Below are 57,671 nucleotides of genomic sequence, written 5' to 3' on the forward strand. Positions count from 1 at the left end.
AAATTTCCCAACAAGCTCTAATCAAAACTGGAGGGGAAAAGAAAGGGAAAAAGGATAAGCTGTCAATCGGTTGAGGTTTGCAGTGGACTTTGCTGATCGAGCAAGAGATTGTTCTCTCATCGTTTCATCAGGGGCCATGCCTTCTCCCGTCCCGACTAAAAAAGTCGAGACGGGATCGGCACCGGGCTATTCAGTTGCTACCGCTCCTTGCTATCCCTTGGCCTTGGTCGCTCCGCGCCCCGAGCTCCGGCCTGCTGGCCTGCGCACTGGGTTAGATGTGGGCTCCATCCTCCGACTCTTCCGATACGATCCTTTATCTATCGGGACTAAACCTGCGGGCCACGGCCCGCCCATGTACCCCGCTGGCGGGGTCGGCTCGTAGAGACGGGGGTGGGTAACCGCTCGGGCGGAGGTGGCCTGTCAGGGTCGGAGGTGGGTTCTCCGCTGGTTGCATCGGTTCACAAATTCGAGAGTCGCAGCCTTAACCGCGGGCGGCTGGCCACCTCCGTCACTTTGTGACACCTCCGCCAGCGGAGGACATGAGGGACTTCGGTTTGAGTGCCTATTTCTGGGATAGTTTTTCGCTTTACGCTAGGGCTACACTCGCTGGTCAGGGGACCAGCGGGATATTTCCTGTTAGTCTGGAGACTAACAGGAGCGTGATGCGCAAAAAGGAAAGCCCCCCATAAATCCAACTCAAAAAAGCCCTCCATGCAGGGAGGGTTTGGGTGGGTCGAGAATATTCCCCTGCCCGCGAGGCGGCCGAGCAGGCAGGGGTCGAAAACCACACATGCAAACCTGGCCTAGCGATGTGCAGTAGTGGCCCCGTAAGGGCCAGACCCCAGGCCTCCTGGGGGCCGAGCGAATAGCGAGCTACGCAACGTAGCGCCCCGTCCCGCAGGGCGGGGAGGCTCCTAAATAATGCAGGTTGTACTAAAGTCGGAGGTGGAAAATCGGAAGTCGGAAGTATTTTGAAACCGCACACCGCACCTAGCACCTTGCACTAAATCCGCAAGTCGAAACCATCTAACAATCAATCTACAACCATCTCCCCCTACTGATACCCCTGCGCTTGCAGTCTAAACAACTCCGCATACTTGCCATCCTGCTTGATCAGCTCCTCGTGGGTGCCGATTTCGAGGAGGGTACCGTGCTCTAAAAAGAGGATACGATCGGCCATCCGGACGGTGGAAAAGCGGTGGGAGATCAGCACAGCCGTACGGTCTTTGATCAGCTCGCTGAAGCGGAGGAATACTTCGTGCTCGGCGCGGGCATCCAGCGCAGAAGTCGGCTCATCCAGGATCAGGAGTTGGGCGTCGCGCATGTAGGCACGCGCGAGGGCGATCTTCTGCCATTGGCCACCAGAGAGTTCTACGCCGTCTTTGAAACGTTTGCCCAGCATCTGTTCATAGCCGCCGGCAAGGTCATTGATCACGCTATCGGCTAAGCTCTTCTCAGCAGCATCTTCGATGATAGCCATTTCTTCGTTCTGACTGATGCGGCCTACGGCGATATTTTCGCGGACTTTCAGCTGATAGCGGAAAAAATCTTGAAAGATGACGCCTACGTTGGCCCGCAAACTGGTCAGGTCATAGTCGCGCAGATCGACACCTTCGAGTAGGATGCGCCCTTCAGATGGCTCATAGAGGCGGGCCAGTAGCTTGACCAACGTGGTCTTCCCTGCGCCATTTTCGCCCACCAAAGCCAGCTTCTCCCCCGCTCGCAGGTGGAAAGAAAGATTGCGGATGGCAAACTGCTCCACTCCAGGATACTGGAAACTGACGTTCTCGAAACGAAAACCATCACGAACCTGCTCCGGGAAAGGCAGCGACTGCTCTTTGTTGCGAATCAAAGGGCGGATCGCCAGAAAATCAAAGAGATCTTGAAGGTAGAGTGCCTGCCCGGCAATATTAGAAAAGCGGCTCATCATGCCCTGCAACTGCCCCTGCATCCGGTTGAAAGCACCTGATAAAAAGGTGAGGGTACCTACCGTAATGAGGCCACCTACTGTTTGCAACAAAATAAAAACATAGGCTCCGTAATAGGCCAGCGTCCCCAATGCAGAGAGCATCGAGCCCCAACTTGCCCGCTTGATACTCAACTTGCGGTTGGCCCGATAGTAATTCCAGGAAAGGTCTTCAAAACGCTGGGCCAAAAAATCGGAGAGGCCGAAAATCTTGATCTCCTTGGCCGTCGTGTCGCTGGCACCAATATAACGCAGGTAGTCCAGCTCCCGGCGTTCGGGGGTCCAGCTACGGGTGAGGGAATAGCTGCGTTGATTGAAATAATTTTCACCAATAAAGGCAGGAATAACGGCCAAGATGAGCAACAGAATCAACCAGGGATTGAAGGCAATCAGGCCCGCACCCAGTGAGATGATGGTAATCAAATCCTGGGCCTGTGACAATACTTGCGACATCAGCACGGTGCGCCCCGTTGTTTGGCGGCGGGCCCGTTCGAGTTTGTCGTAAAAGTCGGGGTCCTCAAATTGGTACAAATCCAGCTCCGCAGCATGGCGAATCAGTTTGACACTGGTAGAATTTGCAAATAAATCACCCAGTAAACCATCCAATAAGCTGATTCCTCTGGAGAGGAGATCGGACAAAATCGCCAACACCAACTCTGCGCCTACCAGCGTCCACAGGTATTGCTGGGAAGCACTTTGTGCGTCCATTAAAAAGATCACTTCATCAACGATCTCTTTGCCAATGTAAAGCATTGCCAGTGGCAATACCGACTTGATCAGGCGCAAAACGGCATTCCCGACACTGAGAGAAGGACTCGTTTGCCAAATCATCTTGAAAAAAGGGGGAAGGTGACGTAGTGCCCCAAATTGCTCGCGCCAGGACTGGGGTTTATCGTTCGGGCCGTGAGGCTTTCTCTTTGCTTGCGACATTCGTCTGCTTATTGTGCTATTATCAGGTAAAAATCAGTAAAATAAACTGCCTAGATCAACAATAAGGTTTGCCCGATAGTTTCGTTTTTAGCAACAACTACGCAAAAGTTACCAACAGCTACGCAGAGAGCGATGACAGATCTTATAGAATCTCGTATCTTGCGACTCTATTGCCTTAAATACATCACTATATCTATGCGCAAATTGATTGATCAATGGTTAAATGACCATGATAATCCTCGTCACAAAAAGATTGTAAGCTGGATGTGGCGGCTACTGTTCGCAGGGCTCATCGCCGGCGTACTGCTATTCTTGGGTCTGTCATTCACCAACTTACCTTCGGTTGCTGAATTGGAGAACCCTAAAACCAACCTGGCTTCTCAAGTTTTTGCCGAAAACGGCGAAATTTTGGGTAAGTACTATACCGAAAACCGGGTTCCTGTAGAATACGAAGAACTACCAGAACACCTTATACAAGCATTGATTGCTACCGAGGATATTCGCTATTACAAACATTCTGGCATTGACTTTTACGGACTAGCCAGAGCGATTGCTTTTATGGGGAGTAGAGGTGGAGCCAGTACCATTTCTCAGCAGTTAGCAAAACTACTCTTCACTGGGGTAGCAGCCCGTAGTTTATCTGAGCGATTGTCTCAAAAGCTCAAGGAGTGGATCATTGCTGTACGCCTGGAGCGTAAGTATACCAAAGAGGAGATCATTGCCCTGTACCTTAATCGTTATGATTTTATCAATAATGCCAAGGGAATTCGTGCAGCAGCTGAAATTTATTTTAGCAAATCGCCTGAAAATCTCACTATCCCGGAAAGTGCGATGCTGGTAGGAATGCTCAAAAACGCATCCTTCTTTAACCCACGCCGCTTTGAGGAACGCACCAAGCAGCGGCGGGAAGTAGTGATGAGCCAGATGGAAAAAGCTGGATTCCTGAGTAGTGAGGAGTACAACGAATATCGACAGCTTCCACTAGGGCTTAAAGCCACTAGCCAGACCCACGTCGACGGACTAGCACCTTACTTCCGGATGGTATTGGCCGAGAACGTCAAAGACATCCTGAACCGCCCGGAATACCTTCAATCCGATGGAACACCTTACGATATTTACCGTGATGGCTTAAATATCTACACCACCATCAACCCTACCGTACAGCGGCTGGCAGAAGAGGCGATGACCAAACACATGGGCAAGTTGCAAGGTACTTTCTTTAAGCATTGGAACAAGAGAGACCCTTGGGACTACAAATATGGTACAGAAACAGAAGTGCCTATTGAGCGCCGCCAGGCTAGCCTCACCAAAAATATTCGGGCTTCTGATCGCTACCAAAAGTTACGCACCTTCTATCTCTCAGAGATCACCAAGCTACTGAATGAAGAAACCGATCTGACCTTCCACAACGATGACCGTGAGGTAGAGCGCGTTGTTGAAGAGAGCAATAAACCCGGTCTTCTCAAGGAATTGGTTAACGATGGCATGATCAGCTCTAGCCTTGCTAACAAGTATCGCAGAGTGATTCGCAGCAAGAAGTTTGACCAACTGAAAGCACAATGGGCCAAGTTGCAAGAAGCCGCTGATAAGGAATTCAACACGCCTACAGAGATGCGCGTTTTTGTATACTACAATGACGAAATGGCCGCCGATACGACGATGACCCCCTTGGACTCTGTGAGGTACCACAAGATGATTCTCCAAACAGGGATGATGTCTGTAGAGCCTCAGACGGGTTATGTGCGTTCTTGGATAGGTGGTGTGAATTTCCAATGGTTCCAGTACGATCACGCAAATACCAATACTCGCCGTCAGGTAGGGTCTACCTTTAAGCCATTTGTGTACGCTACCGCTATTGACTTGCAGAGTATTTCGCCCTGCCAGCAATACATGGATGTACCTGTGACAATCAAGCCCGGCGACGGACGTTTTTATCTTCAGCAGCCTTGGACCCCTAAAAATTCCGACGGAAAATACACCAGCGAGTTATTGACGCTCAAGGATGGGCTGCGGCTTTCGAAAAATACCATTTCTGTTACTTTGATGAGAGAATTGGGCAGCCCCGAACCAGTGCGTGATAAGGCAGCACTAATGGGCATTCCGAAAGACATTATTCCACAGACTCCTTCTATCTGTTTGGGTGCCGTAGATCTATCGGTACAGGAAATGGTAGGCGCCTATACTACTTTTGCCAACAACGGCATCTATAATGAGCCTACTTACCTTTTGCGGATAGAAGATCGCTTTGGACGCTTGATTTACGAGGGTGTCCCTACGGAGAAGCAAGCTATTCGCCCTGAGGCCAACTTTGCGATGGTCGAAATGCTGCAATATGCATCCGGCTTCCGCGGAAAAATAAAAGGCCAATTTGGTGGCAAAACGGGTACTACCAACGAACATGCAGATGGATGGTTTATGGGTATTACACCTAATTTAGTCGTTGGCTGCTGGGTGGGTGGTGACGACCGTTGGATCAGCTTCCGAAGCTTGTCTTATGGCCAGGGTGCCTATATGGCGAAGCCTATGGTTCTCGGCTTTTTGGAAGCGGTACAAAACGAAGAAAGCCTCCATTGGGATTTCAATAAAACGTTCTATCGTCCACCAGGCAACCTGGGGATTGAGTTGGATTGTGATTCCTACCTGAACCCTAATGCACCTCTTGAAGACAATGAATTTGATGATGGCGGAGGTTTTGACATTAATAATGAACCGGATTTTGGCGATGAATAACACTCAGCAAGCAAGTTTTTCTTTATTGTTTTTCTTATTCATAGCGCTCTTTTGGGGTGCCTGTGTACCTCCGCAAGACGAAGAGATCATTACGACCATCAACATTGACGTTCAGGATTCTCTCTTCCAGCGTATCAGTGATTGGCAGGATTTGCGGCAAGTCGAGGATCTCTATCCGATGCTTTACCATCCTAACCCTACCTATCGCTACCTTGCCGCCCGTGCTTTTGGAAGTATGGATACTCCTGATGCAGTGGATAGCCTCGCCCGGCTATTGGGTGACCCTGTTGAAGAAGTACGAACCATCGCAGCCTTTGCTATGGGGCAGTTAGGGGATGTACGAGCGTTACCTTACCTTATTCGAGGCTTCATGCAGGAAGATACAGCGATGGTACACGCCATGTCACAGCGGGCAATCCTGGAAGCAGTAGGTAAATGTGGTGATTTTCCTACGCTCGAACAACTCAGTTCTGTAACCACTTACACGCCCGTGGATACAGCATTGCTTGAAGGACAAGCCTGGGGTATTTACCGAATGGGCCTTCGCGACCTTGTTTCCCCACTGGGTACAAAACGAATGCTGGAGCTGGGCTGTAAATCTCAGTATCCAGAAAGCGTGCAACTCATCGCAGCCAACTACCTGGCTCGTGTTCCTTCAACCTTTGATTCGCTGGCTGCTCCCAAATTACGTGCAGGTTTTGAGCAAAGTAACAGTGCAAATGTTCGCATGGCGCTGGCTATTGCTTTGGGTAAAACTCAACGAGGCGAAGCGCTCACCAGCCTCATTGGTCAGTACCAGAAAGAAAGAGACTACCGCGTCAAATGCAATATCCTGCGGGCCTTGTCCAATTTCCCTTATGAAAGTTGCCGTACCCTCATTACGGAAGCACTCCGCGACCGCAACGAACATGTAGCCCGCCGAGCAGCTCAGTACCTGCTGGAAAATTCTACCCCCGAAGACGCCGCCCAATGGTGGCGCTTTGCGAAAGATAGTTTGCCAACCCCTATTCATTTGGACCTCTATCAGGTTGCTAACCGGCACCTACCTGCTTATCGCACCGAATTTAGGGATGCTATCAACTTTGAATTACGCCAGCGGTACATCAATTCCTCTTCTGCTTACGAAAAAGCAATGATTCTAAGAGCACTTGGCGAGTTTGCCTGGAATTACCGATACATCTTCCGCGAAAGCCAAACAGCCAACGATCCTATTGTACAGTCGGCAGCCATAGAAGCTTTGCAGCAAATTGGAGACCGTGATGATTTCACCAGCTTCTTTGGCCTTAGCACAAGAAGAGTAACCCAAGACTTGGCAAGTTATTTTATGGAGGCCATCAAAAGCAAAAGACCTGGCCCCGTAGCCATTGCATCATTGGCTTTACGCTCCGAAAAACGCGATTACCGACCATTTCTGGATAGTTTGGAGGTGTTAAATCGCGTTCTTGATGAACTCGAACTACCAGCCATGGTAGAGAGCTACAACGAATTGGGGCAAACCATTGACTACCTGAATGGTACTTCTACGTTTGAACCTATTCAGCCAAAATTCAATCATCCTATTGATTGGAAGCTCCTTACCAGTATTGGCGCACAACCACGGCTATCGCTCAAAACCGATGAGGGAGAAGCAGTCCTTGTTTTGTGGCCAGATGTTGCTCCCGGATCGGTCGCCAACTTGGCTCAACTGACCAAGGATGGGTTCTTGAAAAACAAAGCTTTTCATCGCGTTGTTCCTAATTTTGTCATTCAAGGCGGAAGCCCTAGTGGCGATGCTTACGGCAGCCTCGATTACAGTATCCGTTCGGAGTTTTCTCCTATTCATTATGATACGGAGGGAATGCTCGGAATGGCCTCTGCGGGTAGAGATACCGAAGGCACTCAGTTTTTTATCACCCACTCCCCTACCCTTCATCTTGACGGAAGGTATACCCTCTTCGGGAAAGTAGAACAAGGAATGGACATCATTCATAAAATACAACAAGGCGACCGCATTTTGGAAGCCAGGTTTTTGAAAGAATAATTTTAGCCCTCACCAACTACAAGTATTAGATTCATGCAGTCAACACCATTAAAAGATCGTCACGAGGCCCTGGGGGCACGGATGGCAGAATTTGCCGGTTTCTATATGCCTATCTCCTACAGCGGCATCAAAGAAGAACACTTTGCGGTAAGAGAAAAGGCCGGTATTTTTGATGTTTCCCACATGGGCGAATTCATCGTAAGAGGCAAAGAAGCCCTGGATTTCGTTCAGTACGTCACCTCTAATGATGCCAGTAAACTGGAAATTGGGCAAGCCCAGTACTCCTGCTTCCCCAACAAAGAAGGAGGAATTGTAGATGACCTATTGGTATACCGGCTGGCTGAGGACAATTGCTCTGAAGGAGAACGGTCCTATATGCTGGTGGTCAATGGTGCTAATATTGAAAAAGATTGGCGCTGGCTTTTTGAGCTCAATACTTTTGATACCCGCTTGATCAACATCTCTGATCAGACGGGTTTAATTGCTGTTCAAGGCCCTGCCGCAACGGCTATTGTTCAGCAGCTTACAACCACTGATTTGTCCTCCATCAAGTACTACACCTTTACCAAAGGTACTGTTGCTGGTGTTGACAATGTAATTATTTCTGCTACCGGCTATACTGGTTCCGGCGGTTTTGAACTCTATGCTGATGCCGACAAGATTGGTATCCTCTGGGATGCTGTTATGGAGGCAGGAAAGGAACACGGCATCGCCCCAGCTGGTTTAGGTGCTCGCGATACGCTACGTATGGAAATGGGTTATTGCCTTTACGGCAATGATCTGACAGATACGACTAGCCCACTGGAAGCAGGCCTCGCTTGGATCACTAAACTTAACAAGGGTGAGTTTATCTCTCGGGACTTCCTGGTAGCTCAAAAAGCAGCCGGGCTAAAAAATCGTTTGGTAGGTTTTACCATTGAAGAACGGAGGGTCCCTCGTCACGGTTATATCATTGAAAATAGTGATGGCGAAACCATTGGTGAAGTGAGCAGCGGCACACAATCGCCGAGCTTGGGGCACCCTATCGGGATGGGCTATGTTCCCACAGAATATCGCACTCCTGGAACCGAAATATTCATCATTGCAGGCAAAAAACGCTTAACAGCGAAAGTAGCTAAATTGCCGTTTTTAAACATTTAACCCTATTTTTTTATTATAATCGCATAAGATTTCACAATTTTCTGAAATCTACGAATACGATTTGATATCATGACGCTAGACGAAGGCAAACAAAAGTTTTTACAATCCTGGGGCGCATTGGGCTCTAGCTGGGGTATTAATCGTACCATGGCTCAAATCCATGCATTGCTATTGATATCTCCCGAGGCACTCTCGGCGGATGAAATCATGGCAGATTTGCAGATTTCTCGTGGCAATGCCAATATGAACATCAGGGCACTTATTGATTGGGGCCTGGTATTCAAAGAGCTTAAACCCGGGGAACGGAAAGAGTTTTTTATTGCCGAAAAAGATATGTGGGAGGTCGTGAAGTGTATTATCACTCAGCGAAAGAAAAGAGAACTTGAGCCCATGCTAAAAGTTCTGGATGAATTATCGAGCGTAGCAGACGAAAGCAAAGAGGGCGAAGCTTTCGCAGAAGTCATCAAAGATATCAAACTATTCAGTAGTAAAGCAGACTCTACCCTGGATACCCTCACCAAAGCAGATTCTAACTGGTTTGTGGGCACCTTCATGAAAATGATCAGGTAGTTTTTAAGCATGAATCATCCCGAATTTTGATTGTCATCAAAATCCGTGCTGACCAACCGCAAAGCTTATCGTTAAAAACGAAACCCCGTGATTTCTATTAATGAAATCATGGGGTTTCGTACAAAAAGTCAGATAAATCATTCTTTTCAGCTATTATAATGACCTTTCTAAATTAAAGTCAGCCTGGATTTTGGCCTGACTCATGCTTTTAAAAAAAAAACTTAATCCAACGCACCAAAGTGTTCGAGGATTTTATCCGCGAGTTCCCGGCCAATATTAGCTTGAGCTTCAACGGTAGACGCTCCGATATGAGGAGTTACCGATACACTTGGGTGCTGTAGCAATTCTGGATTAGGTGTTGGTTCGTTTACGAAAACATCCAAGGCTGCACCACCTAACTTACCACTCTTCAAGGCTTCCAGTAAAGCATCTTCATCAGCGATACCACCGCGGGCAGTATTGATAATGAAAGAACCGTCTTTCATTTTGGCGATCTCATCTTTTCCTATCAACGCGCGGCCTACGCTAGGCACATGAAACGTGATAAAATCAGATTGAGCAAGTACTTCCTCGAAGTCTACTGTTTCAACAGTTACCGTAAGGCGAATGCTTTTAGTTGCGTAAAGCATGATATCGATATCCGCCTCATCTACCATAGGGTCAGAAGCCAATACATTCATACCCATGCCGATACCAATGCGGGCAACTTCCTGGCCGATACGACCAAAACCGATAATTCCCAATGTTTTTCCACGTAGCTGTGTGCCTTCTGAGTACGCTTTTTTCAACGCCTTGAAGTTAGCATCATCAGCTACCAATTCCCGGTTGGAACGGTGAACAAAGCGCGCTAGACTGAACATGTGCGTAAATACCAATTCCGCAACCGACTGCGACGAAGCAGCTGGGGTATTGTAAACCGCGATTCCTTTATCACGTGCGTAATCAACATCAATATTATCTAGTCCAACACCAGCACGTGCGATCACTTTCAAGTTGGGGCAAGCGTCGATCAGCTCCTTACGAACTTTGGTAGCACTTCTTACGATGATAGCATCGTAAGATGGCAGTACTTCCATCAAATCTTCCTGGGCTACTTTTTCAGTGTCAACCTGGTAGTTGGCTTCTTCCAGCAACGTCTTTCCATCTGGATGAATACCATCATTGGCGAGAATCTTAATCATGTCCTTTAAATTAAGGGGTTTGGAGATTGTTTCTTACTTGGCAGGCTAATCTGGTTAGGATAGCCAACCAATTCATTGCTTTTGGCTGAAGGCAGCGCAAAAGTAAGTATATTTTGTGTCCTTGCGCAACTATCCTGAATCAATTTGATTTAGCGGCTTACGCCTAATCTTTTTCCAAAAACTTCGGTGCTTTCCGGTGCTTGGTTCCTTGCTCAAAGGCGTAGGCAATTTCCAGGAGCAAGGGTTCCGTCCAAGCTTGTCCAAAGATGGACATACCTACGGGAAGTTCGCCCACAAAGCCCATAGGAACCGTGATATTGGGGTATCCTGCGCGGGCTGCCGGAGAAGAACTGCCCAACTGAAAGTGATCACCGTTTACCCAATCTGTCGTCCAGGCCGGGCTGCCAGTAGAGGCTACAATGGCGTGTAGGTTGTGCTCTTCCATCACCTTATCCAAGCCTTCTTCTTGGCTCAGACGCAGCATTTCTGCTAATGTTTCTTGGTAAGCCACTGAGGTTAGATCCTCTTTCTCCTGCGCCATTTCCAGATATTTCTGATTAAAATATTGTAATTCGACATCATCTTGCTTGTTGAAAGCAATCAAATCTTCCACTGTTTTAACAGGCGCATCAGGCCCCAGACTGGCAAAATATTTATTGAGGCCATCTTTGTACTCAAAGAGCATTATCTCAAAAGACAAGCCCCCAACCTGCCGGGGAGCAATATCCTCAATCTCAATCGTTTCTGCACCTTGCGACTTGATAAATGCTACTGCTTCTGCAAAAACGGAATCTACCTTAAAATTAGCCCCGGCTGGACCAGTGTAGATACCAATTCGCTTTCCTTTCAAACCATCAGCATTAAGGAATTGGGTATAATCGTCGTAAGTTTTATTCTCGCTATCGAGGGTTTTACTATCGGCTGGGTCAATACCGATCATGGCAGCCAGACCAATGGCCGCGTCTCTAACTGTTCTGGCCATCGGGCCAGGCGTATCCTGTGTAAAGGAAATAGGAATGACACCACTACGGCTAATCAAGCCCACTGTTGGTTTTATGCCCACTACGCCATTGGCATGGGAAGGGCAAACGATGGAACCATTCGTTTCTGTCCCAACGGCCACTACCGCTAAATTGGCCGATACCGAAGCTCCCGAACCCGCAGAAGACCCACAAGGATTACGTGTAAGCACATAAGGGTTCTTTGTTTGGCCACCTACGCCACTCCAGCCACTAGAGGACATTTCTCCACGAAAGTTGGCCCACTCGCTCAGGTTGGCCTTCCCCAGAATAATGGCCCCGGCTTCGCGAAGTTGCTTCACCAAATAGCTGTCTTGTAACGGAAAGGAATTGGCCAAAGCCCTCGAACCTGCCGTTGTAGGCATTTTATCGTGGGTATCTATATTGTCTTTCAGGATGACAGGGATGCCGTGCATTGGGCCACGAGATTTACCAGCTGCCAGCTCGGCATCCAGCTTAGCAGCAATAGCGAGAGCATCAGGGTTTACAATAATTACTGAATTCAGCATTGGTCCCGCATCATCAATAGCTGCGATGCGATCCACGTAAGCTTGGGTAAGTGTTTGAATGCTGTAAGTTCCAGCTGCATAAGCCTCCTGGATATCAGCAATGGTAATTTCTTCTAGCTCGATCAAAGTAGCTGATGCTTCGGTAACTTGTCCTCCTGTTGTACAGGAAAACAGTCCCAAAATTAACAAGGACACCCAAAAAGGCGTGGAAAGAATACTATGGCACTTTTTCATACTTGAAGTTTTATAAATCAAATTTACAAAACCTTAAAGGGCAAAAGACTATACATATAGGAAAAAACAATCCCGATTATGCTACTTAAAGCGATAATCGGGATCATTTTCTCAGGTTAGTCTCCACCAAACGTACTATTCTAAGAGCTTGTTTGAAATAGATTTGGTAATCAATGATTTATGGTTCTGGCAAGCAGTCTAAATGCGAGTTTGGCGGACCAACTTCGAGGAAGTACTACAACTACGAGGACCAACAGAATGATCACCGCAGGCAAATGATCATTTCGCTGCGAAGCCATACCATAAAGTGTTGGTTATCAGCCGCAGCAAGTCCCCAATACGCTCTAACACAGCGTAAAAAAGTACATGGCATATCATCAAACCAGGAAAGGCAAGCTCACATCAATTGCCTCTACGCTGAGACAAGGTAGGGAAAGCAGCACCCGTATAATGGTTAAACTTTTTGCTACTCTGGATCGGCAAGCGGTATTGCTCAACAAAGCCTGCTAGAAGCACCTTGATTTCGCCTTCATCAACCAAGCGAGAATCGGGACGTAGTAGGAATCCCACCTGGTCAATTTGTCCGTTTTCGGCCCAGAATACGTGCAACCAAAGGCGAACGCCATTCAGGTCAAAATTCTGGCTATTGGCGTAGCTATCCATCGCCTGCTGCATATCCAACCAACCTTCAAAGGCTTTGGTGATGTCACCAGCAGAAGCTTCAAGCAAAGACTGGCTATAGGAAGAAGTCAGCTGCTCATAGCGTTGTTCTTCGGTACCTAGTATAAAAATTTTATCTAGTGAACCAGATTGCGCAGCCGCCAAAAAAGGCAGCGCTAAAAGACATGCAGTAGTTAAAAGAGATCTCATCATTTTTGGGAATTTTTACAATTTGGAAATCAAAGATAAGGAACAAAACGCAACTATTCAGCAGATTACTTTTGCTGACCTCCTCTTGTTTTATAAAAAGGTTGAACGCTAATTTCCACGCTTTCGTCTAAAGAATTTAATCACTTACTTAAATATTCGCATCTTTGAGTCATCATCAGCGTCGCAAGGTTGTTCAATAATAAAGAATACAAAACAACAGATCACCAATGATCATAGACGTTATTTGTGCGGTTATCGCACTCTACGGTTTCTGGGTAGGTTATTCGCGGGGGATCATCAAGACGGTGCTCACCACGATCTCCTTTTTATTTGGGTTTATGGCTGCAGCCAAATTCAGTCCTACGGTATCTACTATGCTTCAAGAATGGATTGATGGCCCAGGAACAATCATGCTACCTGCGGCTTTTCTGCTTACGTTTATCCTTACATTGGTTATGTTTCGAATGCTCGCCAACGGTTTGGAGAACATGCTGGAAGCAGTCAATATCAATTTCATCAACCAAATCATGGGGGGAGGAATCTCCATGTTCTTCTTTGTTTTCCTCTACAGTGTACTCGTTTCTTTTGCCGATAATTCCAGGATGATTGACCCAGATACCAAGGAAGATTCTATTACCTATACCATGTTACAGCCCATTCCGGAATACGCCTGGTCTGCCGGCCAACGCGTATGGCCTGTCTTCCAGGAGTTTTACCAACATGCCCTCGATGTAATGGACCAAATCGACAGTTCTGTAGAACGCCAGGAGAATGATAAATTCTTTGATATCGAGGAAGATGAAAATGACCAACCGAGGAGGTATTAGGGGTGGTTGATGGAAACCATCGCTATGAAAGTCAAGAGCGAAACCCACACACGCTAGCGAGGTAGGATATTACAGAAAAATGATAAGACCTGCCTAGGATGGGGTCGCACAACAGTAAATATAGCCCGCCATTTTCATTACTTTGCGGGATGCCATCAAAACCACATCTGGAAATAGTCATTCAAGGAGCAAGGACGAACAACCTGAAAGACATTTCGCTACGTATTCCGCACAACAAATTAATCGTTGTGACTGGAATATCAGGGTCAGGGAAATCTAGCCTTGTTTTTGAGATCATTGCAAAAGAAGGGCAACGCAGGTATTTTGAAACGCTACCCTCTTTTTCTCGTCAGTTTATGGGAAAACTGAGCCGCCCGGAGGTCGATGAGATTGAAGGCCTTTCTCCCGTGATTGCAATTGGGCAGCGTACGACAGGAATACATACGCGTTCTACTGTTGGAACCCTATCGGATATCTATGATTTGCTCCGCTTGTTATTTGCAAGGACAGGAGTTTCTGATAAAAACATGGAGCTTTCTCGTGCCCTCTTTTCGTTCAATTCAGCCGTTGGTAAATGTAAACGTTGCAATGGCATTGGTAAGGAAGAACAAATAGACCTTAACCGCCTCGTTGTTTTTCCAGAAAAATCAATCAGAGAAGGTGCACTCGCGCCAACACTACCCAATGGGTATATCATGTATTCACAGGTGACGATTGACGTACTGAATCAAGTGTGTGAAGCAGAAGGCTTCAGTGTCGATATTCCATGGAAGGAACTGACCGACCAGCAACGCAAGGTGGTTTTGTATGGAAGTGATAAGATCAAAGTTCCTTTTGGTAAACACAGCCTTGAATCACGGTTGAAATGGACAGGAATCAAAGCCAAACCACGGGAAGAAGGATATTACAAAGGAATGATTCCGATTATGTCTGATATTCTCAGAAAAGATCGGAATGCCAATATTCTCAAGTATGTGCGTGCGGTGACCTGCCCATCGTGTAATGGTACGCGATTGAATGACGATGCCCTAAGTGTTACCGTTCAAAGGAAATCAATAGCCGAAATTGTGACCTTGGAACTGAACACGCTGAAATCCTGGATTCAGTCAAATACCTGGGAAGGTGTCGCGCGTGAAATCATCGAAAAGATAGAGGCTCAAGTTGATTTATTGGAAGATTTGGGCTTGGGGCATTTGACCTTGGATCGTTCTTCGAAATCACTTAGTGCCAGTGAGATTCAGCGGATTAGAGTGGCCAACCAAATATTGGTTCCCTTAAGCGATGTGCTTTACGTTTTTGATGAACCTTCTATAGGGTTACACCCCGAAGAAAACGAGCGGTCGATTTATCATTTTAAACAACTGGTCAAAAAAGGAAATACTGTCATTGTTGTGGAACATGATCTTGACACCATAACCAGTGCCGATCATATCATTGAAATTGGCCCGGAGGCTGGCGTCAATGGCGGTGAACTTATCTTTAATGGTGCGTTTTCAGCGTTTTTGCAGCAGGAGGAATTGAAGGAGGTTAGTCCTACCTACAGAGCGATTAAGTATAATCACGCAGAGTCGCAGAGACGCAGAGATTTAATTTTAGACGATTTACAATCATCGAAAATTGCTGATGAAAATTCAAAAGAGAAAGCATCAAGTGGCTCGATTCGCCTTGTCGGATGCCAAGAACGAAACCTGAAAAGTATTGACGTTGAATTTCAGCTTGGAAAACTCAATGTAGTCAGTGGACGGTCAGGTGCCGGAAAGTCTAGCTTGGTAAAAGGTACTTTGATGAGGGTCGTCCAACAGCAATTGGGAATAGACCTCGATAAACCCGCCAAGCTGACCAGTCATGAAAACACTGATACGATTAACAAACTGATCTTTATAGATCATTCTCCCATAGGAAAAACACCGCGCAGTAATCCTGCCACCTATTTAGGATTGTCAGATCATATTCGTGACCTCTACGCTAGTCTGCCCGAATCAAAAGCGCAAGGATTCACCAAATCTCGCTTCTCCTTCAATAATAAAGGAGGAAGGTGTGAAACGTGCCAGGGTGCTGAAAAAACGCAGATTGGCATGCACTTTTTGGGCAATGTAGACTTGGTGTGTGGCACCTGCAACGGTGATCGATTTAATGACGAAACCCTTCAGATAAGGTACAATGGATTGTCTATTGCGGATGCCTATAAATTATCCATCAATGAAGCCCTGGTCTTTTTTGAAGATCAGAAAAAAGTACTGACGGGGCTCAAAATACTACAAGAGATAGGGCTCGGCTATCTGACACTGGGGCAGTCCTCCACCACCCTTTCAGGAGGAGAAGCGCAACGCATTAAGATTGCCAATCAGCTACAGAAAAAGGATACAGGAGACACCTTATATGTGATCATTGAACCGAGTATTGGCTTGCATCACGATGATATCAAAACACTACTTCTATTGTTCGACCGCATCAAGCAGAAGGGCAATACTATCGTTTGTATTGAGCAAAACGAAGCGATTATTGGCTGGAGCGATTGGCATATAGAACTCGGCCCCAAAGGTGGCGCAAGCGGAGGTGAGGTTGTTTATCAGGGAGTTTCTAGAATCAATCAGGGGTATGAAGACAAGAAGGATATTCGCGCAGAGACGCAAAGACGCAGAGGTTTTATTACTAATGATTTGCAATCATTAGCAATCGGGGAAAACACCATTGGGCGGACAGTCTCACAAAATAGCTTTATTAATAAGGAGATCATTCTGAATGGCGTAACGACGCACGGCCTGAAAAACATTGACGTTCGTATTCCTAAAAATCAGTTGACCGTCGTCACCGGGGTTTCAGGAAGTGGGAAATCATCGTTGGTATATGATACGTTGTTTGCCGAATCCAATGCCCGCTTTACAGAGTCCTTATCTACCTATAATCGGAGTTTTCTTCAACAAAACAGTGAAGCAAAAATCGCTTCCTTTTCTGGTTTGGGGCCCGCTATTGGGATCAATAGAAAGGGAGGAACGCCTTCCAAACGATCAACGGTAGGTACACTTTCAGGTGTGTACGATGCCTTTAGGTTATTGTATTCCAGGATTGCTCAGCAGGAAGGAAAAACCTATACGGCTCAGCACTTCTCGTTCAACCATCATTTAGGTGCATGCCCGGAGTGTGAAGGCCTCGGTATGCAACGCCGATGCGATCCCGATGAGGTCGTCGTTGCTCGGGAGAAGTCCATCTTTGAGGGTGCGCTATCCGTGAACAAGGCTATTGCTTATTACGCTGATGTGAATGGCCAATTCATGGCAACACTCAAAGAAGTAGCCCAACAACAGCAATTGGATATCGACCGTCCTTGGCAACAACTGGAAGAAGAGGTAAAGGACATCATACTGTATGGAACCGGTGATACCGTATGGAATGTCACCTGGAATTTTACGACCAAATCCAGAACCGGAACACAGGTATTATCGGCAAAATGGCTAGGGTTCTGCAATTATATAGATGAGGAGTATCAGCGAAAACGCCATAACAAAAACATCAGGGCCTTAGAGGAATTACTGCATGATGTCGTGTGTCCAACCTGCCAGGGAAGTCGATTAAAACCGGAATTATTAAGCACAACATTTCTAGGAAAAAACATTCATGAGCTTTCTCAATTGAGCATTGTATCGGCCCTTGAATTGATGGAGCGTGTAGATCACAAACTAGATCCGGTTGTTTTGGCCATCAGCAAAGTGGTGCTACCCGCTGTCACTGCATCGTTGCAGACGATTGTCGACCTTGGACTGGGTTATTTAAACCTGGATCGAACGGTAAGCACACTTTCCGGCGGGGAACGACAGCGGGTTACGCTGGCTGGCCAATTGTCTACACACCTGTTTGGCGTTATCTATGTTTTGGACGAACCCACCATAGGCTTGGATGAAGGGCAGGTCGCCGTTTTATCAAAAGTATTAAAAAGCATTGTAGCAAATGGAAACACGGTGGTGGTGGTTGAGCATGATCCGTCTTTCATTCAAAATGCTGACTACCTGATTGAAATGGGGCCTGGTGCTGGGAATTCAGGCGGTGAGGTGATCTACCAAGGCAAGGTTTCCGACATTGCCAATGCGAAGCATTCCGTGACTTACCAATTACTGCAAAATCAACGCCCATCCCTCCTGAACAAACACAATAAAAACGGTGCTCTCTTTGGCGTAAAAGGAGCATTTGCAAACAATCTTAAAGACATTGATGTAAGCTTTTACTCCCGGCAGATAACCGCGATCAAAGGTGTTTCCGGAAGTGGAAAATCTAGCCTAATTAAAGAGGTACTATATAATTCTTGGTTAAAAAACCGACCTGTTGGATGTACTTCCGTAAATGGATTGGAGCAATTTTCAGAAGTACTACTTATTGATCAAGAGCCGCTGAAACAAAGCAGATCGAGTACCCCTGTTTCCTATACCGGCATTCTTGATCAGTTAAAGACAGTATTCTCAAAAACAGATTCCGCAAAAGATGCCGGACTCAAAAAAGCTGACTTTTCCTATCAAAGTAAAAATGGAAAATGTGGTACTTGTGCTGGCCTTGGAAAGCTAAAAACCAGCATGGATTTCATGAGTGACATCTGGCTCACTTGCGACACCTGCAAAGGGATGCGTTATAATGAGACGATCCTGGCTTGTACCTTCAAAGGCTGTTCCATAGGCGAAGTATTACGCATGACCGTGCAAGAAGCCATTGATTTTTTTGCTACCGGAGTTATTGTAGAAAGTTTGCACACCCTAAAGCAAGTGGGAATAGGGCATTTACGATTGGGCCAATCCGGCAACACCCTATCCGGCGGTGAAGCCCAACGTTTGAAACTTGCCAAATCATTGATGCAAAAACGAAAAGGCACACGCTTGTATCTCTTCGACGAGCCAAGTACAGGCCTCCATTATTTTGACATTCTACAACTTATCAAGGTTTTTCAATCGATCATTGACGGTGGCGACACCCTGCTTTTCATTGAACATAATAGCACCTTGATTGGTGCAGCAGATCAGGTGATTACGCTTGGGCCAGGTAGTGGAGCGATGGGTGGCGAGGTGGTTTGAGTTTTCAAACATACTCCCTCAACTCCCCAAAGTCCGTAATGATCACATCGGCATGTTCTAAAGTTTGATCTGCTGCCATTGGGTTTCTGTATCCAAAAACAAAAATGCCGGCATCCTTAGCGGCTTTAACTCCGTTGTCGGAATCTTCGATAACAATACAGTTCTCTTTGGGGGTGTTTCCTAAAATTGCGGCTTTTTCAAATATCTCTGGATGTGGTTTGGACTCCTTTAAGTCTGCACCACTGATCTTAGCCGTAAAGTATTGATTCAGGTCAAATCGGTTAAACACACGATCTATATTTACCATTGCAGAAGAAGAAGCCAGCACCAAAGTAAGCCCCTTGTTGTAGAAATACTTGATAATATCCTCTACCCCATTTACCAGGTGTAAAGTTGGATCATTCTCAAAGAAATCAACATAGCGCTTGCGTTTTTGCAAAACCAGTTCGTTGGGGTCTTCCTCTAAATCAAAATGTGCCACCAGTTTCTGAAAAGCATTTATGGTAGAAGACCCCGTCAAGGTTTTGTACAACTCCTCAGACACCTCTAAACCTAAAGAAACAAAGGTTTCGTAATACGCTTTTTTATGGAGTAATTCGGAATCAATAATGACACCGTCCATATCAAATAAAACACATGTTATTTCTTTCAACATTCTTTTTTTACATCTGCGTATCATAAACAACTGGAAATTGCTCCGGTATCTCCCCTGCTTGCTCTCCCAGGTTTTGACGTAAATCTATTTCAATACCTCTGGCGATGGTTGAGATAGGAACATCGTTTGCCGAGCCTTCAAAAGGGTTTTCGCCCGTTCTGCCTATCTTTTCCATGGTATGAAAAACCCAAGCAACAATCACATAAAAAGGAACAGCCAACCACATAAACAGATCACCTACAAAGGGGTGGGATTTACTTATTTCCTGACCAATTTCAGCAAACTGAGGAACAATTGCCAATGGTAGCATCAAAATAAATATCCACATAAAGTAATGATTCAGCGTAGCGAAATGCCGAGGGTATGGGAAGTTCTTTATCCGTTCTGATTTTCCTTGAACGGTAAACAACTCCTCGAGTATACTTTCCAGGTTTAGAAAAGAAAACTCCCAAATCAAACCACTTTCTTTTAGTTTCCTAAGATGATGTGACTGCAAATACAATAGCGCTGTTTGCTTGTTGTTTTTACTCATCACATATTCCATATCTTGCGCTGACAGATAGGGTTTCAAATCTTCTTCTACCGTTGTGCTCCATTCTGGTGGGCGAACCATTTCACTCCATTCTCTATTGGCTTTTTCATTGATAACTGTTTCCCAAGGCTTGGATGTTCGCATGCTATGGCGCAATGCCGTCATCCAAGCGATATGCCGATAAGTAAGGGTTTTTATCTCATGGTGCAGTTCTTCTTTTGAAGATTTGACATCAGCATATTCGTTCGTCACCATGTCTTGTATAAACATCCCAAACGTTCGGGATGTATTGACGATACCTCCCCAAATCATCCTTGCCTCCCAAATCCTGCCGTAAGCCGAGTTGTTTTGAAAACCGATAACAAATGCTACCGCCGTTCCTATCAAAGCCAAGGGTGTCCACGGTATTTGCAACCACGACAGATCAAAAAAATAATACAAGGCCACGACGACTATAATAATGGCAAAAAACAAAAAGGTCTCATATCGAGTCCATTTTGCCATGTCCGTAGTCTTATAAACTTTCTTGGTGTACATAAATCAAGGTTTAGAGGTTGTTTATAGTAAAAGAAGTATTCTGCTTGACGGGTATGACTCTCCTACCTAATCCTCGTACCCATTCCAACGCCGCCAGATAGATACCACCAGCCGCAGCGGCAAAACGCCGCAGGTAATCACCGCGCCTACACCAAACAAAAGCATTTCACTCTTGATGAATTTCATCATAGGCCCTTGCTCCGTGCGCGGAAGGCTGCCGACGATGGCCTCTACTCCATTCTCATCCAAGAAGGTTTGAAAAAGATTGACCTCTTGGACCAATAGAAAGGCGATAAAAACACACAGGAAGATAATGGCAACCTTGATATTGCGCCACGTTGCCAAAAAGGTATACTTCAAAAAGAAAATGTAGCGGGTAAAGGTAACCATCACCAGGATGAACACCAAGTTGGGCCAAAGAAATTGATAATCAGGTAGTTTGTAAATAATTGGAGCCAATATCATTACAGCAATGATGGCCGTAATGAGCCACCATACCAATTCCAAACGAGCTAGTAGCGCGGTATTTTTTAACATGAAGTCTTCGTATTGTGCTGTTCCTTAATTTCAAAAGAAAAGACAAAGCTACTGTAGGAAGGTTCATTTCCCTAGTAAGTAATCGTTTTATTGATTCTTTATTATTTAGTAAAGCTCTGTATACATATAGAAAACTACGTAAAACCCTGGATACAAATTCACTTTACGTCCAAACAAAGACACAACCAACTGAAAAACAGCACTTAAAATAATTAAATAAACAATATTTTTAAAAAAACATCTTATCTTTGTGACCCGAACAAAATACGGCCGTCTTAAAAACCGTAACAAACAAACACACACCACCATTTTTTGATTTTCCCCAAAAATCCAAAGAAGTTTTATAATCCCACATCGCTAATGATGATGTACCCCATCGTTAGCTTTTTTTAATACCTGCCCTAACAATAAAACAGAACTAATTTTTGTAGGTTAACTACAAGGGGGATTCGAAGGGAGCTGTCTCAGCTCCCTTCTTTATTTTAGAACATTTTACCTTTTCTGCTGGTCGCGTTCTATTACATCATTGATCTGACTCACGTTCAAATTCTTCGCTATAATTTTCCGGTCTGGGCCTAGTACATAAACCTCTGGGGTAACATTTACGTAATAGGTTTTATAAATGGCTTTATTGGATGGATCAAAGACATTGGTCCAGCGCATTCCCGTTTTGGAGATATAATCTTTCCACAGCGCATCTTCCGTATCAATCGCTATCGCGTAAACGTCTACTAAAGGAGGCGACTGTTGCTGCCAGCCCCGGTACAAATCAACCAACACAGGTGATTGCTCTTGGCAATGTTCACAGTCAGGATTGTAGAGATATACAACAATATAGGGGGCCTTGAGGTCATAAATAGACTGCAATTGGCCTTTCTCATTAGGTGCCTTCACATTAGGGCCTGGCTGCCCCACCAGACTATTTGCCATTTCATCGGCCCGCAATTGGAGGGCATAAACATTGGTGGAGTCTGACCAGAACGCTCTTTCATACGTAAAATGGTTTTGTACCATGTGTACAAATACTGCTTCAGAATCCATCAACGTCGTCTTGGTGGGCTCATAATTGAGGGCTACGTAATTGACAAAATACTTGTAGTACTCTGAGTTTTCCAATGTGGGTAAGCGCTCAACAAGCCGCTCTAAAGACAGAATAATAGAGTCTGGCTGCTGCGGCGTAAGCTCTTCAAAATAACGCTTGATCTTGTTAAAAATCACGGGCGTATTCATCAATCGCTCATCAGAGAAATCAACGTTATCCCAAAACTCCATCCGGTAAGCGGTTACCTGCGCGTCGTTGGGTAACTCGCGGCGTAGTTCAGGATTCTGGCCCGCCTGTTTAAACTTGACGAAAAAGGAGGTAGGGTAGGTCGCAAATACTTCATCCAGATAGCTTTTACGGTCGGCTATCAGTTGTTGACGTTGTTTTTCGACTGCGGTATATTCTGCACTGCCTTCTGCCAATGTTTTCAGTTGCTGCGATAAAGGGTTTAATGCGCCTTGGTAGGTCGTTTCGTAACGGAGATTATCGTAAAGCAATTGGTTGTCCACACTACCTTCTATCTGCATACCTCCTACCAAGTCATTTACCTGAGTGGACAAAGTGAAGGTTTGGTCTTCCGCAATGATCATCTGAAAATTGGCATTATTGGAAAGCAACACAAAATATATGCCCTGCCGATAAGGCTCATCTTTGGTAAAGGTTACACTACCATTTGCATCAGAAGTTGCCTCATCTGCCAAGAACTGCTGGTCATTAAGCATACCTACCAGCCGCACTGTTCCGGCACCTAAGCCTGCTACATTGATGGTAAAGTTGCCATTTTCGGCGGCCATTGGCGCGGTAGACTGCGCCTCCGGTGTATCCGCAGCACTGCATTGCCAACAAAGGCAAGCAAAAAGGCTCAAAAAGATCGTCGTCATCAGGTATTTCATGCTTTGTTGTTATTTGCGCAATTTCTGGTGTGCAAGAAAATTCATCTGGTCCTTATAATCCCTTATATGGTTCAAATTGATCAAGCCTAGCACTGCCATTCTGTACTGCAAAAATAAACGTTAAAGCTGCTTTTTTCTTCATATTGCGCAGAAAATAAATAGCGATTTTCTCTGGATTTTTCAAATAGTTAACACACTCAAAGTGAATCGTTTAGTTAACTATTATGAAAAATAAAATCGCTATTTATCTTCGTGCTGTTTACCTTTGCTCCCATGAAAGCGAAAAACCTCGCCGAAATTTTACCGGACATCAAGGCCTTAGCCAAGCAGGAGCGCAAAACGAACCGCAAATACTTCGCCCGTATTGGCAAACGCCCACCACGAGAGCTTGACGCAACGGTTACGGAACTCCACGAAGAAGTCTTCCAGGAAATGGATTGCCTGGCTTGCGCCAACTGTTGCAAAACCACCAGCCCTATCTTCCGGGATATCGATATCGACCGAGTAGCTCGCCACCTGGGCATCCGTCCGGCAGCGCTGGTAGATCAACACCTGCACTTGGATGAAGATGGCGATTATGTGCTCAACTCCTCACCTTGCCCTTTCCTTGGCGACGACAATTATTGCAGTATTTATGAAGCTCGCCCTCGCGCTTGCCGCGAATATCCCCATACCGACCGCAAGAACTTCCATCAAATTTTGGATTTAACCTTGAAGAACACCAGTGTTTGCCCTGCTACTTTTCGGATTGTACAACGATTGAGAGAGGTATTACCGGGGTAAAAGGTTAGTGCGCAAGGCGGAGCCTGAAGCCCGAAGCCCGGAGGGACTAAGAAGGATGAGCTTGTTCCGATCTTTCATCGAAATAGTGCAGCGCAGCAAGCACTAATATGTGGAGCAAGTGGTAGCCAGCGCAGCGTAGCTACAGCCCCAAAGCAAAATAAAACCCAGCGTACTTTTTTCTTTAGAAAGTCATTCTTCCGCAACACTTGTTCCACAAACCATAAAAACCGCTTATCTTTGCGAACGAACGTTCGTAAATCATCAACAATATGCAGTTACAGCACTATATCGAGGGCAAATGGGTAGGCCCCAGTCAGGAAGAGTTTACGCAATTTGATGCCTCGACGGGTGAAGTGATCGGCAGTTGTTCTACTGCAGGCCTGGAGTTTGGTGACATTCTCGATTACGCTCGCAAGACAGGTGGCCCGGCGCTGCGCAAGATGAGTTTCCGCGAGCGGGGTTTGATGCTGAAGAAGCTGGCCATGCACCTCAATGATTTACGCAAGAAATACTATCCACTGAGTTATCAAACCGGTGCTACCAAAGGCGACAGTTGGGTAGATATTGAAGGTGGTATTGGTACTTTGTTTGCTTACGCCAGTATGCGTCGGCAGCTTGGTGATCAACGTTGGTACGTTGATGGTGAAGCAGCTCGCCTTTCTACGGAGGGGACGTTTATTGGTACCCACGTGATGGTTCCTCGCCAGGGCGTAGCGATCCATATCAATGCGTTCAACTTCCCTATTTGGGGAATGCTGGAGAAAGTAGCCGTCAATTTATTGGCAGGCATGCCAGCGGTGGTCAAGCCTTCTGAAATCACCAGTTTTCTTACAGAATCGATGGTACGCGATATCATTGCTTCGGGCATTTTACCCGAAGGGAGTCTGCAACTCGTGCAGGGCTCAGGTGTAGGTATTTTGGATACTGTGGACAGCCAGGATGTTGTCACCTTTACGGGGTCTGCGGCTACCGGACGAAAGCTCAAAGGTATGCCACGAATTACGAACGAGGCCGTTCCTTTCAACATGGAAGCCGATAGCTTAAACGCTGCAATATTGGGCAAAGACGCGGCTCCTGGTACTGAAGAATTTAGTCTCTTCATCAAGGAAGTTCGCCGCGAAATGACCACCAAAGCAGGACAGAAATGTACGGCTATTCGCCGGATTATTGTCCCAGAAGAATACATTGAAGACGTACAAATAGCACTAGGTCAACAACTGGCAAAGACAACGATTGGCGACCCTCGCAACGAGGGGGTACGTATGGGCGCGCTGGTAAGTAAAAAACAGCAGCAAGTCGTCAAAGAACGAGTACAGCAGTTGTTGAAATCCAGTAATTTGGTTTACGGACAACTGGATGATTTCGAAGTATCCGGCGACCGCGAAAAGGGTGCTTTTTGTACGCCAATTTTGCTACGCAATGACCAACCTTTCGAGCAGACTGCTACGCATGATATAGAGGCATTTGGTCCGGTGAGCACACTCCTCCCCTATCGCGAATTGGGCGATGCTATTGCGTTGGCCAACCTGGGCAAAGGTTCGCTGGTAAGTACCATCTGTACCTACGATGCCCACACGGCGCAGGAGTACCTTTTGGGTGCTGGCGCGCAGCACGGTCGGATACTGATCCTCAACCGCGAAAGTGCGCCCGAGAGCACCGGCCACGGATCACCTATGCCGCTGATGAACCACGGCGGGCCGGGGCGGGCCGGCGGTGGCCAGGAACTGGGTGGAATTCGGTCAGTTAAGCATTATTTGCAAACGGTAGCCCTCCAAGGGCACCCTACCATGCTCACGCAGGTAACCCAACAATACCAGCCTGGCGCTGCCCGTACGGAGAGTGATATCCACCCGTTTCGCAAACATTTTCAGGACATCAAAATTGGTGACACGATCACTACGGCCAAGCATACCGTTACCGAAAACGACATTGGTAATTTTGCCAACCTCACCGGCGACCGTTTTTACGCTCACGTAGATGCTACCTCGCTGGAAGGCACCCCTTTTGAACAGAAGGTAGCCCACGGCTACTGGGTGCTGAGTAAGGCTGCCGGACTCTTCGTGGAGCCTCGCAAAGGGCCTGTTTTACTGAACTATGGCCTGGAGACTTGTCGCTTTACCAAGCCCGTCTACCCCGGCATGACTATTGGTGTTTACCTTACCGCCAAGGAAAAGATCGAGCAGCAAAAACGTGACGACGAAGATTACCGCAAAGGCATCGTAAAATGGTTGGTAGAAGTTTATGACGAAACCAATGAGACGGTAGCGATTGCTACTATTCTGACAATGGTAAAACTGAAGGGGTAAGGGTGGAAAAGTGTAAGGGTGTAAGAGCCGTCAGTCATAGGGATTGGGACTTATTCCTACTGCGAAACAAGCTCTAAGGAACTATTTTCCTGCTATTTTCGTACTATTAACCAACAAAACTCTTTCTCTGACACTGAGATTGTCTAAATTTTAGGCAGTCTCACTTAAAAACCAACCCTATTCATGCGTTATTTATTACTATTCCTCTTCCTGGGAACGGCCCCTGCTTTATGGGCAAGCGCCGAAACAGACAGCCTGAATCTATCAGAAGCAGAACAGGATGCCTTTTATCTCGCGCTCTATCAAGCTTACCTCGACAGTGTTGCACAGACCATTGATTATCGTACAGATACAGTGCTTCTTGGTGAGGATCTCGCTATTCTCAAAGTACCTGCTGGTTTCAAATACGTAGGTCCGGCTGATGCAGAAATGATTTTGACAGACATCTGGGGTAACCCACCTTCTTCAGAGCCATCACTCGGAATGCTTTTCCCCCTTGAAGGTGGGCTCAATGACCTTGGTGGTTACGGAATCAACATTACCTATGCTGACGAAGGGCACGTAGCCGATGATGATGCCAAAGACATTGATTACGATGAACTCCTGGAAAGCCTCATTGAGGATACCGCAGCCGAAAGCGAATATCGAGAAGAACAAGGATATGGTACTGTGCGAATGGTCGGCTGGGGCAGCCCACCTTTTTACGATGAAGCGACCAAAAAACTGCACTGGGCTATGGAGCTGAATTTTGACGACATGGAAACCAATACACTCAACTACAGTATTCGGGTTCTGGGCCGAGAAGGCTACCTCGTACTGAATGCCATTGGTGAGATGGAACTCCTACCAGAGATCAAAGAGAACATTAATGGTATTCTAGCGGGTGTGGAATTTGAGCCTGGTCAGCGCTATGCCGATTATCGCCCTGGTGTAGATCGTCTAGCAGCCTACGGCATCGGCGGATTAATTGCCGGTAAAGTACTCTTGAAAACAGGTCTACTTGCCTCTATTGGCATCTTCCTATTAAAAGCATGGAAGCTCGTGGCCCTCGCAGTAGTTGGCCTATTTGCCGGTATCCGGAAATTTATGGGCCGCGGGGAGTAAAGGTTAAGGTATTTGGTACGAAGTACTTTGTACTTGGTATAGGGTTATTACTGCTATTGAGGGCTCATTCTGTTTACCTCAACTAGTTGTAAGCCACCTAAAACAGCGCCGCGTTATCAGGTAATACTGATAGCGCGGCGCTGTTTTAGGTCCCAAAGTACCTTTACTACTGAACGAAAAATCGTCTTACAAAGCTTTCCACCAATACTGCAAAATTTTGGTCGTTTCCTCCTCGCCCCCAATATCCAGCCAGCTCATTTCGGCAAAATAGCCCTCTTTTTTAGTAAACCCGCGCTTTTGCCAAAACTGATCCAACGGCAGGTAGTCTACAGGTTTTAGCAAATGATTATCCGGGCGAACGACCCCACAAAACACAGCTTGACGAAAGCCCAACTCACGAGCCCAGGCCTCACGAGTTTGAAAAAATTGCACGCCGATGCCTTGCCCCCGATAATCGCGATCTAGTACAGACTCACTAAAGTAATAGATGCTAGCTACGTCTTCTGTAGCCCATTGCCCAATTACGGATGCGGGCTCCTGCGCAAGGGGTAACCCTGTGGATATACCTACGACTTGATTTTTATCAAATGCGGCAACTACAATACCGTCTTTTGCCTCCAAAAAAGTTTGCAGGTATTCCTTTTCGTAATCGAGAGAGCCATCGTACAAATAGGGATATTCCCGAAATACAGAGATCCTCAGTTGCGCCAAATCATCCAGATAGGCTACGATCTCTTTTCTGGTAAATGTTTGGATCCTTAGCATTCTCTATTCTTCTAATTTCCACGGAGTCACCTGATAAAATGCGCTCCGGAGTTCTACTAGCAAAGTGTTAATAGCGGCTTCATCGGGTTGTTCAGGGAGCGTGCTCGTTTTGTAAGCAGCAGTGACCTCCTCCATTTTTTTGTGCGCGCGCTCAATCAATGCGTCGTATTCCCATTCACCTGACCGGATCACCAGTAATTCTTCCCGGTTGGGACGTTCTACAATCACTTCTCCTTTCTCCAATATCTCCACTGCCATATCCAACAGGCGAAAAGTGTGCATCATATTCTTAGCATCATAGTTTTTTCCGTGCTCTATATTGTTCTCATAACGAGCATCGTTACGCTTTTCTACCCACGCCCAATAGTCTCGATAATCTTTGCAATAGGTAGCATAGCCATCTTTATTGAAATAAAGGTATGCTCGGGGCACCTCTCCTTTGGGAATGCTACTCAACCGAACAGAGGTAGCATTTTCTTTCTTTAGAATACCTTGATATTCGTCTCCTACAAACAATCCATAAATATCCTTTGCGTGCGGAACACGAACCAGTCCACACTGCTCTTGCCTTAGGTTATTCTTCACCAACCATTGCTCCAACGACAAGGAACCCTGCCCATGCAAAACATAGCAAAAGGCCAGAATCGTCTTACGTTTTTTGTCCACTGGATTAACGATTTTCTTGTTCAATCCTCGTGCTTTTTTGATTTGCGTAAACGCAAAACCACCAAAAGTATCCTTGCAGCGCTTAGATAGAAACAGCTCAGGATGTAAGTCATTCAACAAGGGGTGCCGGAATAACACCTTCGTTGGTGGTGTACCCAGCATTTCCAGCATATTAGGATTATTCTTTTTGAGTAATTCCAAAAAGCGACCTAATTCATAATAAACAGTATCATTTGTAGCATCAGCAACCTGTGGTAGATATTCAAAGCTATAGAAATCTCTCTGAGGCAATACAAATACGCCCTTTATATCTGTATCAGAGCCAGGCACGTCCAATCCGTAAGCCTTGCTTCCTGAGATGCATTCATAGACAATCAACCCTCGTTCTTTCAATTCATCAATGGTCATTTCCAGGTATTTGTTAGAACCTCTCGAAAAAACACATTCAAGGGTTCCTTATCCATCAGAGGAGACTTTGGCAATTCGATATTTTTCACTTCTTCTAATTTTTCCATCAGAAAAGCTACCAAGCTTGGATCGGGTACATAGTGGTAATCTTCATTCACTGTTGCCTTTCTTACAATCAAATCCTTTATCATGGTTTTGATGTTGGCTTCAGCTACAATCCCCAGTAAACCTTCCAAGTGCATCGGTGGCACCGTCCTTTTTCGAGCAATCCACTGCGCAGCCAAAACAGGGCGGATAACATAAAACATTTTTTTAAGTTTCATCTCCTCACCGTCCTTTACCGCCAAGCTATTGTGAGCAATGCCTCGATAATGGTTCAATGCGTTTACTGGCCGAAAATACGCACGTGCAAAAGTCAGTAATTCTTCCCGAAAACCGGGTACCTCCATGTAGACAACAGGTGATTGTGCCCACTCAAAAGGCGTAGCATTGGACCCTGCCAACAAACGCAATGCTTTGCGGATATCCCAGCCACTTACATCTAGTAGCTTTCCTTCAAAATAGTCAATATTATCTTTTCCTTCGTTGATAGAGAGGTACCACTCAGGCTTCCGTACATAGATAATACGTACATCATAATCACTATCGGGAGAGGCACAGCCCCAAGCCCGACTACCGCTTTCTACCGCTAGTAGAATTCTTATTCCTCGCTCTTTTTCCAGCTTTTTCAAATGCTGAACGATCGTAGTGGTTTCCATCTTTCTGATAATTTAATCGATTCCTCAACGCTACTTACATGCGAGGAGTTCCCTAATATACGGCCTCCACACTAATAGATAATAACCCAAAACTAGTGCGCAGGCCAGCAGGCCGAAGCTCGGTAAGCGGAGCGCGCAGAGACAAAGGATAGCAGCGGTTCCGCTCCTTAGGGTCGGGTTTGAAACCGCCCCTAAGGAGCGGAAAGAGCGAATAGCCTGGTGCCGATCCCGTTTCGACTAGAAAAGTCGGGACGGGAGAAGGCATGGCCCATGATCAAACTGGGAAGGTTGCTTTTTATTGCAGATGCACGGAATAGACCATACCCACCTAGGGTGATGTCGAAAGTCCAGCTAATTTTCCGATTTTTTTAACACAATCTTCACTTTTGCTCACCCAACGCCTGGTTCCGCCATTACTGTCTTACCAGGTGTAAGTTCTTTGTTCATTTACAAACCCTATAAACCTAATGATCATGCGTAACCTCATCGGCATTTTATGCCTTTCCTTTCTTGCTTTTGCCTGTGACAAAGAAGATGTCACGATACTGCCTGCACCTCCTAACAGCATAGCCTTAGAGCTCCATGCTATTGTCATTTGTGGTAGCACCTATGACCTCGGCGACGAGAGTGCCGAAGATTGGGGCCAACGAATTGTTGACCTCCTCAGTGCTGATGGCATTACCATTCTTAGCTTCGAGCTAGACTTTGAGGAAGTTGAACACCCTGGCTTTTGTGGCAATTGCTCACGCACAGGTGATATCCTTAAAGTTATTGCCACCGAAGAAGATGAAGATGCCTTACGAGCCTTGGGCTTCGAGGACTAAGCGCTTAAGAATTTTATACCAGACGTTTAGATGTGGAACGCCAACTCCGATATTTTCGTGAGTTGGCGTTCTTTTTTTTAAAGAAATAGCGCCTTACTCGACTTTAAATGTTTGCCGGTCACGGCCTACGCCGGTAATGGTCAATGACTTCCATGCCTTAGGCAAATGGCCTTTACCTTGAATGATCCCTTCATCCGTAATCTCCAGGCCACCAAAACCAAACAATACCGTTTGTAACATTCCTCCTGCACCGGTAGCAAAATAAGGATTGGTACCACCAGCAGTTTCTGCCAGCACCCCAAAGGGAGGCACCTCGTTGGGTTGATAGCTTTTATTAAACAAACGGTAAGCTTCTTCTGGTTCGCCAAGGCGTGCGTAAAGCGTTGCTAAAACAGCTACAGACATGGCTGGGCCATCTGGCGCCATTTTGGGTTCATAATAGGCTAAATCCTGACGAATTCGTTTTTCACCCTGAACAATTTTCATGGGATAGGCTAGTAAGTTGGCGTCGGCCTGCTTGATGATTTCACCTGCGTAGGTGTCATTTTCGCGGGTTGTCCCGTCCGGAAACTGGACGATGGGAATATTATCAGCGACATGTGCCCAATCGGGGTCAGGCGTAAGCCCCAACTCAGTAGCAGCTTGGGTCGTGTATCGAAGGACGGTAATGGCCATACCGTTGGTGTAAGCGTTGTTATCGATGTTCTCCAGCCACTCATTGGCACCAATGACATTTTTGATATCATACTGTCCGGGGCCATTGCGTTCCACCCGGCTGGTCCAGAAATCGGCAACAGATTTCATGATGGGCCAGCCCCGCTCACGCAGCCATTCCTTATCGCCCGTCACTTGGTAGTATTTCCAACAGGCCCAGGACACATCGCCAGAAATATGGTGCTGAAAGGGGCCGGTAAGTGCCCAAACCGGGGTGTCCTCTGTTCCATCATCCGCCGACTCCCAAGGATACATAGCCCCTTCATAGCCGTGCGAAAAAGCGTTTTGCTGAGCTGCTCCCAAGCGATCGTAACGATATTCCATCAATGATTCTGCCATAGCGGGTTGCATAGCTAGAATAGGGGGGTACATCCAAATTTCAGTGTCCCAAAATACGTGGCCATTGTAGCCTAAGCCAGAAAGGCCCATAGGCGAAAGGCTGTAGGAAGTACCCGCGCGGGCAAAAGAGTACAAGTGATACAAGGCAGAACGCACGGCCCGCTGGGCGCGCAAATCTCCTTCGATGATGATGTCGCTCTCCCATAGCCTGTCCCATGCTTGCTGGTGGCGCATGAGTAGGCGGTCTTTGCCTTCAAGTGCAGCAAAGATGGTGAGGCGTTCGGCCTCGTTGTGGGGATCTTCAAACTGACGGCTGGCGCAGGTAGACCCCACCACACTGAAAGAATAGCTTTCGCCAGCCTTGAGTGGTTTCCTAAATTTGGTAAGGTGCCGGTTGTAATCCCAATCCTCATGGATCAGGTCAGGCTCATGGCCATGCTCCTCTTCGAAGATAAAACTCACTGACGCTGCCACTTTTTGCTTCCCTGAAGGGCTATTCGCCACCGAAGTCATCAGCGGTACCATTACGTGGGGCCGATCAATTTCGGCGTAATAGTTACGAACATCTCCTAAATGATCGGGCGCTTCGATGGTGCTGCTGGCGGTAATTTCCAAATTGCGCTTGGCTTTCACCTCTACAATGCTCATGGCCGTGTAGGGCAGGTGCCGGAGCGACATCAGGCGGTGAGTGATCTCCAGGTCGCTGCCCACGGTAAAGGTGGTCACGAGTTGGGCTTTCTTCATATCCAACACCTGGGCAAAATTGCTGATATCTGCCCTGCCGATCCGGCGGCCATCAATATCGAGGTCCAGGTTCATGTGGTTGAAGGTCTTGAGGATGTTGGAGACACGACCACGCTGGTAGTAATCGTAGACGCCATTGAGGACGACATCCTGCACCTTCATCGGCTCTGGCGAAGATACCAGGCCCACGACACCATTCGCCACGGTGATACCAAAATAATGGTTGGGGTCAATATCGGTGGCGGGAATATGCCACGAGGAATTGGTAAAGTCCTGTGCGCCCAGGTAGCCCCAGAGGAGCGCCAAGTTTATGATTAGGTAGATTTGTTTTATCATCATTTTCTTTTTGTGGCTTTAAAGTAAGGAACAGCACGAAAATACTAAAGCGCCACGAGTGATAAAAGCTGAATTAATGATGTCCCCCCCAGAAGGGCATCGCCGGAAGGCCTACCTGATCTGTTACCTTCGGTCTCATTTACAGTTACCAACTCATCAATGGCTATAACCCAATAATCAAAACTTCTGAAATTCGTACATTGAGATCTCACAAAGCCAGGCACATCAAATGACAAACCGTTTCTATTTGGCCCTAACCTTACTCTTGTTGTCTGTCTCACTTTACGGCCAGGGCAATGACCCTATTGCTGATTACAAGGACTACATTGAAAATGAGCTTATGGTGGGCGAACATAAAATGGCTGCCCACGCTTCGTTTTCTTCCTTTTCTACCGTTGAGGAGCGGCAAACCAACAAGCCTGGATACTACCAGTCTTTAAATGGCACCTGGAAATTCAATTGGGTCAGAGACCCTAATGATCGCCCGGTATCTTTTATGAAGGCCATTTCGGAGACGGCAAGCTGGGAGGACATTAATGTGCCCTCCAACTGGGAAGTTGAAGGCTTTGGTGTGCCTATTTATGTGAACCATCAATATGAGTTTGCCGATTACAAGGCTCCCGTGGCTGATGATATGGAATTCACGGACAGGATTTACCCTAAAAATCCAGGAGATGTTCCAGACAACTATAACCCTGTTGGCTCTTATATGAGAACGTTTACCCTGGATGAAACTTGGGGCGACAAGGAAATACTTTTGCATATCGGAGCCATGAAATCTGGTGGCTTTGTGTGGGTAAACGGAGCGTATATTGGTTATTCTCAGGGCAGCAAGCTACCCGCCGAATTCAACATCACCAAAGCCGTTAAAGCAGGCACCAATACCATAGCCCTTCAGGTCTTTCGCTGGACCGATGGCTCCTATTTGGAGTGCCAGGATTTTTGGCGAATTAGTGGCATTGAGCGCGATGTTTTTATCTATGGGCAGCCTAAGGTTCGGATTCAGGATTTTGAAGTGAAGTCCACTTTAGATGAAGCTTATCAAGATGGTGAATTCTCCCTTGACATAGATTTGAAAAGCCACCTTCTTGAGGACAAAACCATCACGCTGTCTTATCAACTATTGGATAGCGACGAAAACAGCATCGCTGCTAACAGTACCACGCTATCCATCAATAATTCAGAAAATCGTTCTACGAATTTTAGCATGACCATACCAAATGTAAAACAATGGAGTGCTGAACATCCAAATTTATACACGCTGATTCTGGAGACTCTAGACCAGGAAGGCCATTTACTGGAAACTACGTCCACAAAAGTGGGCTTTCGGTCTGTCGAAATTAAAAATGGCTTGCTTTTAGTCAACGGCCAGCGTATCACCCTGAAAGGTGTGAACGCACACGAAGCTGACCCGGAAACAGGGCATGTGATGTCAGAGGAATTGATGCGAAAAGATATTCTGCTTTGGAAAGAAAACAACATTAACGCCGTCCGCCTGGCCCATTATCCCCGAGGAAGACGATTTTATGAGCTATGTGATAGCTACGGCATCTATGTTGTGGATGAAGCCAATATAGAATCGCATGGCATGTACTATGGCGAGCATACTTTGGCCAAGAAACCGAGTTGGGAAAAAGCGCATGTAGACCGGATGGTCCGCATGGTAAAACGTGACCGCAATCATCCATCGGTCATTATTTGGTCGATGGGTAATGAAGCCGGAAACGGGGTGGTTTTTTTCAACGGCTATGATGCCATCAAAGCACATGACAGTAGCAAGCGGCCAGTCCAGTATGAACGCACTTATAAAGCGCATGACGGCAGTTTATACGACATGGAAAGTAATACGGATATTATTGTACCCCAATACCCTTCTCCGGCCCGCTTCGAAGAAATTGGTCGATCTAAAACAGACCGGCCCTTTATCCCTAGTGAATATGCACATGCCATGGGCAACAGCTCTGGAAACTTCCAGGACTATTGGGATATCATTGAGCAGTACGATAATCTGCAAGGTGGATTTATCTGGGACTGGGTAGATCAAGCCATTTGGAAAACCAACGATCAAGGGGAGCGATATTACGCCTATGGTGGTGATTACGGAGAAAATATGCCCACTGATAACACCTTCCTCAACAACGGCATTGTATTTCCTGACCGATCGCCCCAACCGGCGCTCTATGAGGTAAAGAAAGCGCATGAATTCATCAACTTCAAACGCAAAGGCATCAGTCGTAACAATGAATTGAGGGTACTGGTGGAAAACCTCTATGATTTCACCAATCTTAATCAATTCAAGTTTACGGCGCTGGTCAAGTCAGATGGGAAAATCCTCAAGCGGTTTGATTTCGAAGATTTAAACACCCTACCTCACACCGGAACGCTTATTCGTATTCCATTAGCAGACATCGACTTTGCAGCAAACACCGAGTATTTCGTGGAAATCGCAGCAAGCACCCAAAAGCCGTGGGGTGTTTTACCGGCAAACTTCGAGCTTGCGCATGAACAACTCCCGCTAAGCAGCAAATTCGAAAGAGCAATAACAAATATCCCATCCGAGGCCAGTTTGTCTTTTGAAAACACCAAGGGGATCATCACCATTTCCGGTGACAGTATCACCATTGTCTTTAGCGAAAAAGAAGGCCGAATTACGTCTTATCAATTCAAAGGCCAGGAATTATTACAGGATGGGAAAGGACCCAAGCCCAACTTTTGGCGAGCCGTCACGGATAACGATTTCGGGAACCGCATGGAGGAGCGAAACATTGGGTGGAAGGTGGCTTCCCAGCAATTAGAAGTAAGCGATTTAAGCATCATCAGTTCCGAAAACAACAGGGTCTCCATGACGGTAACCTACACGCTTCCGGCTGTTGAAACATCCTTTGTTTCGGTCTATACCATTTATGGCAATGGCGTTGTTCAAATTGAGAACACTTTGAATCCCACGGAATACAAAGGCGATATCCCCAGAATTGGAATGCGTCTGCAAATGCCCAGAACCTTCGACAACTTAAGCTATTTTGGAAGAGGGCCTTGGGAAAACTATCAAGATCGAAAAGCCTCGGCATTTGTTGATCTGTACACCTCAAAAGTGGCGGAACAATACGTACCCTACATTCGCCCACAAGACAATGGCTATAAAACGGACACCCGCTGGATAGCTCTTGCTGATGAATTTGCCAATGGTATTCTGTTTGTCTCTGAAAACAATACGGGCCTTGGATTCAGTGCTCTGCACATGAATAATGAAGACTTTGATACGACCGATGGACTAGCGTATGAAACGTCGAATAAACGCAAGCATACGATAGATATCAAAGAGCAAGACCTGGTGCAATTAAATATAGACCTGGGACAACGCGGCGTGGGCGGCGACGATAGCTGGGGGGCAAGGCCACAAGAGCAATATCAGTATACAGGTAACCGTAGCCATTCCTACGGTTTCTACATGATTCCCTTTGAAAATGGATCGCTGGAAAAGCACCTGGAGTTGAACAGGCTTTATAAGAACGTAGATAGATAAGCTGGACTTTCTACAAAAGTCCATAGAGGGATACGGCTCGCTTCGCGTGCCTATGGTACAGAGATCAGAAAACGCAGAAGGATCAATTCCCAATATGCTCTTAATTTTGAAACTGTAAGGTGACTAAAACTCCTTTGTGGTCTGAAGGCCATTCTAAATTTGAAGCAAGAAAATTTTCCGTTGATGTATACAAAGTGTCTATCTCATTGTTTGCATATGATTCTTTAGGCCCAACCAAACTCGCAAACGTGGGAATTATTCCCTCTCCTTTATAAAATATATAATCTATTCTATCTCTTTCGTCCACTAAGGGAGTCCAAGTTGTAGTTCCAATACCATGAACATAGGAGGGCCAAGTTATTCCTGGGTTATTAGTTTCACTCGGGAAAAACGCTCTAAATGCATCATTAAATCCATTTGTCATTAGGGTTTGGGTACTTTGCCATTCAATCACCATATTATTATGATCAAACATAGTTTTAGTATTCTCTGTCCAATCCAAATGTGATGGTTCATTAAAATCTCCCATTAAAATGACAGGAATTGATTCCTTGTTTATAGCGTTAATAAAGGACGTAATTTGCTCATCTCTAGTAGAAAGAAGGTTATAGTTTAAAATATAATTTATGTCTTTTACTGGATCAGGGGAACCACTACCGTTGTTAATCATTTCCCAATCAGGACTTCCTCCATTATATCCTCTAGGCAAGTAACAGGCATAATAGGTATAATCTAAATGAGCACATGCAACAATAATATTTTGATTAGCCAATTCTACATTGAATTGGGCAATAGAGCCTTCTCCCTCATAAACTAACAACGAAGATAGGATTGGAAATTTACTTATTATTGAAACATCTCCGCCAATATATCCCCGATAATAATCAAGTCCTACTGATTCAAGTTCGTCTACTATTTTAGTAGTCCAATCCTCATTATTATAATTTCTAACTTCTGTGAAACAAATAATATCAGCATTCGTCTCAATAATGATATCACGTATTTTTAGCAATCCATTCTCCACGGAAGTCCCTTCTTGCCATGTATTCAAAGTGAAAAACCTGACCTCTTCTGGGGCTCCTAAATTTATTGCGTTTAGCAAAACCATTAGAGGCAAACAAGCCCAAATTATTTGTTGTATCTTCATTTCCGCAATTTACAATTCTGATTTCATTCATTTTAAACTATAGTCCTCCAAGGCAAGATTTTAAAAGATTTTGTCGACCTCCTTTGACAAGGTACACCATCCTTTTATAATTGTGACCTTCCCTAAATAACCTTGACAATTTTATCAATTATCCCCCCTTGAGGGCACTGTGCCCACTTGCTAAATTGCCGAAAGTACAGCCCAGAAGCAGTACTTTCCTCAGAAAAATCAGACCTTTAGCTTTTTAAAAGTCTATTCAACAGTATTCATGAAGGTTGCAATTATTGGCGGAGGAGCCGCTGGCTTCTTTGCGGCCTTGGCGGCCAAAGAAAATCATCCGACAGCGGAGGTTACTATTCTTGAGAAATCATCTAAGCTCTTAGCCAAGGTAAAAGTATCAGGAGGCGGCCGTTGTAATGTTACTAATGGTTGCACTGCTATTCCTGAGCTCATCAAAGCTTACCCCCGGGGCACACGTCAACTGAGAAAGGCCTTTCGGGTATTCAGTACCCAAGATACCATGAACTGGTTTGAGCAGCGGGGGGTCCCCCTGGTCACACAAGAAGACAATTGCGTTTTTCCAGAGTCTCAAAGTTCACAAAGTATCATTGATTGCTTCCTCAAAGAAGCTCGCCGGTTGGAGGTAAACATCAAAACCGGCTACGGTGTAAGCGCATTGCAACAACACAAAGAACAGTGGTTATTGAGTTTTCTCAAAGAGGAGCAGGCTCCGGAACTATTCGACAAAGTAATTGTAGCCACCGGCGGCTCACCAAAACGCAGCGGACTTAGATGGTTGGAGGACTTAGGCCATAAGATAGAAGAACCGGTCCCTTCCTTATTTACTTTTAATATGCCCGGCGAAGCGGTACGCGAACTTATGGGAGTAGTGGTAGAACCAGCACTGGCCAATATTCAAGGCACCAAACTCAAAGCCGATGGCCCACTGTTGATCACCCACTGGGGCATGAGTGGTCCAGCTATTCTCAAGCTTTCTGCCCACGGTGCGCGCATCCTCAGTGAGAAAGACTACCGCTTCAACGTACAAATCAACTGGACAGCCAGTAGAAATGACGATACTGTCCGTGACGACCTAAAAAGTATTGCCCGTTCGCATCCCAAGAAAAATGCAGGAAATCTGGCTCCCTACGACCTCCCCAAGCGGCTCTGGCGCTTTTTGCTTACTAAAGCGCAGCTAACAGAAGACAAAATATGGGGAGAAATCGGTAAAAACGGTATTAACAAGCTCGTTTCTCTGCTCACCAATGACGTATACGCCGTGCAAGGCAAAACTACCTTTAAGGAAGAGTTTGTCACCTGCGGCGGCGTAAGCCTCCAAGATGTCGACTTCAAAACCCTTCAAAGCAGGGTTTGCAAAAATCTTTACTTCGCTGGCGAAGTACTCGATATTGATGGTATCACTGGCGGCTACAATTTCCAATCCGCCTGGACGACGGCGTTTATTGCGGGGAAATTAGCGTAGGACTGCGTGAGGTTTGATACAGCTATAGTATACTAGCGCTGTATCAAACTTCACTTACACCTACATTGGCACCAACATCAAGGCTGCACCTCCACCAGCGACCAACTGTAAATCAAGAATATCTCCTCCGCGAACTTCACGTTCTTCTATCTCCATTGCCGTGGGGTTCGTCTCCCAGTGAGCTTCTTTACCATCCTGGTAGACCACTAAGCGATAGTTTTGGTCTCTATCAAGAAAGTCAAGCTCAATGCTGAGTGCACGAGGGTTTTCATCCGTAATAGCACCGATAAACCAACGATCTCCACCTCGTTCCTGACGAGCAATGGTAACGTAGTCGCCGGGCTCACCATTCAGCACCTTTGTTTGCTCCCAATCAACTGCTACATCACGTACCCATTGCATTCCGGGCTGGCCAGAAGCATGTTCCGGCAAGTCAGACATCATCTGCAAAGGGCTATAAATAACTACATAAAGCGCCAGCTCGTGGGCCAATGTATGCTTCACACGATTATCAGGTTTATAAGGTTCCATCGTCAGATTGAAGATACCAGGGGTATAATCAATTGGCCCTGCCAACATTCGCGTAAAGGCGACCATAGTGAGGTGATCAGTAGGGTTTCCTCCTTCTGATGACCAAGCGTTGAATTCTTGCCCACGCAGCCCTTCACGCGTCATCATATTGGGATAAGTACGCCGCAGCCCCGTGGCTTTGATGGGTTCGTGCGCATCGATAGCCACTTGATGCTTCGCGGCCGTTTCTACAACCCTCCGATAGTGCTGTACCATCCACTGTCCGTGATGGCGTTCTCCTTCCGGAATAATGGGGCCTACATAGCCCGTCTTAACTGCATGAATACCCAAGCTTTGCATCAGCGTGTAAGCTGTATCCAGTTGTTGATCGTAGGTACGCGGAGCAGCAGAGGTTTCATGGTGCATAATGATATCTACTCCTTTTTCCTTACCGTAACGCACCACTTCTTCCAGGTCATAATCATCGTAAGGGGTCACAAAGTCAAAAACGCCTTCGCGATCGGGGAAACCTATCCAGCGCTCCCACCCCGTATTCCAACCTTCAACCAATAGGCCACTGATGCTATTTTCGGCACAAAAATCAATGTATCGTTTTGCATTTTCGGTGGTAGCACCATGCTTACCACTGGCCTTGTCCCAGCTCGATTTATTCAAGTGCATTTCCCACCATATCCCTGCATATTTCAAAGGTTTGATCCAACTTTGATCACCTTCCAGTACATTGGGCTCGTTGAGGTTCACAATCAAACGGCTTTCAATGAGGTCACCCGCTTGCTCAGCTACCTGAATGGTTCGCCAGGGAGTATTGAAAGGTGTTTTTTGCTTTACCTTAGCTCCATCAGCCCAGGCTACCAGGGCGCTCTCAAAGCGGTTAGCTTCCTTGTTTACCCGTAAGGTCATACCCGCATAATCCGTGAGGTTGGCTTCGTGAAAACTCAGATAAAGGCCATCATCTGTTTTCAAGGTAACAGGGGTATTCACCGCATTTTCAGGAATGAAAGTCTGCGCCAGATTAGGGTGATCTCGCTTGCTCAGCGCATCAATCTCACTAAAGCTCGTCTGGTTATACAAATGCTCGTAAATATCCCAATCGCCAGGTATCCACCAGCAAGTAGGGTCGCCAGTTAATGAAAATTCGGTATACTCGTCGGTAATGACCACTTCGCCCATATTTTCTTGTTCAGGAAATTCATAGCGAAAGCCCAAACCATCATCATACAATCGAAATACGAGCGTAAATTTCCGCATAGGTGCGGTGGTTTCTTCTATATCAATACGAGCCTCTTGGTAGTTGTTCTCAACTATTCGCTGCTCTCCCCAAGGTTGTTCCCAGGTCTCTTTTTTAGAACCAGTAACTGCCTTGCTGATTTTCCAGCCCGCCTTCAAGTCTGGAGCATCCTGAAAGGAAAACCCTAAGCCAGAAGCCGGAATCACCACGGTTTCACCTCGCTTCAATGCATAAGTTGCTACCCCTGCCTCATCCAATTCGAAGTTTAGGGCCAGCTGCCCATCAGGAGATTTGATCTCGACAGCCGATGGGCTATCCTCAGTAGGTGTACAGGCCGCAACCAGTAGCAATAAGAATAAACTGTAAAGGGGAAAACGTAGCATAAATCGACTTTTTAGATAGGTTGCTAAAATACGGCAAATTTGCTTCATGGAAGCATTTTAAAAGAATCACATCCCCCATTTCAATCCCAAGGTCAATGCCTTGGAACGAGGATAAAAGTAACGCCGATCAATACCGGGTGCCAACTGGCCATCACGTTCGCGCAATGTTGGCAAAACACCAGCAATTTCAGGGCCTTCATCAATATATCGAGGAGAAGGATCAATACCTGTGTAATTGGTCCACAATAGTAGGTTCTGGCCGGTAAGGCTAATGCTCAAGGATTGCTGGTTTGGTAAATACAACACCCTACTGATACTCAAGTAGTCCAAGGAAAGATAATTTCCTGACTCAATATAACGGTCTGAAAAAGTGGCAAAACCACTCACATTATCCGGCAGATCAAATGCTGTAGACATATAGTTTCTCGATTGCGGAAAAAGGCCTTCCTGGTCAATGAAAGTTTCCAACTCCCCTCGCCGCAAGTGCGCTAAATCATGGCCCAATTCGCCCCGCAGCATTACCTCCAACTGCCAACCTTGATAGCTAAAAGTATTGGACCAACTGTAAGTGTTGGTTGGCAATCCATTCCCTATCACTCCATAATCACCATCAGGTGAAGGCAAGGCCTCCCCTTGGAAAGTATCATACAGGCTAATCTCGCCAGTCGCCAAGGTAGTCTCTCGATCAAACTGGCGGCCAATCATTTGCCCGAAAGGAGCATCCAGTTCGACCAACCCGATCCCATTTCGCCAGATAGAGCCCCCAGCGCCAGACTTGGCAGTTACTCGTTGACCATTGGCATCAAAGTAGCTGTCCGGACCTATGCCCCCCGTACTCACCAGCTGGGTTTTCATGTGCGCCCAACGCAGGGTCGTCGTCCATTGTAGTTGCCTTCCTTTTTGCCAACCAATAGCCAGTTCCCACGACCGATTGCGCAAAGCAGCTTGGCTTAAATTCACGCCAAATTCGTTCAGCGCAGCAGGCAAATCTTCCCGCTCTTGTTTCACTATGGGATCTTTGGTCATACTTGCAAAATAGTCGATGCTGCCAAAAAAACCTTGGTAATCATACCAGTTCAAACCCGCGTTTACAATCCGCCGACGCTCGGGTTTCAGTTCAGGGTTTACATTCACATAATCTTCTCGTATAGGGTCATACTGGCCACGCGCATAGGAAAAGTCCCGTGGTAGCTGCCCTACCTGTGCGTATCCACCATGGGCATTCCAGCTTGTTCTACTGTTGATATTAAAAATTTCGTTCAACCTCAAATCCAGGTGCGTACCACCCGCTGGCTGCCAGCGTTCTGCTGTCCCTAGATTAGTTGCCCCTTGGTATTTCATAGCCACTTGCCATTCCAGCCAGCGCCAGCGTAGTTTCCCATTCAGCCCAAAATCTATCAGTCGGGTACGCTCATCATAGCCTGATTGCTGCAAAAAACTCTGGTCTGTCAAGAAAGTTTCAAAATTATCGAAACTAAAATCGTCATTACCAAAATTGAAACCTTGGGTACGCTCATCTTCTCGTTCTAGTCGTTGAAAACCATAACTGCCTTCCAATTCCAGTAGGCCATACATAAAAACGTGCTCCCAATTCAAGCGTGTTCGCAGCCATTCTTGACGCTGTTCACGAACAGTCCTTTCTGCTCTTCCTGGCTGAGTAGTATGGCCATTGCCCCGAAAAAACGCGTAGGTACGATTCTCTTCACCACTCCGGCGGTCATTGGCCTGCTGCCCTACGGCCAATTGCAGACGAAGCGGATCCGCTATTTGCAAATTCGCTTCTGCCCGGAGCCAACGGGTAGACCGTTCTTCCAGTAGCTTCGAGCCTGCCTGTATCGCCACCGGGTTATAAAAATCAATCGAAGGGACCACCTCGAAATAATCGCGAAGCTGGTTAGTACTGATATTATAAAAACCATTCAGCAATGAATTGGTAGGTGGCTCGGTAAAGCTTACCGGAGTCGTAGGATTATACTTGGCCGCCTGGAAAAAAGTCTGCTGATAATCGCGCTCACCCTGGCGTTGTTGCCCCGCCACTTGGGCTTTAATCACCAGTCGCTCCCGCCAAAACGATTGCTGCAGTTGCGCCCGCCCCGTATATTGCCTCCACTCGCTATTTTGCCCTACCCCTTGCACATCGCGAAAGGAACCTTCTACTTGCCAGATCGTTGCGCCATCGCGGCCACTTACTGCCAATTGGTGGCCCTGACTCAGAGCTGTCCGGGTTACTTCATCTAACCAATCAGTACCGTAACCCAAGTCCGAAATCCCACCTGGGTATTGACGGTATTCCTCCGCAGTAGCTACGTTCGGTAAATACGCAGAGCGTTCAATCGTCAGCTGACCTTGATAAACGACTGCCAGTTTTTTACGTACGATATCCGTCGTTTCCACCTCCAACACTCCCGCTCCAGATTGCAGCCCGTAACGCACCAAATCCACCGGTCGGCGCAGCAACTTTACAGAAGCGATACTTTGCTGATCTAATAGCAGTGGCTCCATTCCCGGCATCCCGTCTACGACCCACAGTGGCGCAGCATTCTGAGTCAGACTATGTACTCCTTGCTGTCGCAACACCGGTACCGCCCAAGGGTCACTCCCCGCTTGGCTGACTACCAAGCCCGGAAATTGCCCTCGTAGAAGCTGATAAGGATGAGTAAAGTGCAGAGGAGGGAGCACACTAAAATTTAATATCCCATTCCTCTCGTCTTTGAAAGGACTTGGCAAAATATAACCACAACCAGAATTAAACGGAGAGATATCAACCATAAGCACATCTAACCTCTCTTGCCCGGGAAGAACGATTAGTTCTTGGGTTTCAAAACCAGTGTAAGAAAACCACAATGTATCTAATTCCCTAGTTGGTATTTCAAACGCACCATCAATATCCGTCACCGTTCCTGTTACGGTGCTTCTAATAAAAATAGAAACGCCAATCAACGCATCTCCCGTAGCTGCTGACTTTACCGTTCCCGTTAGCATTATTTTATTAGGGAGAGTGTCCTGTACTATATGATTATGGGCCCCTGCCACTGCGCTCTTCGTTTGCAGGGCAGCCGGGTCGTCCGTCCCTTCGGTCCTCCCACCCCTGGTCCTCCACCCTGGCCGGGTGTCGCCCTCCGCTATTCGCTGCGGGCTAAGGTTAAACATGAAATTGCTTTGTGCTGCCCGCAAAGGAAAGACAGTCCCCAACAATAAAAGGGCACTTACCATCAGTACTTTCTGCAACACAGGTATTTGCCCAAAATGTATCCGAAATGGCTGCGTCAAGTTTTTCATAATGGCACTTTTTTTTGAAAGGAGGGCTTTTCTGTTATTGGCTTTGGCTTCACCCTAAATATAAGGTGTTCAACCTACATTGAAGCCTCCCCAAAAAGAAAGAGCTTTAGTACACAGAGAAGAAATAAATCTCTGTCTACTAAAGCTCTCAAAATTTTCTATTTGTAAAACCACCTTCTACTCCCCTACCCGCAGCACTGCTGCTGGTCCATCATTGCGACCTACCACCACGTGCTGCTGGCCACCAATTGTTATCGGCACCCAGTGCTTAACCTTGCCCGTCAGGTTAACTTCTCCGAGTGGGTAAGCGGCCCATTGACCATCTTCCCAACGTAGGTACTGCCCGTAACTGGCATCGTAGCGGCCCATCTCGATATTACACTCGTGGAAGTTACCACCTACAAGTACTTCTTCCCGGCCATCGCCATCAAGGTCTATTGCCGTGAGGGCGTTTACGGTAGAGAATTGGACCTGATCAGGTAAGCGATGCGCCTTAAAGGTCGCGTTGCCGGTATTTTCAAAATAGGTGTTCGCCAATGAAGTAATTTCCATCAGCTTCGCTTCCGCTAGCTTTTCTTCAGTGAAGAGTTCTGCTAAGCTGGCGCGGGCAAAATCTTTGGCAAAGAGGTACTTCTTCTTGAGGTAAGACATCTGCTTGGTCAGTTCCATAAAGGTAGCAAAGGGGTATTCTTTACCCTCCAGATAGTAGGTCAGTATATGCTCTTCCTGGTCGTTATCGTCATAGTCATTGATGTACAAGCGCAGAGGCTCCTCTGGGGTAGGGCTCAATTTCGAGTTTTCACCATAGCTACCTGCTAATACATCCATATCGCCATCACCGTCAAAGTCGCGTACCAGGACGGTGTTCCACCACGATTGCTGATCGGTGATAGGTTGAGCCGTAAACTTGCCTTTGTCATTACGCAACAGTTGAATGTCACCCCATTCCAGCGAGAGTACCAAGTCGGGATCGCCATCTTGATCCATATCTGTCCATTCGCCGCCGGTGACCATTCCTATCTCAGAAAGGATGGGCGCTACTTCCGGGCCGACATCTGTGAATTTGCCATTGCCATCATTACGATACAACAACGAACGAGGCGATGTGGCATAGTGCCAAGGCACTGCTCGGCCGCCAAAGAACACATCCAAATCACCATCACCATCGTAGTCAGCCACATCTACAAAAGAAGCGGTCAAGTAGGAATTTGGGAAAAAGTCCGGCACTAGCGTCAGGTTGCCTTGTCCATCATTGAGGTAAGCACGCTGGGTACGGGCGGCATTCTTTTCTTTGAATTCGTTTCCACCATTAGCGACTACCAAATCAAGGTCACCATCCTGATCAAGGTCAGCAAATACGGCGTCAACATCCTCTTGGAGCGCGCTTGAAGAGAACAAGTCTTCGGGGGCAGCCAGCAGGGTGCCATTGGCTTGCTGGAGATACAACCTGCTGATTTCACGCTTCGCGCCACCAAGGAATACATCGTCTAGTCCATCACCATTTACATCACCTACGGCTACGGCGGGGCCTTCTGCTGATACCATATTTGGCATCAAAGCCTCCCGGTTGAAATCGACATAAGGGTTTTCTTTGTGCAGGTAATCCATCCCTACCGCTTGGGTACGATCAGCAAAAGCTACTTTTGAAGGGTTCACGAGGTGCAATTGCTGGTAATTATACGCAGGAAGGCCTGCTTGCCAACGAACGGTAACCTCTTTGTTAAATGCCAAATCCGTATAGCTTTGGAAAGTACGATCAGGCCAGATCACCTGAACAGAATCCACCGATGCAGCATCCCCTACCCCCAGGTAAACACCCAGTGGTTGCGCCGATTGGTACCCTCTAGCCGAGAAATGCTGTACCAAGAGCTTTTCGGTGCCCTTGTAGGCCACAACCGTTACACCAATACCGTGAATATTCTTAGGGGGTCCCTCAAAATTCAAGTGCAAGTAATCGCCTAATGCTTCTTTATCCGCATTAAGGTTTTCGTAAACGTAAGGCTCATCTTCGTGGTTATTTACCACTACATCCAAGTCACCATCACCATCAAGGTCAGCATAGATAGCACCGTTGGAATAAGTCGGCAAAGCGCCATCAATTTCTGCTTTAAGGTCTTTGAAGCGTAAGCTGCCGTTGTTTTGGTAAAACTTGTTGGGCAACTTGATCTGAGGCATACTATCTACCAATACCAAATCATCTTCTTCAAGGTTATTTGTACTGGATTTCCAGCGCAATTCACCATTCGCACGGAAGTTGATGTAATCAATATCATTCATCCGGCGAGGAATGCCATTGCTGATAAAAAGATCGCGGTAACCATCATTCTCAAAATCAAAAAACAACGGTGCCCATGACCAGTCGCTGGCTTCAACCCCGGCGTAAAGGCCTATCTCACTGAACGTACCATTGCCATTATTAAGCTGAAGGTTGTTGCGGGCATACTGCGGGTGGTAACCATATCGGAGCTTGAACTGGAAAATATCATAAGCGTCTTCCGCTAGTGAACTCTTTAAAATGTAGGGATCTTCCGGCAGCATGTCCAAGGTAATGATATCCAATTGGGCATCGTTGTTGATATCCGCTACATCAACACCCATCGAGAACCTGCTGGTATGCTGAATTTGTTCACGCATCACCTCCTTAAAAGTGCCATCCTGTTGGTTCAAATAAAGGTAATCGTTTTCATGAAAATCATTGGCAATGTAGATATCAGGCCAACCATCGAGATTAATATCTGCGGTAGCAATGCCCAAACCATAACCAATCACCGTGCTATTGATACCCGCCTCTATGGTTACTTCCGTAAAGGTATCGCCATCATTGCGCATCAATTTATCGCCGGCCATTGGGTGCTGAGTGCCTACAAAAGTCTCCTTTTGTCCAAAGGTGCCATTGGCGTGTAGCGAAGCATTGAGCTGATACATATCCAGGTCACCATCAAGGTCATAATCGAAGAAGGCAGCCTGTGTACCAAAGCCAGCCAGGTCGAGCCCGTAGGGAATAGCCTCTTCGGCAAAAACGGGAACACCATCCTTGATTTCCTGACAAACGTAGAGCTGGTTGCGCCCTTGAATCGTTTTGTATTCCCCCATTTGGGAAACATAAATATCCAGTTTGCCATCGTTGTTGATGTCCACCACGGTAGCGCCCGCTGTCCAACCGTTCATGCCCGCTACTTTGGCTTCGTCGGTTACATCACGGAACTTCATTCCCCCTTCATTCAAAAAGAGTTTATTTGGCCCCATGTTGTTGGTAAAGTAAAGGTCTACCTTACCATCTTGATTAAAGTCGCCGGCAGCAAGACCGCCACCGTTGAAGAAATACATGTAATTGAATACATTGAACTCGCTAGACTGACGTAACTCATTGGTAAAATCCAGGCCTGTTGCTGCTTTGGTAAGTAGCCGAAAGCTCGGGTTTTCTGAGCGCTGCGGCCCCTCTACGCCATTGCTTGAAGGGTTACAAGCGGTAAAAACGAGGGCTAAAGCCCCAACAATTAAGATGATCGTACTCCTCATATTTTCGTGTACTGTTTCTTTATTTATTAATCTTCCATAACTGGGCAGCCTCATTGTTGATGCCTACCAATACGTAAGGTTGTCCTCCTTGGACTACCGGCACCAACTGGCGAATATCGCCCCTGACAAAAAAGCCCGATTCACTTTGCGGAATTCTATCGAACTGCCCATTCCCACTATTGATTAAAACGTGGCCAAAACTGGCATCCAACTTGGAAAACTGCGGCGTAAATCCACTATCATTACCACCTAGCATTAAATCAGGCAGTTGGTCTCCATTCAAATCGCCACAGTAAATATCACAAACACAAGAAAATTGCACTTCGGCAGGCAATTCTTGTATCGTAAATTGTCCGTTACCGTCGTTTAGGGCGATGATGGAGCGGAAGAAGTTGCCTTCTTTAACCTTTACCTTTGCCATTACTTCAGCACTGAACAACTCGTCGATGCTACGTTGAGCGTATTCAGCATGCTTCAAATTTTGTTTTTTCAGGCTCACAATCTGGCCTGTCAACTCATCCTTCATAGGGATAGGCATATCACGCCCGTCAATACTACGGGTAATAATTTTCTCCGTGGTTCCATTGTCATCAAAATCGGAGATCCACAACTTGGCAGGTGCTTCTGGTGTACCGGTAAAATAGAAGTTCTCTCCCCGGTTGCCAAGCACCAAATCGAGGTCACCATCGCCATCTAAATCGGCCGTTTCAACAGCGTACCACCACCCCGATTTATCATCGAGATTAGTCTTCGTTCTGGCATATTTTTCGCCATCCCACTGGAAGACAGCAGGGGCCATCCATTCTCCGGTCACAATCAATTCAGGTGTTTCATCCCCCATAAGGTTGGCGCTTACAGCGTCGGTGATCATGCCTAGGCTAGCCAATTCTGGGGCATAGGTTTCTATCTCATCACGGAATGTCCCTGCACCATCATTGATATACATAAAACTAGGCGGATTGCTACCATATTGAGAAGGTATACTACGGCTACCGACAAAAAGGTCTAAATCGCCATCCTGATCAACATCCAGAGGTACAGCAACAGAAGTATTGAAACCACTGGCTGTCAGAGCACGAGGATTCATTTCAAAATTGCCTTTGCCATCGTTGATGTACAGCCTGTCTTGCATATAGCGATGCCCCACGGGCATATTGTTACCGCCTGAGCCTACAAACAAATCCAAGTCACCGTCACCATCAGCATCAAAAAAAGCGGCAGCAGTATCTTCGTAATTATTGGTTCGCTCAAAGGTCTTGATATTGGTGGCTTGCCAACTATTTCCTGTTTGAATAAGCATTTGTCCTGGCCAGCCAGAAGCACCGCCCAAATAGATATCGTCGCGGCCATCGCCATTGACATCGCCAACGGCAGTCTTAGGCCCTTCGCGGGAAATCATCCTCATGGTCAGGCCTTCCTGAAAGAAGTCGATAAACCGGTCTTCAGTATGAGGGGTTACGTCCAAAGAAGCTTCTTGTAGCAACATTTTTTGGGTATCCATGCCAGTCTTAGCAGGGGTGTAAGGTTGTTTCTCTACCGTAGCGTAGTCGATACTCAATACTTGGTCACTTTTTACCCCATGAAGGATCGTGCTGGTACGATCCGGCCAGATTACCTGAACGGAATCTATTTGGCCACTTTCCCCCAACCCAAATACCATCTTGTAATCTACAGAAGATTGAAAGCCCCGGCTAGGGATCAACTGAAAATTGAGCTGGCGATCATTTTGGTAAACAAATACTTTCGCGCCTAAGGCATAAGTATTGGGTGCTGGTGCGCTCAGTTTCACACTTAAATAATGGTTATCCTCTTGGCTATCCGTTCTATTCTGGTAGACCAGGGCTTGCTGGTTGAGGTTATTTACCACCAAGTCCAAATCGCCATCATTATCGAGGTCACCATAAGCGGCACCGTTGCTAAAGGTTTTCTCGCCAAAGCCCCAAGCCTCGCTACTTTCGTCAAAAGTCAGATCACCATTGTTATGAAAGAAACGGTTGCGGACAGGCGTGGAAGGCATCTCTTCCAGAATTTTTTCGATCTCTTCCTTTTTACCAGTAAGGGCCATTTTTTGGATAATCTCATTCGCAAAGAAATTGATAAAATCCTGGTTAGTCACATCCTGGTAAACGCCGTTACAGACGTAGATATCTCTTAATCCATCGTTATCAGCATCAAACATCAGGGCTCCCCAGCTCCAATCTGAAGAAGAGACGCCACTGAAATAAGCAATCTCACTGAAGGAATTATCTTGGTTATTCAGCTGTAGCGTATTTTGCATATACTGGTGATAGAAATCACGCTGCTGCTTGAGTTGATAGATGTTGTAATTTTCAAAGGTAGTGGTAGTTTTCAAGCGATAATCTTCATCCGGCAGCATATCGGTCGCAAAAATTTCGGTATAACCATCGTTGTTGATGTCCGCCATATCGGCACCCATCGAAAACAAACTCAGGTGTTCCATCCAGTCTTTGACTTCCTCCTGAAAAGTGCCGTCTTGTTGATTGATGTAGAGATAATCGCGTTCAAAAAAGTCATTGGAAATATAGAGATCTGGCCACAGGTCACCGTTAACATCTCCCACTGTAACACCTAAACCAAAACCAATGAGACTACCAAAAATATTGGCTTCCTTGGTGACATCTACAAATTTGCCGTCTTCGTTACGCAATAGTTTATCACCACCTCCTTTGAGAAAGTCGCGTACCGGCCAGTCTTCCGCATAGAGTTCCCGCTTGTTGCTATAATTGAGCGTATTGACGGGCATGAAACTGTTGTTCAAAATATAGACATCCAGATCACCGTCGAGGTCATAGTCAAAAAAGGCAGCGTGGGTTGTATAACCACCCTGGTTGAGTCCATATTCCGCTGCCTTTTCTGTGAAGGTTAGGTCGCCATTATTGATAAACAACTCGTTGGCTTGATCGTCGCCTTCTACGTAACCCGCATTACAGACGTAAATATCCAGAAGACCATCAGCGTTGATGTCCACCATTACAACTCCTGTACTCCACCCTCGTTCTCCTGCTACACCGGCCGGCTGGCTAATGTCTTCAAACTTAAAATCCCCCTTATTGAGGAACAGCTTGTTCTTGCCTTTATTATTGGTGAAGTAAATATCAGGCAAACCGTCATTGTTAATATCGCCGATGGCAACGCCGCCACCATTATAGAAATTTCGGTAACTGAAAATATTGAAGTCGCGGGTATTCTCCACCTCGTTCACGAAATCAATACCCGTTTGCTCGGTCGTCATTTCTACGAATCGTGCATCAGCTGGTGCCAAATAATCACCCGCAGTATTATTTTCTGAAGGAGTACACTGGGTAAAAAGAAGGGAAATAAGGAGGAGAGGGAGGTATTGTAGCTTATTCATATTTCAGATGTAAGATGTAAGATTTACAATGTAAGATTTGCGATACAGAATTTACGATGTACAAATTATTTGCGAGAATCGACTTCCTTTGGGGTAGCTGTGAAAATAGCTACTAATTCTTCGGCTTCTTTTAAGAGTGAAACTACAACTTCGTTGGGGGCATAATCTTCCTCCATATACTTGATCATACGCAGTGCATTGTAGCTTTTCTCGTAGTTCTTTGTGAACAACCTTCAGCTTGTGTCTAAAATCTGCTGGAGATTCTGCCGACCTCACTTCGCCATAATGAAAATCAGGTGAAGTTCCCGAACGCGTTAATTGCCCAGCAACATGCCTGGCGTCAGGAGAAGGAGGCATTTGCCTCACTGACTTTAGGCAGGCAACACCAAAGAGGATTAATCGCGTTTCAAGTTCTTCCGGTGTCATAAGGGCATAGCTTTTTGTTGATGTAAAAAATCTTACATCTGAAATTTTAAATCTTAAATAAGAATAGGCCCCCCATTGCTGGTTGACCTATTCTCGTTTTGCTTTATCTAAACATCAGGTACCCAAGTACACTGTTGATTAATTACCTAAAGCCTAGTAACCAGGGTTCTGCACCAAATTAGGGTTAACAGAAAGCTGGATGGTAGGAATTGGGAACAGCAGACGCTCAGCACCAGAAGCAGGCTTCTCGTTCCAAGTACCCAAGAATTTACCGAAGCGGATCAAGTCCGTACGACGGTGACCTTCCCAGTACAATTCACGTCCACGCTCGTCGATCAATGCATCAGCATCAAGAGCAGTAAGTGCAGCAACACCACGCTTGGTACGAATCTGATTTACCAGATCCAAAGCGGTAGCATTGTCACCAGAGCGGAAAGCAGCCTCAGCTACCATCAACATTACATCAGACAAACGGTAGTAAACGTAGTCGTTATCAACATTATCGCCACTTGCGTAGTCGATAGGGTACTTGATAACACGGATACCGGTAACTTCCAAGTTGTCACCAGATTCAACCAGTGCAACTTCAGGAGTAAACGCTAGAGGATTACCTTTACGATCTTCCAAAGCATTGCCGTCCTGGTCAAACTGCTGGCCTACAAGGAAACCTGCATTGATACCAGAAACGTCAGTCATGCTTGGGTAAGCTCCACCAATACGCTGATCCGCTGCGTCAAACTTGTTGTAGAAGTCAGAAATGGTCGTGAAACCATTCCAACCAGAAGGATTCTGGTTGTAGTGCAGGGTACAGAACCAACGAGCACGTACATTACCAGAACTTACACCGCCACGGTTTTCCGCAGTAAAGATGTTCTCCGTAGAGATCGCATCATTGTTAGGTGCAAAGTTGTCAAACATATTGTCAGACAAGCTGTAAGAACCACTGTTGATGATTTGGTTACCCAAATCAATCACCTTAGCCATGTCTTCCGAAGGGAAGCTAGGGTTAGAACGATCTTTGATCGTACCACGGTTCAAGTGAGCTTTCATCAATAGTACTTTCGCTGCGTCCTTGTTAGCCAAGTAGGCAGGTCCGTCAGGAAGGTCATTCTGAATAGCTTCTATTTCAGAAATAACGTAAGCGATGGCTTCATCACCTACCAGTACCTCTGGATCAGAAGAAAGGTCAATTACACCATCCGCATTAATGTTACGGAAAGGTACCTGATTCCAAGCATCTGCTACGAGGAATACCGAGAAAGCGCGTAAGAAACGTGCCTGGGCAGCCTGTTCAGCAGTAGGGTTGAAAGTAAGGATATCCGTTGATGCAAACTGGGTAGCCAAAAGCTCCCGGTAAGTATCACTAAGGAATGCATGGTCTGCATCCCAGGTGTGGTTGTGAAGTACACGCCAGATACCGTTATCGTCCCAGTCGCCACCGCGAGTTGGCCCGATTACTTCATCAGTGGTGTGTTCTTGTGCCGCCCAGAGCCGAGATTGGTCCTGCATTGGCGTGCGGAGCGACTCATAGGCTCCGATCAAAAGGGCGTCAACGTCAGCATTGTCCTGCAGGATCGCATCACCGGCATCACCGGAGAGGGTGCTTTGCAGCTCCTCTTCGAGATCGGTACAAGCGAAGGCAGAAAAAGCCAACAGCCCGAAAATTAGGTTACGAAATTTCATTCTAAAAAACTTTTTGTCTTTGAATTAAAATGTTGCACTCAAGCTTAGCAAGATGGTTCTAGCACTTGGGTAAGGAATATACTCAATTCCGAACGAAGGTACACCATCAGTTACGTTCAAGGTGTTAACCTCTGGGTCAAAACCGGAGTAGTTTGTCAAAACCAATAGGTTTTGTCCTGTCAAACCGATCTTAACATTGCGTACACCATTGCCCAAGTCACCTAAGTTATAGGTAACGGTAGCGTTAGCCAACTTCAAGTAATCACCATCCTCGATATAACGAGAAGAAGATTTAATTGGGTTAGCCTGGCTTTCCTGTGGGTCTTTACCAATCAGGTTAGCATCAATATTACGAGAACCCAGGTTACCTATCGGTAACACAGTGTTAGCAGTATTGTTGTAAATCTGGTGGCCGAAGGCACCGTTGAAGTTCAAACCTACACTCAGGTTTCCAGCAGACAAGGTCGTAGAAAGACCAAGTAAGATATCTGGGTTAGGATCACCAACGTAAGCAAATGCTTCGTCATTAGCGTAGATAGCAACACCATCATCACCCAACTCGATAAACTCACGTGTGTAGAAAGCGTTCAATGGCTGGCCATTTTCCAAACGCTGAACCCGTGAACCAGAGATACCCTGACCGAATAGTGCACCCGTTGTAATTGGCGCTCCTTCGTAGTTCTGTAGCTCATTCTTCAGGAATGCCGCATTAACGGTCAAGTCCCAAGTAAGGTTATCGTTGTTCACCAAGAAGGTGCTCAAACCAAGTTCAACACCAGAGTTTACTACTTCACCGGCGATATTCTTCCACTGAGTGGTGTTATCAGGTGGTGCAGGAGCAACTACAGGAGAGTTGAATAGCAAGTCTTCCGTTGTTTTAACGAAGTAATCAACGCTACCACTTACGCGGTAGTCAAGGATAGCAAAGTCTAAACCAACGTTGATCATCGTAGAAGTTTCCCACTTCAGATCAGGGTTTTCAGCAAAGGCACGCTGTAGACCGCCACCGCTACGGAAGCGATACTGCGCCTGAGAAGCACCTGCAGGGAATTCCTGGTTACCAGTAATACCCCAGCTAGCACGTAGCTTCAAATCATTGAAAGTACCACCGCTAGAGATGAAGTCTTCCTTAGCAAGGTTCCAAGCCAACCCGATAGATGGGAATACACCGTAGCGGTTGTTTGCACCAAATTTAGAAGAACCATCCGCACGTACGGTAGCTGTAACCAAGTACTTGTCGTAGAAGCTCAAGTTAGCACGACCAAAGTAAGACTGTAACTCGTTTACCGGGTCGGTGAATGATCCGATATTCCGAGAGCCAGGGGAAGCACTCTGGATGATATTGGTATAGTCGATACCATCCTCAAGGAAATCCTGCCCCAAAAGGCCAGTTTCTGCATTCTCATACTTCAGGTATTCGTAACCACCCAGTAGGTTCAAGCTGATATCTGAACTAAGATCGTAATCCCAGTTCAAAGTGTGCGTGAACTGCTGGCCCGTAAGGGTACGGTTGTTGATCGCAGCGATACCACGACCTTCAACACTTTGAACATTGATCCAGCTCTTAATCTGTGCACGACGCTCACCAACACCAGAGTTTACAGAATACTGAAACTTATAAGTAAGATTGTCAGTGATCTTGTAAGAAGGAGCAATAGAGATAATAGTGGTATTAACTACCGCTTCATCAATATAAGCATCATTATTAGCAGCAGGGTTGATTGTGGTAGATCCTAGCTCAATATCATAGCTGCCATCAGGGTTAACCAACGGACGAGTTGGGTTCCACTGTAGCGCCTGAGCAACCAAGTTACCGGTAAAACCAGCATTGGTCGTAATAGGAGTAATCTCGTAGTTGTTACGAGCAAAGATCAAGTTGAAATCAAGATCAAGGCGTTCGTTATTCAAGAGGTTGTACTTACCAGAAATATTGGCAGTATAACGCTCCAGATTACTCTGCTGAATGACACCCTGGATATCCTGGTAACCCAAAGATACCCGGTAGCTTCCTTTCTTATCACCACCACCTACAGAGAGGTTGTAGTTCTGTGTGAAAGCATTGCGCGTGATCGCATCAAATGCATTTTCGCTACCACCAAAATCACCACCGGTCAAACCGTACTGGTCCAAGGCAGAGCGGTAAGCATCAGCATCAAGCGTTTCGTATTCCTTCAATACAGAAGAAGTAGCAACACTAGCAGAGAAACCTAAGGTAGGTTCGCCAGCACGTCCTTTACGAGTGGTAACGATGATTACACCGTTTGCACCACGCGAACCGTAGATAGCTGTTGCAGATGCATCTTTCAATACCTGAATCGACTCAATGTCGCTAGGGTTGATAAATGCCAGTGGGTTAACCCCTTCTGTGCTTGCTCCGTCAATCAGGATACCGCTTGGTAAAGCAGAACGACCATCAAGAGGAATACCATCTACTACGTACAATGGCTCGTTGCCTGCACGAATAGACGCACTACCACGGATACGTACCGTAGTTGCACCACCCGGTGCACCAGAATTGTTTACCACCTGTACACCAGGAATCTTACCCTGGATCAACTGATCAGGAGCAACAACAACACCCTGGTTGAAATCGTCGGCTTTCAACGAAGCTACAGAACCTGTCAAATCTGATTTTTTGACTGTACCGTAACCAATGACTACTACTTCATCCAATAATTCACCAGAAGACATTTCTACGTTAATAGTTGTCTGTCCGTTGAGATCAATGGTCTGAGCAGCAAAGCCGGTGTAGGAGAATTCCAACTGCTTGGCATCAGCAGGAACATTAAGAGAATACGTACCGTCAAAATCTGTAACGGTACCGGTAGCTGTTCCAACAACTAAGACATTGGCACCAATTAATGGTTCGCCACTCTCAGCGTCGGTAATTGTACCTGTGATGGTTTGTGCTACTGCAAAATTGCAAAATGCAACTGCCAGCAGTAACAGCATCCACCGCGATACTTTGTCGACTTTAAGCTTCATACACTACTTTGGTTTAATTAAAAAAAAAACAATTACCATAAAAATAATAGAGCATACTGCTAATTACTTCACTCCAGTGCAATAAGGAGCAGTTCTCTACAAACTCTTTGTTTTCGTTTCTTGGTTGTCGTGGGATTAGAAGTAAACAGGCAGTTACACTGCGGTCCAACGTATCGGGCCCAGGTCTTTGGTGTTGTATTTACACTAACTGCCGTAAAAGTCAGAATAAAGTATGAAATAACCAAGGATACTAAAAAAGATTTTCCTCAACACAAGTCAAACAAAATTATATTACGCTTCTCAGGACCACACAAAGCCTAAACGCAACCAAACTTGGTTACGCTGCCTAATCCTTTTTTATTTACGATAATCTAAAGCTTTCCATTTTTTTTCGGACATTACGTAACAACGGTCACCTAATTAAGGTGAAAGAAATCAACCCAAATATCCAAATCCCTCTGTCATGTATCCAAAATTGTTGTTGTTTCTCTGCCTCTGCTTAGGCGCGTTGAGTGCCAACACCCAAGAAGAGCTGATCTCTATCCCACGAGGTAGCGGGAAGGTAGAGATCCCATTTGAGTACGTTAATAATTTCATTGTTGTAAGCGTTGTTTTCAATAAAATTTTTCCCTTAAAATTCATCTTTGATACAGGTGCAGAGAATACCATTCTCACCAGAAAAGAAATTACGGACCTTCTCAACATCGATTATCAGCGCGAAATCAGCATTTTCGGTTCCGATTTGACTACCGAATTGACCGCCTACGTTGCCCCTGGCATTTCGATGGAATTTGGGGAACACCTTCAAATTTCCAGCCAAGCAGTGTTGGTTATGAAAGAAGATTATTTCCGTTTTGAAGAATATGCCGGCATTGAAGTCCATGGTATTTTAGGGGCCGATATCTTGCGACGTTTTGTCATTCATATTGATTATCGGCGGCAAAAAATCATCTTCCAGGATCCTAGCAAATTTTCGGTTCCAAGAGCTAGAAATTTCCCTAATATTCCTTCTGAATTTAGTCGTCACAAGCCATACTTCAACCTTCCCGCCAGTATTCGAGCCGACCAATCGACGGAGATAAAATTGCTCATGGATACCGGGGCCAGCCTCGCCCTTC

Annotated in this window: 33 protein-coding genes and 1 pseudogene (1 of these 34 running past the window's edge); 13 read left to right on the plus strand and 21 right to left on the minus strand. The window is 46.2% G+C overall.

Features of this window, described 5'->3' with window-relative positions; all coding sequences use genetic code 11:
• Window positions 1-1,054 precede the first annotated feature (1,054 nt).
• Window positions 1,055-2,896, minus strand: coding sequence for an ABC transporter ATP-binding protein (locus tag ACRBG0_RS07915; protein WP_431486367.1), 1,842 nt, complete (start codon window positions 2,894-2,896; stop codon window positions 1,055-1,057).
• A gap of 195 nt (window positions 2,897-3,091) precedes the next feature.
• Between ACRBG0_RS07915 and ACRBG0_RS07920 the strand changes: the two genes are divergently transcribed.
• The 4 genes from ACRBG0_RS07920 (at window position 3,092) to ACRBG0_RS07935 (ending at window position 9,356) form a co-directional block, all read left to right on the plus strand.
• Window positions 3,092-5,626, plus strand: coding sequence for a transglycosylase domain-containing protein (locus tag ACRBG0_RS07920; protein ID WP_431486368.1), 2,535 nt, complete (start codon window positions 3,092-3,094; stop codon window positions 5,624-5,626).
• On the plus strand, window positions 5,619-7,646 hold the full coding sequence (locus ACRBG0_RS07925; RefSeq protein ID WP_431486369.1) for a peptidylprolyl isomerase: 2,028 nt from the start codon (window positions 5,619-5,621) through the stop codon (window positions 7,644-7,646). Before ACRBG0_RS07920 ends, ACRBG0_RS07925 begins: the two co-directional genes overlap by 8 nt.
• Before the next feature lie 33 nt (window positions 7,647-7,679).
• Entirely contained in the window at window positions 7,680-8,786 is a 1,107-nt protein-coding gene (gene gcvT, locus ACRBG0_RS07930) for a glycine cleavage system aminomethyltransferase GcvT (RefSeq protein WP_431486370.1), read from the plus strand.
• Window positions 8,787-8,855: 69 nt separating this feature from the next.
• Window positions 8,856-9,356 (plus strand): GbsR/MarR family transcriptional regulator, encoded by a 501-nt coding sequence (locus tag ACRBG0_RS07935; RefSeq protein ID WP_020535897.1) that lies wholly within the window; start codon window positions 8,856-8,858, stop codon window positions 9,354-9,356.
• 221 nt (window positions 9,357-9,577) lie between these two features.
• Here ACRBG0_RS07935 and ACRBG0_RS07940 read toward each other — a convergent pair whose 3' ends face one another.
• The 3 genes from ACRBG0_RS07940 to ACRBG0_RS07950 form a co-directional block, all read right to left on the minus strand.
• Window positions 9,578-10,537: a D-2-hydroxyacid dehydrogenase gene (locus ACRBG0_RS07940; protein ID WP_431486371.1), complete on the minus strand. Its 960-nt coding sequence runs from the start codon at window positions 10,535-10,537 to the stop codon at window positions 9,578-9,580.
• A 163-nt stretch (window positions 10,538-10,700) separates the two neighbouring features.
• Window positions 10,701-12,299 (minus strand): amidase, encoded by a 1,599-nt coding sequence (locus ACRBG0_RS07945; protein WP_431486372.1) that lies wholly within the window; start codon window positions 12,297-12,299, stop codon window positions 10,701-10,703.
• 402 nt (window positions 12,300-12,701) lie between these two features.
• Window positions 12,702-13,172 carry a hypothetical protein gene (locus ACRBG0_RS07950; protein ID WP_431486373.1) on the minus strand — a complete coding sequence of 157 codons (471 nt, stop codon included), beginning with the start codon at window positions 13,170-13,172 and terminating at the stop codon, window positions 12,702-12,704.
• 224 nt (window positions 13,173-13,396) lie between these two features.
• Between ACRBG0_RS07950 and ACRBG0_RS07955 the strand changes: the two genes are divergently transcribed.
• Window positions 13,397-13,996, plus strand: coding sequence for a CvpA family protein (locus ACRBG0_RS07955; protein WP_431486374.1), 600 nt, complete (start codon window positions 13,397-13,399; stop codon window positions 13,994-13,996).
• A gap of 149 nt (window positions 13,997-14,145) precedes the next feature.
• Window positions 14,146-19,050: an ATP-binding cassette domain-containing protein gene (locus ACRBG0_RS07960; protein ID WP_431486375.1), complete on the plus strand. Its 4,905-nt coding sequence runs from the start codon at window positions 14,146-14,148 to the stop codon at window positions 19,048-19,050.
• A gap of 4 nt (window positions 19,051-19,054) precedes the next feature.
• On the opposite strand, the gene ACRBG0_RS07965 is transcribed toward ACRBG0_RS07960, so the two are convergent.
• The 4 genes from ACRBG0_RS07965 to ACRBG0_RS07980 form a co-directional block, all read right to left on the minus strand.
• Window positions 19,055-19,705, minus strand: a complete 651-nt coding sequence (locus ACRBG0_RS07965; protein WP_431486376.1) for an HAD family hydrolase — start codon at window positions 19,703-19,705, stop codon at window positions 19,055-19,057.
• A 7-nt stretch (window positions 19,706-19,712) separates the two neighbouring features.
• Window positions 19,713-20,774, minus strand: coding sequence for a bestrophin family protein (locus ACRBG0_RS07970; protein WP_431486377.1), 1,062 nt, complete (start codon window positions 20,772-20,774; stop codon window positions 19,713-19,715).
• Between the two features lie 66 nt (window positions 20,775-20,840).
• Window positions 20,841-21,311 carry a hypothetical protein gene (locus ACRBG0_RS07975; protein ID WP_431486378.1) on the minus strand — a complete coding sequence of 157 codons (471 nt, stop codon included), beginning with the start codon at window positions 21,309-21,311 and terminating at the stop codon, window positions 20,841-20,843.
• A gap of 492 nt (window positions 21,312-21,803) precedes the next feature.
• Window positions 21,804-23,246: a redoxin domain-containing protein gene (locus ACRBG0_RS07980; RefSeq protein ID WP_431486379.1), complete on the minus strand. Its 1,443-nt coding sequence runs from the start codon at window positions 23,244-23,246 to the stop codon at window positions 21,804-21,806.
• A gap of 273 nt (window positions 23,247-23,519) precedes the next feature.
• Between ACRBG0_RS07980 and ACRBG0_RS07985 the strand changes: the two genes are divergently transcribed.
• The 3 genes from ACRBG0_RS07985 (at window position 23,520) to ACRBG0_RS07995 (ending at window position 27,439) form a co-directional block, all read left to right on the plus strand.
• Window positions 23,520-24,029, plus strand: coding sequence for a YkgJ family cysteine cluster protein (locus ACRBG0_RS07985; protein ID WP_431486380.1), 510 nt, complete (start codon window positions 23,520-23,522; stop codon window positions 24,027-24,029).
• Window positions 24,030-24,298: 269 nt separating this feature from the next.
• A complete protein-coding gene (gene paaZ, locus ACRBG0_RS07990; RefSeq protein ID WP_431486381.1) occupies window positions 24,299-26,335 on the plus strand; it encodes a phenylacetic acid degradation bifunctional protein PaaZ in 2,037 nt (678 codons plus the stop codon).
• A gap of 183 nt (window positions 26,336-26,518) precedes the next feature.
• The gene (locus ACRBG0_RS07995) at window positions 26,519-27,439 is read left to right on the plus strand and encodes a DUF2167 domain-containing protein (protein WP_431486382.1); all 921 of its coding nucleotides are present in this window, start codon (window positions 26,519-26,521) and stop codon (window positions 27,437-27,439) included.
• Window positions 27,440-27,625: 186 nt separating this feature from the next.
• Here ACRBG0_RS07995 and ACRBG0_RS08000 read toward each other — a convergent pair whose 3' ends face one another.
• Genes ACRBG0_RS08000 through ACRBG0_RS08010 form a run of 3 tightly spaced genes read right to left on the minus strand, consistent with a single transcriptional unit; the run spans window position 27,626 to window position 30,036 of the window.
• A complete protein-coding gene (locus tag ACRBG0_RS08000; protein WP_431486383.1) occupies window positions 27,626-28,204 on the minus strand; it encodes a GNAT family N-acetyltransferase in 579 nt (192 codons plus the stop codon).
• Between the two features lie 3 nt (window positions 28,205-28,207).
• Entirely contained in the window at window positions 28,208-29,278 is a 1,071-nt protein-coding gene (locus tag ACRBG0_RS08005; protein WP_431486384.1) for a nucleotidyltransferase domain-containing protein, read from the minus strand.
• Complete coding sequence (locus ACRBG0_RS08010) at window positions 29,275-30,036, minus strand: nucleotidyltransferase domain-containing protein (protein WP_431486385.1); 762 nt, start codon at window positions 30,034-30,036, stop codon at window positions 29,275-29,277. Before ACRBG0_RS08010 ends, ACRBG0_RS08005 begins: the two co-directional genes overlap by 4 nt.
• Window positions 30,037-30,509: 473 nt before the next feature.
• Between ACRBG0_RS08010 and ACRBG0_RS08015 the strand changes: the two genes are divergently transcribed.
• Window positions 30,510-30,860 carry a hypothetical protein gene (locus tag ACRBG0_RS08015; protein ID WP_431486386.1) on the plus strand — a complete coding sequence of 117 codons (351 nt, stop codon included), beginning with the start codon at window positions 30,510-30,512 and terminating at the stop codon, window positions 30,858-30,860.
• A gap of 93 nt (window positions 30,861-30,953) precedes the next feature.
• Here the strand turns inward: ACRBG0_RS08015 and ACRBG0_RS08020 are convergent, their stop codons facing one another.
• Window positions 30,954-32,993, minus strand: a complete 2,040-nt coding sequence (locus ACRBG0_RS08020) for a glycoside hydrolase family 65 protein (protein WP_431486387.1) — start codon at window positions 32,991-32,993, stop codon at window positions 30,954-30,956.
• A gap of 229 nt (window positions 32,994-33,222) precedes the next feature.
• On the opposite strand from ACRBG0_RS08020, the gene ACRBG0_RS08025 reads away from it, so the two are divergent.
• Window positions 33,223-36,516, plus strand: coding sequence for a glycoside hydrolase family 2 TIM barrel-domain containing protein (locus ACRBG0_RS08025; protein ID WP_431486388.1), 3,294 nt, complete (start codon window positions 33,223-33,225; stop codon window positions 36,514-36,516).
• A 100-nt stretch (window positions 36,517-36,616) separates the two neighbouring features.
• On the opposite strand, the gene ACRBG0_RS08030 is transcribed toward ACRBG0_RS08025, so the two are convergent.
• A complete protein-coding gene (locus ACRBG0_RS08030) occupies window positions 36,617-37,663 on the minus strand; it encodes an endonuclease/exonuclease/phosphatase family protein (RefSeq protein WP_431486389.1) in 1,047 nt (348 codons plus the stop codon).
• Between the two features lie 268 nt (window positions 37,664-37,931).
• On the opposite strand from ACRBG0_RS08030, the gene ACRBG0_RS08035 reads away from it, so the two are divergent.
• Window positions 37,932-39,146, plus strand: coding sequence for an NAD(P)/FAD-dependent oxidoreductase (locus ACRBG0_RS08035; protein ID WP_431486390.1), 1,215 nt, complete (start codon window positions 37,932-37,934; stop codon window positions 39,144-39,146).
• A gap of 60 nt (window positions 39,147-39,206) precedes the next feature.
• On the opposite strand, the gene ACRBG0_RS08040 is transcribed toward ACRBG0_RS08035, so the two are convergent.
• From ACRBG0_RS08040 to ACRBG0_RS08075, 8 genes and pseudogenes are all read right to left on the minus strand, one after another.
• Window positions 39,207-41,288, minus strand: a complete 2,082-nt coding sequence (locus ACRBG0_RS08040) for a glycoside hydrolase family 97 protein (protein ID WP_431486391.1) — start codon at window positions 41,286-41,288, stop codon at window positions 39,207-39,209.
• Between the two features lie 66 nt (window positions 41,289-41,354).
• Complete coding sequence (locus ACRBG0_RS08045; RefSeq protein ID WP_431486392.1) at window positions 41,355-44,567, minus strand: carboxypeptidase-like regulatory domain-containing protein; 3,213 nt, start codon at window positions 44,565-44,567, stop codon at window positions 41,355-41,357.
• 177 nt (window positions 44,568-44,744) lie between these two features.
• Window positions 44,745-48,086 carry a VCBS repeat-containing protein gene (locus ACRBG0_RS08050; RefSeq protein ID WP_431486393.1) on the minus strand — a complete coding sequence of 1,114 codons (3,342 nt, stop codon included), beginning with the start codon at window positions 48,084-48,086 and terminating at the stop codon, window positions 44,745-44,747.
• 19 nt (window positions 48,087-48,105) lie between these two features.
• Complete coding sequence (locus ACRBG0_RS08055; protein ID WP_431486394.1) at window positions 48,106-51,459, minus strand: VCBS repeat-containing protein; 3,354 nt, start codon at window positions 51,457-51,459, stop codon at window positions 48,106-48,108.
• 65 nt (window positions 51,460-51,524) lie between these two features.
• Window positions 51,525-51,647 (minus strand): hypothetical protein, encoded by a 123-nt coding sequence (locus ACRBG0_RS08060; protein WP_431486464.1) that lies wholly within the window; start codon window positions 51,645-51,647, stop codon window positions 51,525-51,527.
• 22 nt (window positions 51,648-51,669) lie between these two features.
• Window positions 51,670-51,885 (minus strand): annotated as a pseudogene (locus tag ACRBG0_RS08065) (four helix bundle protein); the annotation flags it as partial.
• Between the two features lie 153 nt (window positions 51,886-52,038).
• Window positions 52,039-53,568, minus strand: coding sequence for a RagB/SusD family nutrient uptake outer membrane protein (locus ACRBG0_RS08070; protein ID WP_431486395.1), 1,530 nt, complete (start codon window positions 53,566-53,568; stop codon window positions 52,039-52,041).
• A gap of 24 nt (window positions 53,569-53,592) precedes the next feature.
• Window positions 53,593-56,553, minus strand: a complete 2,961-nt coding sequence (locus tag ACRBG0_RS08075) for a SusC/RagA family TonB-linked outer membrane protein (protein WP_431486396.1) — start codon at window positions 56,551-56,553, stop codon at window positions 53,593-53,595.
• A 463-nt stretch (window positions 56,554-57,016) separates the two neighbouring features.
• Between ACRBG0_RS08075 and ACRBG0_RS08080 the strand changes: the two genes are divergently transcribed.
• Window positions 57,017-57,671 carry the 5' portion of an aspartyl protease family protein gene (locus tag ACRBG0_RS08080; RefSeq protein WP_431486397.1) on the plus strand. It continues 587 nt past the right edge of the window, so 655 of the gene's 1,242 nt are visible here — the first part of the coding sequence; it begins with the start codon at window positions 57,017-57,019; the stop codon falls past the right edge of the window.

This window comes from Lewinella sp., from assembly GCF_050633125.1.
Taxonomy (GTDB): domain Bacteria; phylum Bacteroidota; class Bacteroidia; order Chitinophagales; family Saprospiraceae; genus Lewinella.

Coding starts and splice junctions, on each gene's coding strand:
- ACRBG0_RS07940 (WP_431486371.1), bottom strand. CDS start 10,537: ATGATTAAGATTCTCGCCAATGATGGTATTCATCCAGATGGAAAGACG.
- ACRBG0_RS07945 (WP_431486372.1), bottom strand. CDS start 12,299: ATGAAAAAGTGCCATAGTATTCTTTCCACGCCTTTTTGGGTGTCCTTG.
- paaZ (WP_431486381.1), top strand. CDS start 24,299: ATGCAGTTACAGCACTATATCGAGGGCAAATGGGTAGGCCCCAGTCAG.
- ACRBG0_RS07965 (WP_431486376.1), bottom strand. CDS start 19,705: ATGTTGAAAGAAATAACATGTGTTTTATTTGATATGGACGGTGTCATT.
- ACRBG0_RS07935 (WP_020535897.1), top strand. CDS start 8,856: ATGACGCTAGACGAAGGCAAACAAAAGTTTTTACAATCCTGGGGCGCA.
- ACRBG0_RS08020 (WP_431486387.1), bottom strand. CDS start 32,993: ATGATAAAACAAATCTACCTAATCATAAACTTGGCGCTCCTCTGGGGC.
- ACRBG0_RS07955 (WP_431486374.1), top strand. CDS start 13,397: ATGATCATAGACGTTATTTGTGCGGTTATCGCACTCTACGGTTTCTGG.
- ACRBG0_RS08045 (WP_431486392.1), bottom strand. CDS start 44,567: ATGAAAAACTTGACGCAGCCATTTCGGATACATTTTGGGCAAATACCT.
- ACRBG0_RS08060 (WP_431486464.1), bottom strand. CDS start 51,647: ATGATCAAGTATATGGAGGAAGATTATGCCCCCAACGAAGTTGTAGTT.
- ACRBG0_RS08010 (WP_431486385.1), bottom strand. CDS start 30,036: ATGGAAACCACTACGATCGTTCAGCATTTGAAAAAGCTGGAAAAAGAG.
- ACRBG0_RS08075 (WP_431486396.1), bottom strand. CDS start 56,553: ATGAAGCTTAAAGTCGACAAAGTATCGCGGTGGATGCTGTTACTGCTG.
- ACRBG0_RS08035 (WP_431486390.1), top strand. CDS start 37,932: ATGAAGGTTGCAATTATTGGCGGAGGAGCCGCTGGCTTCTTTGCGGCC.
- ACRBG0_RS08030 (WP_431486389.1), bottom strand. CDS start 37,663: ATGAAGATACAACAAATAATTTGGGCTTGTTTGCCTCTAATGGTTTTG.
- ACRBG0_RS08050 (WP_431486393.1), bottom strand. CDS start 48,086: ATGAGGAGTACGATCATCTTAATTGTTGGGGCTTTAGCCCTCGTTTTT.
- ACRBG0_RS08040 (WP_431486391.1), bottom strand. CDS start 41,288: ATGCTACGTTTTCCCCTTTACAGTTTATTCTTATTGCTACTGGTTGCG.
- ACRBG0_RS07920 (WP_431486368.1), top strand. CDS start 3,092: ATGCGCAAATTGATTGATCAATGGTTAAATGACCATGATAATCCTCGT.
- gcvT (WP_431486370.1), top strand. CDS start 7,680: ATGCAGTCAACACCATTAAAAGATCGTCACGAGGCCCTGGGGGCACGG.
- ACRBG0_RS07980 (WP_431486379.1), bottom strand. CDS start 23,246: ATGAAATACCTGATGACGACGATCTTTTTGAGCCTTTTTGCTTGCCTT.
- ACRBG0_RS08000 (WP_431486383.1), bottom strand. CDS start 28,204: ATGCTAAGGATCCAAACATTTACCAGAAAAGAGATCGTAGCCTATCTG.
- ACRBG0_RS07950 (WP_431486373.1), bottom strand. CDS start 13,172: ATGATGAGATCTCTTTTAACTACTGCATGTCTTTTAGCGCTGCCTTTT.
- ACRBG0_RS08015 (WP_431486386.1), top strand. CDS start 30,510: ATGCGTAACCTCATCGGCATTTTATGCCTTTCCTTTCTTGCTTTTGCC.
- ACRBG0_RS07925 (WP_431486369.1), top strand. CDS start 5,619: ATGAATAACACTCAGCAAGCAAGTTTTTCTTTATTGTTTTTCTTATTC.
- ACRBG0_RS08005 (WP_431486384.1), bottom strand. CDS start 29,278: ATGACCATTGATGAATTGAAAGAACGAGGGTTGATTGTCTATGAATGC.
- ACRBG0_RS07995 (WP_431486382.1), top strand. CDS start 26,519: ATGCGTTATTTATTACTATTCCTCTTCCTGGGAACGGCCCCTGCTTTA.
- ACRBG0_RS07960 (WP_431486375.1), top strand. CDS start 14,146: ATGCCATCAAAACCACATCTGGAAATAGTCATTCAAGGAGCAAGGACG.
- ACRBG0_RS07915 (WP_431486367.1), bottom strand. CDS start 2,896: ATGTCGCAAGCAAAGAGAAAGCCTCACGGCCCGAACGATAAACCCCAG.
- ACRBG0_RS08070 (WP_431486395.1), bottom strand. CDS start 53,568: ATGAAATTTCGTAACCTAATTTTCGGGCTGTTGGCTTTTTCTGCCTTC.
- ACRBG0_RS08055 (WP_431486394.1), bottom strand. CDS start 51,459: ATGAATAAGCTACAATACCTCCCTCTCCTCCTTATTTCCCTTCTTTTT.
- ACRBG0_RS07985 (WP_431486380.1), top strand. CDS start 23,520: ATGAAAGCGAAAAACCTCGCCGAAATTTTACCGGACATCAAGGCCTTA.
- ACRBG0_RS08025 (WP_431486388.1), top strand. CDS start 33,223: ATGACAAACCGTTTCTATTTGGCCCTAACCTTACTCTTGTTGTCTGTC.
- ACRBG0_RS07970 (WP_431486377.1), bottom strand. CDS start 20,774: ATGTACACCAAGAAAGTTTATAAGACTACGGACATGGCAAAATGGACT.
- ACRBG0_RS07975 (WP_431486378.1), bottom strand. CDS start 21,311: ATGTTAAAAAATACCGCGCTACTAGCTCGTTTGGAATTGGTATGGTGG.